55 protein-coding genes are annotated in these 56141 nt (G+C 60.6%); 28 read left to right on the top strand and 27 right to left on the bottom strand.

The annotated features are described in order from the left end of the window. Positions 1-112 precede the first annotated feature (112 nt). A complete protein-coding gene (locus HX801_RS28300) occupies positions 113-553 on the bottom strand; it encodes a TspO/MBR family protein (RefSeq protein WP_177023166.1) in 441 nt (146 codons plus the stop codon). A 454-nt stretch (positions 554-1007) separates the two neighbouring features. Here HX801_RS28300 and HX801_RS28295 point away from each other — a divergent pair, with 454 nt between their 5' ends. Then, positions 1008-1340, top strand: a complete 333-nt coding sequence (locus HX801_RS28295) for a DUF6124 family protein (protein WP_177023155.1) — start codon at positions 1008-1010, stop codon at positions 1338-1340. A 22-nt stretch (positions 1341-1362) separates the two neighbouring features. Here the strand turns inward: HX801_RS28295 and HX801_RS28290 are convergent, their stop codons facing one another. Then, the gene (locus tag HX801_RS28290) at positions 1363-1596 is read right to left on the bottom strand and encodes a hypothetical protein (protein ID WP_003214497.1); all 234 of its coding nucleotides are present in this window, start codon (positions 1594-1596) and stop codon (positions 1363-1365) included. 237 nt (positions 1597-1833) lie between these two features. Between HX801_RS28290 and HX801_RS28285 the strand changes: the two genes are divergently transcribed. Further along, positions 1834-2313 (top strand): hypothetical protein, encoded by a 480-nt coding sequence (locus HX801_RS28285; RefSeq protein WP_023659022.1) that lies wholly within the window; start codon positions 1834-1836, stop codon positions 2311-2313. Between the two features lie 86 nt (positions 2314-2399). Here the strand turns inward: HX801_RS28285 and HX801_RS28280 are convergent, their stop codons facing one another. Then, positions 2400-3041 carry a hypothetical protein gene (locus tag HX801_RS28280; protein ID WP_256344307.1) on the bottom strand — a complete coding sequence of 214 codons (642 nt, stop codon included), beginning with the start codon at positions 3039-3041 and terminating at the stop codon, positions 2400-2402. A 612-nt stretch (positions 3042-3653) separates the two neighbouring features. On the opposite strand from HX801_RS28280, the gene HX801_RS28275 reads away from it, so the two are divergent. The 4 genes from HX801_RS28275 (at position 3654) to HX801_RS28260 (ending at position 8200) form a co-directional block, all read left to right on the top strand. Next, complete coding sequence (locus HX801_RS28275) at positions 3654-5369, top strand: ABC transporter ATP-binding protein (RefSeq protein ID WP_177023153.1); 1716 nt, start codon at positions 3654-3656, stop codon at positions 5367-5369. Between the two features lie 319 nt (positions 5370-5688). Further along, positions 5689-7026: an MFS transporter gene (locus HX801_RS28270; protein ID WP_177009656.1), complete on the top strand. Its 1338-nt coding sequence runs from the start codon at positions 5689-5691 to the stop codon at positions 7024-7026. Between the two features lie 37 nt (positions 7027-7063). Then, positions 7064-7723, top strand: coding sequence for an aspartate/glutamate racemase family protein (locus HX801_RS28265; RefSeq protein ID WP_177023152.1), 660 nt, complete (start codon positions 7064-7066; stop codon positions 7721-7723). Positions 7724-7747: 24 nt separating this feature from the next. Next, entirely contained in the window at positions 7748-8200 is a 453-nt protein-coding gene (locus HX801_RS28260) for a thiol-disulfide oxidoreductase DCC family protein (RefSeq protein ID WP_177023151.1), read from the top strand. Between the two features lie 53 nt (positions 8201-8253). Here HX801_RS28260 and HX801_RS28255 read toward each other — a convergent pair whose 3' ends face one another. Continuing rightward, positions 8254-9459, bottom strand: a complete 1206-nt coding sequence (locus tag HX801_RS28255) for an MFS transporter (RefSeq protein WP_102605065.1) — start codon at positions 9457-9459, stop codon at positions 8254-8256. Positions 9460-9536: 77 nt separating this feature from the next. Beyond that, positions 9537-11036, bottom strand: a complete 1500-nt coding sequence (locus HX801_RS28250; RefSeq protein ID WP_177023150.1) for a PLP-dependent aminotransferase family protein — start codon at positions 11034-11036, stop codon at positions 9537-9539. Positions 11037-11113: 77 nt separating this feature from the next. On the opposite strand from HX801_RS28250, the gene HX801_RS28245 reads away from it, so the two are divergent. Beyond that, the gene (locus HX801_RS28245; protein ID WP_177023149.1) at positions 11114-12787 is read left to right on the top strand and encodes a M24 family metallopeptidase; all 1674 of its coding nucleotides are present in this window, start codon (positions 11114-11116) and stop codon (positions 12785-12787) included. A gap of 85 nt (positions 12788-12872) precedes the next feature. Further along, positions 12873-13091 carry a DUF4287 domain-containing protein gene (locus HX801_RS28240; RefSeq protein WP_003214516.1) on the top strand — a complete coding sequence of 73 codons (219 nt, stop codon included), beginning with the start codon at positions 12873-12875 and terminating at the stop codon, positions 13089-13091. A 28-nt stretch (positions 13092-13119) separates the two neighbouring features. Here HX801_RS28240 and HX801_RS28235 read toward each other — a convergent pair whose 3' ends face one another. The 3 genes from HX801_RS28235 to HX801_RS28225 all read right to left on the bottom strand — a co-directional run bounded on the left by HX801_RS28235 (position 13120) and on the right by HX801_RS28225 (position 15548). Then, positions 13120-13623: a DUF2867 domain-containing protein gene (locus HX801_RS28235; protein WP_102368493.1), complete on the bottom strand. Its 504-nt coding sequence runs from the start codon at positions 13621-13623 to the stop codon at positions 13120-13122. Then, positions 13623-14021, bottom strand: coding sequence for a glyoxalase/bleomycin resistance/extradiol dioxygenase family protein (locus HX801_RS28230; RefSeq protein ID WP_087693746.1), 399 nt, complete (start codon positions 14019-14021; stop codon positions 13623-13625). Before HX801_RS28230 ends, HX801_RS28235 begins: the two co-directional genes overlap by 1 nt. A 294-nt stretch (positions 14022-14315) precedes the next feature. Then, a complete protein-coding gene (locus HX801_RS28225; RefSeq protein WP_177023148.1) occupies positions 14316-15548 on the bottom strand; it encodes an MFS transporter in 1233 nt (410 codons plus the stop codon). A gap of 65 nt (positions 15549-15613) precedes the next feature. Between HX801_RS28225 and HX801_RS28220 the strand changes: the two genes are divergently transcribed. Next, positions 15614-16603, top strand: coding sequence for an AraC family transcriptional regulator (locus HX801_RS28220; protein ID WP_008438855.1), 990 nt, complete (start codon positions 15614-15616; stop codon positions 16601-16603). Positions 16604-16607: 4 nt separating this feature from the next. On the opposite strand, the gene HX801_RS28215 is transcribed toward HX801_RS28220, so the two are convergent. Further along, on the bottom strand, positions 16608-17471 hold the full coding sequence (locus tag HX801_RS28215; protein WP_134326054.1) for a LysR family transcriptional regulator: 864 nt from the start codon (positions 17469-17471) through the stop codon (positions 16608-16610). Positions 17472-17578: 107 nt separating this feature from the next. Between HX801_RS28215 and HX801_RS28210 the strand changes: the two genes are divergently transcribed. From HX801_RS28210 to HX801_RS28180, 7 genes are all read left to right on the top strand, one after another. Beyond that, positions 17579-17971, top strand: coding sequence for a tautomerase family protein (locus HX801_RS28210; protein ID WP_003214522.1), 393 nt, complete (start codon positions 17579-17581; stop codon positions 17969-17971). A 275-nt stretch (positions 17972-18246) separates the two neighbouring features. Beyond that, positions 18247-18696: a MarR family winged helix-turn-helix transcriptional regulator gene (locus tag HX801_RS28205; protein ID WP_003214523.1), complete on the top strand. Its 450-nt coding sequence runs from the start codon at positions 18247-18249 to the stop codon at positions 18694-18696. A gap of 26 nt (positions 18697-18722) precedes the next feature. Then, a complete protein-coding gene (locus HX801_RS28200) occupies positions 18723-19286 on the top strand; it encodes an isochorismatase family protein (protein ID WP_177023147.1) in 564 nt (187 codons plus the stop codon). Positions 19287-19288: 2 nt separating this feature from the next. Further along, positions 19289-19618 carry a hypothetical protein gene (locus HX801_RS28195; RefSeq protein ID WP_102368490.1) on the top strand — a complete coding sequence of 110 codons (330 nt, stop codon included), beginning with the start codon at positions 19289-19291 and terminating at the stop codon, positions 19616-19618. Positions 19619-19623: 5 nt separating this feature from the next. After that, on the top strand, positions 19624-20838 hold the full coding sequence (locus tag HX801_RS28190) for an MFS transporter (RefSeq protein ID WP_003214526.1): 1215 nt from the start codon (positions 19624-19626) through the stop codon (positions 20836-20838). 1259 nt (positions 20839-22097) lie between these two features. Further along, positions 22098-22469, top strand: coding sequence for a hypothetical protein (locus HX801_RS28185; protein ID WP_003207940.1), 372 nt, complete (start codon positions 22098-22100; stop codon positions 22467-22469). Positions 22470-22473: 4 nt separating this feature from the next. Beyond that, positions 22474-22653: a DUF1289 domain-containing protein gene (locus HX801_RS28180; protein ID WP_003207939.1), complete on the top strand. Its 180-nt coding sequence runs from the start codon at positions 22474-22476 to the stop codon at positions 22651-22653. Between the two features lie 19 nt (positions 22654-22672). Here the strand turns inward: HX801_RS28180 and HX801_RS28175 are convergent, their stop codons facing one another. The 3 genes from HX801_RS28175 to HX801_RS28165 all read right to left on the bottom strand — a co-directional run bounded on the left by HX801_RS28175 (position 22673) and on the right by HX801_RS28165 (position 25398). Then, positions 22673-23536, bottom strand: a complete 864-nt coding sequence (locus HX801_RS28175; RefSeq protein ID WP_003207938.1) for a DNA/RNA non-specific endonuclease — start codon at positions 23534-23536, stop codon at positions 22673-22675. A gap of 155 nt (positions 23537-23691) precedes the next feature. Further along, the gene (locus HX801_RS28170; RefSeq protein ID WP_177023165.1) at positions 23692-24411 is read right to left on the bottom strand and encodes a tRNA (adenine(22)-N(1))-methyltransferase TrmK; all 720 of its coding nucleotides are present in this window, start codon (positions 24409-24411) and stop codon (positions 23692-23694) included. 78 nt (positions 24412-24489) lie between these two features. Continuing rightward, entirely contained in the window at positions 24490-25398 is a 909-nt protein-coding gene (locus tag HX801_RS28165) for a bifunctional oligoribonuclease/PAP phosphatase NrnA (protein WP_102368488.1), read from the bottom strand. A gap of 101 nt (positions 25399-25499) precedes the next feature. Here HX801_RS28165 and HX801_RS28160 point away from each other — a divergent pair, with 101 nt between their 5' ends. From HX801_RS28160 to HX801_RS28135, 6 genes are all read left to right on the top strand, one after another. Continuing rightward, positions 25500-26006 (top strand): GNAT family N-acetyltransferase, encoded by a 507-nt coding sequence (locus tag HX801_RS28160; RefSeq protein WP_102605056.1) that lies wholly within the window; start codon positions 25500-25502, stop codon positions 26004-26006. A gap of 86 nt (positions 26007-26092) precedes the next feature. After that, positions 26093-26983 (top strand): bestrophin family protein, encoded by an 891-nt coding sequence (locus tag HX801_RS28155; protein ID WP_008433288.1) that lies wholly within the window; start codon positions 26093-26095, stop codon positions 26981-26983. 128 nt (positions 26984-27111) lie between these two features. After that, positions 27112-28614 (top strand): glycine betaine/L-proline transporter ProP, encoded by a 1503-nt coding sequence (gene proP, locus HX801_RS28150; protein ID WP_003207926.1) that lies wholly within the window; start codon positions 27112-27114, stop codon positions 28612-28614. A gap of 123 nt (positions 28615-28737) precedes the next feature. Beyond that, positions 28738-29166 carry a DUF2231 domain-containing protein gene (locus HX801_RS28145; RefSeq protein ID WP_003207924.1) on the top strand — a complete coding sequence of 143 codons (429 nt, stop codon included), beginning with the start codon at positions 28738-28740 and terminating at the stop codon, positions 29164-29166. Further along, the gene (locus tag HX801_RS28140; protein ID WP_177023146.1) at positions 29163-30455 is read left to right on the top strand and encodes a sorbosone dehydrogenase family protein; all 1293 of its coding nucleotides are present in this window, start codon (positions 29163-29165) and stop codon (positions 30453-30455) included. The genes HX801_RS28145 and HX801_RS28140 overlap by 4 nt, the downstream gene beginning before the upstream one ends. A gap of 82 nt (positions 30456-30537) precedes the next feature. Then, positions 30538-30834 (top strand): DUF3144 domain-containing protein, encoded by a 297-nt coding sequence (locus HX801_RS28135; protein WP_003207921.1) that lies wholly within the window; start codon positions 30538-30540, stop codon positions 30832-30834. 44 nt (positions 30835-30878) lie between these two features. On the opposite strand, the gene HX801_RS28130 is transcribed toward HX801_RS28135, so the two are convergent. From HX801_RS28130 to HX801_RS28110, 5 genes are all read right to left on the bottom strand, one after another. Continuing rightward, on the bottom strand, positions 30879-32702 hold the full coding sequence (locus tag HX801_RS28130) for an ABC transporter ATP-binding protein (RefSeq protein WP_003207919.1): 1824 nt from the start codon (positions 32700-32702) through the stop codon (positions 30879-30881). 11 nt (positions 32703-32713) lie between these two features. Further along, positions 32714-34219 carry an argininosuccinate lyase gene (gene argH, locus HX801_RS28125; protein ID WP_023659030.1) on the bottom strand — a complete coding sequence of 502 codons (1506 nt, stop codon included), beginning with the start codon at positions 34217-34219 and terminating at the stop codon, positions 32714-32716. A gap of 5 nt (positions 34220-34224) precedes the next feature. Further along, on the bottom strand, positions 34225-35805 hold the full coding sequence (locus HX801_RS28120) for an ABC transporter substrate-binding protein (RefSeq protein WP_177023145.1): 1581 nt from the start codon (positions 35803-35805) through the stop codon (positions 34225-34227). 62 nt (positions 35806-35867) lie between these two features. Further along, complete coding sequence (locus HX801_RS28115; RefSeq protein ID WP_008433279.1) at positions 35868-36731, bottom strand: ABC transporter permease; 864 nt, start codon at positions 36729-36731, stop codon at positions 35868-35870. A gap of 7 nt (positions 36732-36738) precedes the next feature. Then, positions 36739-37659: an ABC transporter permease gene (locus HX801_RS28110; protein WP_003207915.1), complete on the bottom strand. Its 921-nt coding sequence runs from the start codon at positions 37657-37659 to the stop codon at positions 36739-36741. A gap of 196 nt (positions 37660-37855) precedes the next feature. Here HX801_RS28110 and HX801_RS28105 point away from each other — a divergent pair, with 196 nt between their 5' ends. Next, the gene (locus tag HX801_RS28105) at positions 37856-38779 is read left to right on the top strand and encodes a LysR substrate-binding domain-containing protein (protein WP_087692926.1); all 924 of its coding nucleotides are present in this window, start codon (positions 37856-37858) and stop codon (positions 38777-38779) included. Positions 38780-38786: 7 nt separating this feature from the next. On the opposite strand, the gene HX801_RS28100 is transcribed toward HX801_RS28105, so the two are convergent. From HX801_RS28100 to HX801_RS28085, 4 genes are all read right to left on the bottom strand, one after another. Then, a complete protein-coding gene (locus HX801_RS28100; protein ID WP_003207912.1) occupies positions 38787-39779 on the bottom strand; it encodes an MBL fold metallo-hydrolase in 993 nt (330 codons plus the stop codon). Positions 39780-39895: 116 nt separating this feature from the next. After that, positions 39896-40801, bottom strand: coding sequence for a LysR family transcriptional regulator (locus HX801_RS28095; RefSeq protein WP_177023144.1), 906 nt, complete (start codon positions 40799-40801; stop codon positions 39896-39898). Between the two features lie 22 nt (positions 40802-40823). After that, positions 40824-41204 (bottom strand): type 1 fimbrial protein, encoded by a 381-nt coding sequence (locus HX801_RS28090; protein ID WP_177023143.1) that lies wholly within the window; start codon positions 41202-41204, stop codon positions 40824-40826. Between the two features lie 112 nt (positions 41205-41316). Beyond that, entirely contained in the window at positions 41317-42540 is a 1224-nt protein-coding gene (locus HX801_RS28085) for an MFS transporter (RefSeq protein ID WP_177023142.1), read from the bottom strand. A 124-nt stretch (positions 42541-42664) separates the two neighbouring features. Between HX801_RS28085 and HX801_RS28080 the strand changes: the two genes are divergently transcribed. Next, positions 42665-43369 carry a TetR/AcrR family transcriptional regulator gene (locus HX801_RS28080; protein ID WP_177023141.1) on the top strand — a complete coding sequence of 235 codons (705 nt, stop codon included), beginning with the start codon at positions 42665-42667 and terminating at the stop codon, positions 43367-43369. Here HX801_RS28080 and HX801_RS28075 read toward each other — a convergent pair. Together HX801_RS28075 and HX801_RS28070 are read right to left on the bottom strand one after the other, a co-directional pair. Further along, positions 43272-44195: a LysR family transcriptional regulator gene (locus HX801_RS28075; protein ID WP_008433275.1), complete on the bottom strand. Its 924-nt coding sequence runs from the start codon at positions 44193-44195 to the stop codon at positions 43272-43274. The two genes, HX801_RS28080 and HX801_RS28075, sit on opposite strands and share 98 nt — an antisense overlap. A gap of 51 nt (positions 44196-44246) precedes the next feature. After that, positions 44247-45143, bottom strand: coding sequence for a LysR family transcriptional regulator (locus HX801_RS28070; RefSeq protein WP_008433274.1), 897 nt, complete (start codon positions 45141-45143; stop codon positions 44247-44249). Between the two features lie 117 nt (positions 45144-45260). On the opposite strand from HX801_RS28070, the gene HX801_RS28065 reads away from it, so the two are divergent. The 3 genes from HX801_RS28065 (at position 45261) to HX801_RS28055 (ending at position 48533) form a co-directional block, all read left to right on the top strand. After that, positions 45261-45926, top strand: a complete 666-nt coding sequence (locus HX801_RS28065) for an RraA family protein (protein WP_134326042.1) — start codon at positions 45261-45263, stop codon at positions 45924-45926. A gap of 11 nt (positions 45927-45937) precedes the next feature. Further along, a complete protein-coding gene (locus HX801_RS28060) occupies positions 45938-47146 on the top strand; it encodes a pyridoxal phosphate-dependent aminotransferase (protein WP_003207899.1) in 1209 nt (402 codons plus the stop codon). A 91-nt stretch (positions 47147-47237) separates the two neighbouring features. Continuing rightward, positions 47238-48533, top strand: coding sequence for a cation:dicarboxylate symporter family transporter (locus HX801_RS28055; RefSeq protein WP_177023140.1), 1296 nt, complete (start codon positions 47238-47240; stop codon positions 48531-48533). A gap of 101 nt (positions 48534-48634) precedes the next feature. Here HX801_RS28055 and yghU read toward each other — a convergent pair whose 3' ends face one another. The 4 genes from yghU to HX801_RS28035 form a co-directional block, all read right to left on the bottom strand. Then, positions 48635-49468 (bottom strand): glutathione-dependent disulfide-bond oxidoreductase, encoded by an 834-nt coding sequence (gene yghU, locus HX801_RS28050; RefSeq protein ID WP_177023139.1) that lies wholly within the window; start codon positions 49466-49468, stop codon positions 48635-48637. A 133-nt stretch (positions 49469-49601) separates the two neighbouring features. Next, positions 49602-51029 (bottom strand): efflux transporter outer membrane subunit, encoded by a 1428-nt coding sequence (locus HX801_RS28045; protein ID WP_003207893.1) that lies wholly within the window; start codon positions 51027-51029, stop codon positions 49602-49604. Further along, on the bottom strand, positions 51022-52203 hold the full coding sequence (locus HX801_RS28040) for an efflux RND transporter periplasmic adaptor subunit (RefSeq protein WP_003207891.1): 1182 nt from the start codon (positions 52201-52203) through the stop codon (positions 51022-51024). Before HX801_RS28040 ends, HX801_RS28045 begins: the two co-directional genes overlap by 8 nt. Before the next feature lies 1 nt (position 52204). Beyond that, complete coding sequence (locus HX801_RS28035) at positions 52205-55393, bottom strand: efflux RND transporter permease subunit (protein ID WP_008433261.1); 3189 nt, start codon at positions 55391-55393, stop codon at positions 52205-52207. Positions 55394-55702: 309 nt separating this feature from the next. Here HX801_RS28035 and HX801_RS28030 point away from each other — a divergent pair, with 309 nt between their 5' ends. Continuing rightward, complete coding sequence (locus HX801_RS28030; RefSeq protein WP_003207888.1) at positions 55703-56089, top strand: MarR family winged helix-turn-helix transcriptional regulator; 387 nt, start codon at positions 55703-55705, stop codon at positions 56087-56089. Positions 56090-56141: the final 52 nt, after the last annotated feature.

Below are 56141 nucleotides of genomic sequence, written 5' to 3'. Positions count from 1 at the left end.
TGTGAGTTCCCAATTCGATATTCCCTCTATCTCTAAAAGAGATGTTCACCTTGGCCAGTGTGCGTGGGCATCATGGCAATGATGTTTCCGCCCTCTGCCCACGCCGCCAGGCTCAGCGGTTATTGCGCAGGATGGAGAAATTCAACGCAGACGCAACGCTTAGCCACACCAGGTACGGGAACAGGATCAGCCCGGTGATCAAATCCAGCCGCACGGTCAGCAACACCATGGCGGCGACCACAAGCCACAGCAGCGTGATGATCACCATCCCGGCGAAAATCCGGTGGGCGCCGAAGAACACCGGCGTCCACAGGGTGTTGAGTGCGATCTGTGCAGCCCATAGAGCCAGCACGATTTCGCTGCCGGGGATCAGGGTCAAGCGATAGCCAGCCCAAGCCAGCAGCAGGTAGATGATGGTCCAGGCGACCGGGAACAGCCAGTTGGGAGGGGTGAAGCTGGGTTTGACCAGGGTGGCGTACCAGTCGCCCGGTTTGAAGATGATGCCGGTGCTCGCAGCGGCACCGCAGGCCAGAAGAAAAATAAGGAAGGTGATCATCGCGTGTCCTTGGCTCAGGGTTCGTTACAGCTTGGACGTCCTACACACCGGTAAAAGTTCACACGGCCCTGTAGGAGCAAGCTTGCTCGCGAAAAACGTCAACGCTAACGCGGGGCAACGGGGTAAATCCGTCATTTTGAAAGACAACACCACCTTGCTCCATTGCCTACGCTTACGTCAGAATCCGCCGGCTTGTGCACCTGGGTGGCCATCTCTAAGGTTGCTCGGTCGCTGAAAACTCAGTGATCGGGTTTAGTAGCCCTAGGGTCAATTACACATAGTGCATGAGCTGCATCTATCAGACGTTCCTGTCTGTGCTTGATGGTGGCTGTGCGTAGGGCGCCTTCGGGTGCGCCGGCTTTGTGTAATTCCCCGGTCTACTAACCTGCGTACAGCTGCCACCCTATTGTGTAGTAGCGAAAGGGTGTCGGCCCCATTCAGGAATTGCACCATGTTCAAAGTAACGCCGAATCCTCCTAACACGCCTGATCAAAAACTCCACCAGGCTGCCCAGCGCGCCATTGATCACTACCTCAATCCCGGCACTGATGCCGAGAAAGCCCCAGAGGCAACCGCCCTCTTCAGCGTCACCTCCGGCGTCAGCAGCGAAATCCTGATCGCCAACAGCTATGAAACCGTTACCTCCGTCAGCGCCCTGCTGCTCGACCTGTCCGACGAACTGACCGGCGAAGACCGCGACGTGGCATTGGCCATACACCAACTGAGCGAATTGAGCGTACTGCTGATCGGCAAACTGATGGACCGCGAAACACCTCGGGCGTGAAGCCCAACGAGGTCCTGCGGGACTAGCCCTTCAACTCACCCAACCGATTACTCGCCGCGTCGTCGTATGCCACATACAACGACTCGGCGATTTGGCTTTTGATGGCCTTGGCGCTTTCCAGACCCAATACAAAACCTTCGGCCTTGCCGCCTGCGCGGTTCAGGTCTTCTTTGGTGTCAGCACCGGTGATGGCGTCGAGGAGCTTGATGGCCTGCGGGCCTACGCCTTTTGGGAGGCTGATTTGGTCGATGCTCATTTGGATGCCTCGGATGAGGTGCGGGATGGGGTGGTGCGGGGTGAAAAGGTCATGGGCGATACCTTGAGATTGAGGTCGGTAGCGCGTGGAACCACTGCCGGGGGGGCCATGGTAGACCGGTATGGGAATTAAAGGGCCGGTTTCGGCCAGAAGCAGCCGGTCGCGATCAGAAAGGTTTGACGACAACGAGTCGCTCTCGCACTCTGTTTATAACCCATTCATTCATCAGGTTCCCGCATGTCATTAGCGACCGTAGTGCTGCTCGACTCCTGGCCACAGCCAAGTACGTCGCCTGAACCAGTGGTGTTCGCCACGGACACGCAACTATGTTTACGGTATTACACCACCGGAGAAGAAATAGCTGTGGTTCATTTTCCGCTAGTAAAGAAAATCCAATTCGGTTCGCCAAACGACGAAGCTTTGGGCGGCCATCCGCTCATTGGACTTGGCCTAAAGCATTACCAAATTCATCGAATAGATAATTCGCCTTGGTTAGCAGAGCTTGAGCAAAGGAACGCCATTCATCCTCGACACGACAAACAGCGGTTCATGAAAGATGCTATCCACTATGTCTTTACGTTTCAGGACTCTACCTTGGAATGCATCGTAATCGAGGGGGCGTTCTGGCATCCCAAAGTGCAAGTCTTTACCTCGGAGCAGGAGGCAAAGGATGGCTGGCGCACACTGGTGAATGACGTGGGTGCATTAACCCAATAGTCAGGAGCGGATGGCTGCGTTGGGTCGGAAGCGGTCGGTCATGAGCGGCCGCTTCTGGCCGATTCTGTTGAAAAAGCCGTACTCGCTTAGCCAAGGTGACCGCCTGCATCAATGAATAGCTTGCGGAGTTTTTTTCGAGCCGCCTCTGAAAGACGCTGTGAATAGCGTTGAAACTCTTCTTCGGCTGTATCGGGCTTGCCGTTCATGGCCAATACAAACGCGTATGCAAGAGGATGTTGTATGTAGTTGTAGAAACCCAGGCCAGCCGTCGACAAATGCTGCTTGACCCGCTCGAAAGCACCAGGCAGGGCGGCTATCGAACGAGCCTCGCCCCAAAACGATTCAGCTTTTGGAATGGCAGCCCGGAGGATATTGGGTGCGCTGGTTGCTATGGCATCAGGTCCGTAGCTGCATGAGATATCAAACGCTCTATCGCGCACATCGAAAGTCAGATCAGGTCGTGCTGATTTTGACGTCCTGTGCCATTTGATTTCATTGCCGGAAAGGTGGGGAACGAAGTCCAGTGACAGAGCCCATGACGGCGCTAGCGCGCCGCCTTTCCACTGTTCAAGGCGAAAGAGTTGGCGAATCGGAGCATCGACGCTACGAAGCCAGGACAGCGGGCCCTGAACTTCGAATCCTAACGGCTGTAAAAGTGACTCTACGGTTGGCGAAACAATTTCGTGGATTTGATCTATTCGCACTATCTCGAACGTTTTTCCCTGCATCGGCGGCCCCATGCTCAAAAGTAATCCCACTTCGACAACTTCGGTCGTTGGTTCGACCTCAGATAATAGATGCAGAAATAGGGGTCAGACCACCATTATTGAAAACGTGGTCTGACCCCTATTCTTCTCTGGTGTCTGCGCCGTTTGGGTCTTGCAGCTGGCGATTAACGCGAGCTGCGAAAGCGTGGTGACGTGCCTGACGGGAGAACGATGAAGGGCTGGTATCAACTGCGCAGTAGAAAATAGAGAACTGCGTCATGAAGTATTTTCTTGGCAATAGTGGCCCGTGCCGGGAAAGTCACGACGTGACAACGCCATGCGGCAAGTTGATTGGAAAATCCTGAGAGTTCCTGAATTCCCGCCCCATGAGGCACAACATGTGAAAATTTATAGAGTAGTCTCATAGAATATTTTTCTCTTTGGGTATGCATAAATAATAGCGAGGCTGGTATTGGAGGCTAGTGTGAACTGGGATAGCCTGCGCCCACATTTTTAAATAGGGGTCAGACCACCATTATTGAAAACGTAGCCCACCCCCTACTCTTCTCTCCCGCGGCACCCAATAACGTTTTGCTTGAACACAATTAACGAGAGCAACTGAGGAGGCGGGTCATGCTTGAGGATTTTAAACACGCACTTTACCGTCATAAGAGGCTGTTCTGGCTAGTGATGGTTATTGTCATCCTATCCAAAGTGGCAACCATAATGCCGGCGATTATCATCGGGCGCGTAGTAGATACCTTTACCCAGCACACCTTGGATTCAGAGACGGCCTTGTATCTGTTGGGGTTTATCTGCGTCGGCGTTATTAACGTTATTCTTATCCCTATTCAGGGGTACTATTTGACCCGTTTTATTCAAAAAGGGCTCAGCGATGTTTCGATTCGATGGGTTCGCGAGATATTCACCAAGCACTTCGACCTGTTCTCATCGATCAATATCGGCAAGATGCTCAAATCGATTGAACGCGGCATACAAGCCAGCGAGCGAATTCTTAACTACGCGCTGATCACTATTTTGCCGCTTTGCATCGAGTTCATCGTGATTTCGGCGTGGCTGGTATGGATTGCGAATATTGTGTTCCTGGCGCTTGTGCTTGCACTTTCCGGCGTCTACCTGGCATTGACCCACTACTTGATCACGTGGCGCCGCGCTCATATCGATGCGGTCAATGACGCCGAAGATGAACAGGCGGGAGTATTTGCAAACACGATTCAGGCGGGTAAACAGATAAGGCTGGAGCGGGCCCAGGAATCGGGGCTGAAACCCCTGTTCGATACGTTTTACCAGTACGCGGATGCCGCCACAAAAGTCGGATATTCCGCTGCGGTACTAGGGGCGTCAAGGGCACTTTTCTTAACCCTGACCAGCAGCACAGTGATCGGGTACGGCATCTTTGTAAGACAGGCTTCGGCGTCCGAACTGACGGTCGGCGACTTTGTCGTCTTGTTTACCTTATCCACGATGTTTTTCAACACGGTGTTCAGCATCGGAGAGGTCTATCGTTTCGCCGATCAATTCTCTTCGGACTACGCCAAGTTTCGATCGATTCTGCGCGAGCAAAGCTTCAAGGGTAAGGCCGAGAGCTTGCCCTTGGATTCTGACAGCTTGATTTACCCCGCCTCCACTGCACTGATCGCCGAGGGAGTTTCATTAGTCATTCAACAGGCCATCGAAGTGCGCCCCGGTGAGCATCTTGCCATCGTTGGGGCAAGTGGCTCCGGAAAATCAACCTTTGTGGAACTGCTCGTGGGCGTGAAGCAGCGTTCCGGGCTCACCGTCCGGATAGGACAGACCGCGCTAGAGTCAATCGCTGAAGAGGAACATTTTCGGCTCATTCGGTATTGCCCCCAAACTCCGAAGTTTTTATCAGGCAACCTGGCAGACGCTGTTTTTTTTCATGGCTCGTTCAACTCGACATTTAGCAGCGTCGCGGCGCAGCTTAATATCCAGCATCTGTTTGACGAATTGCCTGTTCGAACGATAAATCAAGACGCGACCAGTATTTCCGGTGGCGAAGCAAAAAAGCTTTCGCTTCTACGCGTGCTGCTACGACCTGGGAATTTCAACATATTCGATGAGCCGACCTCATCCGTTGATCCTCAGGGCGCCTCGTTAATCTGGGATGCACTCTTCACCTGCTTTGCCGATAAAAGTCTGATCTGTGTAACCCACGATTTCACTGTGCTCAATCACTTTGATCGAGTCATCGTCTTCGACACGGGCAGAATCGTTGCAGATGGCAAGTGGCAAGACCTGGTGGCTCTGGAGTCGGTCTCCAACGTCATACGCAAAGTTCAGGAGGAAGAGCCGGTTTCAGGGCATTAAGTTACTGAAACGGCTTTGTACGCTAAGAATGAAATAGGGGTCAGACCCCTATTCCTCTCAGGTCGCGTAGGTCTCAATACGGGACGGAAAAGGGGGCATTTATTTTTGATCTAATAAATGCCCCCTTTTCCGTTGTGGTCCTTGCGTAGAAATCACCCACCCCTTCCCTGGATAGCTCCCCGCCTTACCTGGCCCAAATCCTGCCTGCATCACTCCCACCCAGTCGCTACTGACTACGCGGACGACTCTTTTGAGCCCCGCCGCCCAATCCCCGCCCCCGATAATCAAGCATCCCTTACCACCGCCGAGGCCTTCCCCCATGACGAGCCCATCCACCGAACAGGTCAGCCCCCAAACCCTGCGCAGAGTGATCATCGCCGCCGGCATCGGTAATTTCGTGGAGTGGTTCGACTTCGCCGTCTACGGCTTTCTCGCCACCACCATCGCCCAGCAATTCTTCCCCAGCGGTGACGCCAGCGCGGCGTTGCTGAAGACCTTTGCGGTGTTCGCGGTGGCCTTCGCCTTCCGGCCCCTGGGCGGGATTTTCTTTGGCATGCTCGGCGACCGGATCGGGCGCAAACGCACGCTGGCCATGACGATTTTGCTGATGGCCGGCGCCACCACGCTGATCGGCCTGCTGCCCACCTACGCCGCCATCGGCGTGGCGGCGCCGATTCTGTTGTCGTTGATTCGCTGCGCCCAGGGTTTTTCCGCCGGGGGCGAATACGCCGGGGCCTGTGCCTATCTGATGGAGCACGCGCCCAGTGACAAGCGCGCCTGGTATGGCAGTTTTGTGCCGGTGTCGACGTTTTCTGCGTTCGCTGCGGCGGCCGTGGTGGCGTACGCCCTGGAGGCTTCGCTGTCTGCCGAGGCGATGGGCAGCTGGGGCTGGCGCTTGCCGTTCCTGATCGCTGCGCCGCTGGGGCTGGTGGGGCTTTACCTGCGCTGGAAGCTGGATGAGACGCCGGCCTTCCAGGCGGTGAAGCAGGAGCACGCGGTCGCGCACTCTCCCCTCAGGGAAACCTTGCGCAACCATGGTGCGGCGATCTGTTGCCTGGGCGCTTTTGTGTCGCTCACGGCGTTGTCGTTCTATATGTTCACCACCTACTTCGCGACGTATCTGCAGGTGGCGGGTGGCTTGAGTCGGGCGGTGGCGTTGCTGGTGTCGCTGATTGCGCTGATTTTCGCGGCGGCGATCTGCCCGCTGGCAGGGTTGTATTCGGATCGGGTGGGGCGTCGGGTCACGGTGATGACGGCGTGTGTGTTGTTGATTGTGGTGGTGTACCCGTCGTTCCTGATGGCCAGTTCCGGGTCGTTCGCGGCATCGGTGGTAGGGGTGATGTTGCTGGCGGTGGGCGCGGTGCTGTGTGGGGTGGTGACGGCGGCGTTGTTGTCGGAGACCTTTCCGACACGCACGCGGTATACGGCTTCGGCGATTACCTACAACATGGCGTACACGATCTTTGGCGGTACGGCGCCGTTGGTGGCGACGTGGTTGATCAGTACCACGGGCAGCAACCTGTCGCCGGCGTTTTATCTGATTGCGGTGGCGGTGCTGGCGTTGGCGGGCGGGTTGGCGTTGCCGGAGACGTCGCGGATTTCGCTGCATGAGGTGGGCGTGGAGGAAAAAGGCGCAGCGCCGGTGTTGTCGCGTTAAAGTCGGCGGGTGTTCAAAAGTGCCGGAGACCCGAGCGATGCGTATTACCTGCCTGCATACCGCCGAGAGCAACATTGCAGTGTTTGACGCTGCCGCAGCAGCGCTGGGGATCGGGTCACGGGTGTTGCACCATGCAGTCCGGGCCGATCTTCTGGCAGCGGTCGAATGCGCGGGTAAGCTGACCGCAGGCATAGCCGAGGAAACGCAGCTGGCGCTGGTTGCCCTGGCTCAGCACTGCGATGCAGTGGTGCTCACCTGTTCGACCCTGGGCCCGGTGGTTGAACTTGCCGGTACTCACACCCGGGTGCCGATTTTGCGGGCAGATGAAGCGCTGGCATTCGCGGCGGTTCAAGCTGGCGGGAAGGTGGTGGTGTTGTGCGCTGTCGAAACCACACTCGAGCCGACTGCTCGCTTGTTTTACCAGATGGCCCAGCACACCGGGGCGTCGGTGGAGGTGCAACTGGTTCCGGGGGCATGGGCGATGTTCAAGGCGGGCGACCTGCACGGTTATCTCGCGACCATCGCCAGGGCTGCGGACCGTGCCTATGGGGATGGCGCGTCTATCGTGGCACTGGCGCAAGCGTCCATGAGCGAAGCCTCTTCGCTTGTAACGACGGGCCCTGCTCCACTCACCAGTGCATCGACGGGGCTGCGGGCAGCGCTGAGTCGTGCCGAACGCGGGTATGATCCAGGCTAACCCGGCCCGACTGGACCCACGCTGATGCCCGCCCCCCACACCCGGCCTACTCCCGCACCACTCCTCAAGCCCGGCGAAACCGTGGTGCTGTTCGACGGTGTGTGCAAGCTGTGCAACGGCTGGGCGAGGTTCCTGATTCGCCACGACCACGACCGACGTGTGCGCTTGGCGGCCGTTCAGTCGCCCGAAGGTCAGGCGCTATTGGCCTGGGCCGGGTTGCCGCTGGATCAGTTCGACACCCTCGCAGTGATCCGCGACAGGCATTACTGGGAGCGTTCGGAGGCGGTGTTCGAAATCATTGCGCAACTGCCTGCCCGCTGGCGCCCGTTGCTGGTGCTGCGCGCCATCCCGCGCTTCCTTCGGGATTGGGCTTATGATCGCATCGCGCGTAATCGCTATCGGCTCTTCGGGAAATACGACACCTGCCTGTTGCCGGATCCGGATCATGCGCTGCGTTTTTTGAAGGGGCCGCCATGAACACCTGAGTTTGGCTTACTCACCTGGGCAGGCGTGGAGGATAGGTAAAGCACTCACTCCCCGCGTCCAGTGTCGTAGCGCTTGGAATAGGAAGCCCCCATCAGATAGAAGCACCCACCCGCCACGATAAACGCCGCGAGCATATAGAACATGAAATGCGCCGACTGCGTTGCCAGGGCAAACCCGCACAACACCGGCCCCAGCGCACCGCCGAGGCTGGACAGGTTTTGCGCGCCGTAATACATGCCGCGCAAGTGCTCCGGTGCAATGCGGTCGATAAACATGTACTCGGCCGGGAACACGATGATTTCGCCCACGGTGAATATCGCCACGGCCAACGCCCAATGCAGCACGGTGGTGGACAGCGCAAAACCGACGACGCCCAGCAGAAACAGGCTGAAGCCCGCCGTCAGCCATTGATTCAGATGCTCGTTGGTAATGCGCTTGCCCACGATGTACTGCAGGCAGATCACCACGGTCGCATTGACCGCCACCACCGAGCTGATGACCCGGTAGGTAAATTCCGGCGTGCTCGTGGTCACCAGGTATTGCGAGATGTAGCCGGTGAACTGGCCGAACGCCACGGCGCTCAACGCGCCGCCCACCGTGAAGCAGACCAGGCGATAGTCCTTGAGCAGAATGCGCCCCACCGCGACGAACGACACCGGGGCATTGGCCGGGTCGGCGGAGCTGAGGCTCCTGTCGCCCCACACCATATAGGTGAGGAAGAAGCCCATGCCCAGGATCGCCGACACCAGGAACGGCAGTTTCATATCCATGTGCGCGAGCCCGGCGCCAATGAACGGCCCAACTGCGTAACCAATGTTGATCAGGGTGTAGCGCACCGAAAACACTTTGCCGCGTTCGGCTTCCGGCAGCAGTTTGCCAAACGCGGCCTTGACCACGATATCGATCACTGAATAGGCGAAGTTGAACGACACCAGAAACAGGAAAAACAGCCACAGGTGCGACGTGACGCACATGCCGATGAAGCCGACGGTGAAAAACCCCGTGAAGCTGAGGATCAATCGGTAGCTGGAGATTTTGTCAGTCAGGTAGCCGCCGTAAAGGCTCAGCAACGAACCGACGAGCATTGCACCGCCCACCACCAGGCCGATTTCGCTGATGCCCAACGTGAAGTTGGATGACAGATAAATCACCATATACGGCAGGGTAATGGCGCGCCCCAGGGTCAGGAACAACGCAGACGACAGCAGCAGATTGACCGAAAACGGGTAGTGTCTGAAGGCAGCGAGCATCAGCGTCGGTTCCTGTTATTGGCAGTATCAAAGGCTAAGTAACATATCCTTACACATCCACCTTTGAGCCGGCTTAATTATTTAGCCGCGCCCCCAATCGCCTGTGAAGCCTCAGCCAAACGCTGCGTAGCGACGCGGATTTCCTCCGAATTGAGCGAGGCGAAGCCCAGGCGCAAGGCATTTTCAGGATGATCAAACGGTGAAAACAGGCGACCGCTGCGCACCACCAGGTCCAGCTCCAGCGCTTTTTCAGCCAGTCGGTCGACGTCGATTGAGTCGGCGAACCTTACCCACAACGCTAGCCCGCCTTCGGGTTCCTGCACAGAGATCTGCTCGCCAAAAGCTTCCAGCAAACAACTGAGCAGGGTCTCCCGACGCCGGCGGTATTCCCTGGAAACCCGCCGCAGGTGCTTCTTCAATTCGCCATCGTTGATCAGGTCCGCGAGCATCCGCTGCATCACGGCATCGCCCTGGCCCAGGCTCACCGCCGCCGTACGCTCAAGCACTTCGATGAGGTTCGACGGTGCAACGATATAGCTGCAACGGAAGGTGCTGCCCAGGGACTTGGACAGCGAGCCGATGTAGATCACATGACGCTGCGCGCTGTCACTGGCCAGAGGCAAATAGGGCCGTCCGGCAAAGTGGTATTCGTGGTCGTAGTCTTCCTCGATGATGCAGAAGTCATGCAGCCGGGCCAGTTCCAGGAGCTGCTGGCGACGTCCGGCACGCAGGCTGACGGTGGTAGGAAACTGGTGATGGGGGGTGACGTACATCATCCGTACGTTATGCAGGCGGCACAGCTCGGCGAGCTGGTCGACCCGGCAACCTTCGTCGTCCAGGTCCACGGTGACCAGTTGCGCACCCAACTGGCGGAAAATCTCCCAGGCCGGTGGGTAACTCAGGCGTTCGACCACCACCACATCACCGGGCTTGAGCAGCGCGCTGGCGGTCAGGTACAGCGACATCTGCACGCCTTGGGTCAGGCAAATCTGCGGCGCGCCGACCGTCAGGCCGCGATTGTGGCGCAACATTTCGGCCAGGGCATTGCGCAGGTACTGGCCGCTGCCTTCGCTGCCATGGCGCACGGTGTTGGTGGTAAAGCTGTTGCGCAAGGCATTGCGGTAATAGCGGTGCAGCACGGCTTGCGGCAGCAAGCGATGGTCACAGGCGCCATTGTCGAAAAACAGCGCGCCGGGCCGGTGTTGCAGGGCTGTCACCTGTTCGCCTGGGGTGAAATAGGCCGCCGCAGGCACCTCCCGCAATGCCGGGGCAAACGACTTCGGGGCGCGGGTGGCCGGCACCGCGCCTGCCGCCAGCTGCGAACTGACGAAGGTACCGCGACGTTGAAGGCTGACCAGCCAGCCCTTGGTCACCGCCTCCTCGTAGGCAAGGATCACCGTCTTGCGGTTGACGTCCAGCAGTTGCGCCATCTCCCGCGTGCCGGGCAACAGCGCTCCGGGGCGCAGGCGGCCCTCAACAATCGCGCTCACCAGGCCCTCGACGATCTTTCTGTAGGACGCCTGCGGCTGCTCCCCATCGAGTTTGAGCAACGGGCGCCATTTGCGAAGCTGGACCATATGAATTATCCAAAACTGGAGGTTCTCCTGGTCCTAGTCTACCGCAACAATCGAGCCTCAATTGCCCCGAGGTGTTTATGCACAACCGCCATGTCGTTGAATTGTTGCCCTCGGGCAAATCCTTCGAAGCTGCCGATCAATTGCTGCTCGACGCCATGCTGGCCAGCGGTCTCGCCGTACCCTTTTCCTGCCGGCGCGGCGCCTGCGGGTCGTGCAAGGTCAAGGTGGTGTCGGGCCAGCACCGGGAAAAGCTGCGCACACCCGACACCCCTGCCGCCTCCTATCCGCTCGCGGCTGACGAGATGTTGCTGTGCCAGAGCCATGCCTGCAGCGACATGCGCCTGGAAATCCCCGGCTGGTCACTGGACACGCCCGCGCTGGAAGCCAGCGCACAGGTGATCAGCAAACGCGCGTTGAGCGCCGACATCGTCGAGCTGGTGTTGCTGACTGCCCAGCCACTCGAAGTCCGGGCCGGCCAGTACCTCAGGTTTCGCCTCGACAATGGCGACAGCCGCTGTTTCTCCGTGGCCAATCTACCCGCGCAGGACCAAGGCCGGTTGGTGTTTCATATTCGCCAGGTCAGCGGCGGCCTGTTTTCCGAACGCATCCTGCCGACCTTGCAAGTGGGTGATGCCGTGAAACTCGAAGGCCCCGTGGGCGCCTGCACCTGGCAACACGACGATGAGCGCCCTGTTGTGCTGTTCGCTACCGGGACCGGTTATGCCGGTATCAAGCCCTTGTTGCTGACGGCCCTGGCCCGCCAGGCCGAGGTCACCCTGTATTGGGGTAACTCGGCACCGGCGGACTTCTACGACGTCGAGTTTCTCGAACGGGCCAGCCAGGCCCATCCACGCTTTCTCTGGCATCGGGTTTTGTCGGCAGACGCCCGCGTACAGCAGGTCGCGTTGACACAGCCCCATGACTGGGCCGAGAGCCAAATCTACGCCTGCGGCAATAGCACGATGATCAACCAGGCCCGCGAAGCCTGCCTGGCGGCGGGTGCGCAGGCGCATCGTTTTGTCGCCGAAGCCTTCGTCCCCAGCGGTGCATTGACGCCAGCGGAGTCGCTCAACACGCGGCACCCGGTGCTGGAAAAAGTCGGCCCGCGCTACTCGCTGGACGGCATGCTTGCGGCCCGCGAGCAAACGGTCAGGGCCCTGGCCGCCATCGCCGATCAATTGAAAGTCGGCATGACCACGGCGCAAGCCCTCGCAATGGCCAGCGAGACATTGCAGGCCATGGGCGCGTCTCACACCTGGCATCCCACCTATATCCGCTTTGGCGAAGACACCATCCGCACACCCCGCCAAGGCATCGACCTGCTGCGCAAGCTCCGCGCCACCGACATCGCCGTGGTGGACCTTGGCCCGGTGTGGGATGGCTATGAAGGCGATTATGGCGACACCTTCGTCTTCGGCGAGCACCCGTTGCATGGTGCCTGTGTGAAGGCACTGCATGAAGTGTTCGACGAAACCCGCAACGCCTGGCACCAAGGGCTGACCGGACGCGAGCTGTATGACTTCGCCGAGCAAAGTGCCCACTCCAAAGGCTGGCGCCTTGAGCGCAACCTGGCCGGACACCGCATCGCCGACTTCCCCCATGCCCTGTTCGGGCAGGACAAGCTGGCTGAAGTCGAGATCGTACCGAGCGAGATGGTCTGGGTGCTGGAGATACAGATCTGCCATCCCACACAACCGGTCGGGGCGTTCTTCGAGGATATTCTGATTGGCGAGGCCAACGGGGGCGTGTAGGGACGGGCCGTACGGTGGACCCGGTGAGTCCAGAGCGGTAACGTTATCCGGGCATTATCACCTCAGCAAAAAGGGAGTTTGCATCATGACCGACGACACAAAAACAAAAGGGCCAGCGTCGTACTTCCCCTCCATCGAAAAAAACTATGGGCAACCCATTAGCCACTGGCTGGATCTGCTCAAGGCCGCCAGTTCCAGGAAGCATATGGAGCTTGTGGCCTTGCTCAAGACTGAACACGGCATGGGCCATGGTCACGCCAATGCGTTGGTTGCGTACTTCTTGGCGGCTGAAAAAGGCAATTGATCCACCTCCCGGCGGGCGGTGAACGTGCCTACCCGCCGGGCGTTGCGGCTGTCTCTTGCAGCGTTCGTTCAAGTCGTCGCAGGTGAGCATTCACAATGAGTTTGTGCGCTGGCCCCACTGGCAGCATGTAGAGGCGCCCATAGGTGTTATGGGTGACAACCGACGAGGTGATCGTGAGTACACGGTCAGCGATTGAAAGGCAGATCATCACATCCAGGTGCCGGTCACGCTCGGTCAGCACCAGCATGTCGGGCGCGCTGCGTTCCACCAGGAAGAAGTCCAGCCGGTCGCCGACCTGCACAGCCTCGCGCAAGGTGCCGGAGAACCCACCGATGCGCTTCACACCAAACAACGAGGAAATGGCATCCCTGATTCGGAAAGCCACCTGCATCAACGGCCCCGGTTCGCCGGTCATGATGTTCCAGGCATCCAGCGCGGTGATTTCAGTAGGCAGCGGGGCTGAACGGGTGTCGTAGTAATCAAGCTCTGACGGTGCACGCAGCGTGTGAACAACATCGGTAGTCGTCAACATTATCTTCCCTGATTGCTCGGTTGGAGCGGCTGACCTACATCAATACGATTCCCGTCCGGGTCTTCGAACACAAACGCCCGCAACCCGTAATCCTGATCCTTGAGGCGCTTGATGATCCTCGCCCCATGCTGCACGCAAGCGGCGTGCAGCCTGTCGACATCGTCCACCATCAGGTGGGCAATCGTGAACGCGGCGGCTGGGTGGTTGGGTTGCAAGGTCAAATGCAGCTCGCCCTGGTCGCGCTGCAGAATCATGAAGCCGATCGGGTTTCCATTTTCGAAGGCTTTCGTAAACCCCAGGACCCTGGTGTAAAAATCATGGGCCCTGCCCATGTCCTTTACGGGAAGCGTTACTGCAATTCGTCCGAAACGGACGCCATGATCAACGACTGCGCTCATCGCAGAACCTCAACGTGCAAGCACCATGACACCTGCCAGGCGGTGCTGGTGAGTGTGAAGCGCCTTGCCAAACCTGAAGGAGCAGGACGGTGCCTGCGAGGCAGAGGTTATTTTGCGCAGCTACTGAAGTAAAGAGAGATACGAGGGTCGCTGCAGGTCAATGATCAGCAGGCGGTCGTTCAGCTACGATTGCTCGGAGTCGGACCTGAGCCCAAAACCAGCAGGATTGATCAAGCGGCCTGAAAGGGGGCGAAGCGCATGCGTTTATTCTCGCCCCCTGCCTCTATCACGGTTTCAGAGATGAAACACCGGCCCCGCCTCTGCACCTTGTGGAGGCGCTTCAACCTTCACCTTCAGCGCAATCAACAGTGCCGCCAACAGCATCAAGATACCTGCCGCGACAAAGACCCCGCCGATACCACTGAAACTGAACATCGCGCCGCCTGCCGCCGCCCCGGCGGCAATCGCCGACTGCACTGAAGCCACCACCATGCCCCCGGCGCTTTCAGCCTGGTCAGGCACTGCCCGCGCCACCCAGTTCGACCAGGCCACCGGCACCCCGCCAAACGCCAGGCCCCAGAGCATCAACAACCACACCTGGCCGGTCACGGTTGCCGGCAACAGCGCCAGGGCGAGCGCCGCAACGCCCACCAGCGCGGGCATCAGCACCAATGTTCCACGCGGCAGACGCACCAGCAGCCAACCAGCCAGCAGCGTGCCGGCAAAGTTCGCAACGCCAAACCCCAGCAACATCAACGCCAGCCCCTCGGCATCGACGCCAGTGGTGCTTTCCAGGAATGGCCGGATATAGGTGAACAGCGCAAAGTGCCCGGTGTGCACCAGCACGCACCCCAACATGCCCACGGCAATGCCCGGGCGCAGCAGCACTTCCAGCACCGTCCTCAAGCGGGCGGTCCTGCGGGGTGCGAGCGGCGGCAGGGTGAACAGCTGGAACACCAGGGTCACGCCGCCCACTGCGGCGGCGGCGAGAAACGCGCTGCGCCAGCCGTACAGCCCACCCAAAAAGCTGCCCAGCGGCACCGCCACGACAGTGCCCACCGCGATGCCGCTGAAGATGATCGACAAGGCACGCGGCAGCAGTGCCGCCGGTACAAGCCGCATCGCCACCGCCGCCGCCATGCTCCAGAAGCCACCCAGGGCGATGCCCAGCAGGACGCGCATCAGCAGCAACACCGTGAGGCTCGACGAGACCGCCACCAGCAGGTTGGAGCAGATCATCAGTGCGCTGAAGCACAACAGCACCACGCGCCGGTCGATCCCGCGGGTCAGGCCCGGTACCAGCAGCCCGGCGAACAACGCCACCACCGCCGTGACTGTCACCGCCTGCCCTGCCAAGGCTTCCGAGACGCCGAGTTCGGCCGCCATCGGCGTCAACAAACTGGCCGGCAGGTACTCCGCCGTGAGTAATCCGAACACGCCCATCGCCAACGAAAACACCGCCATCCAGGCCGGTGTCGCGGGCGCCACATCTGCACCGGTTACGGCGTCACACACACAACTGTTCATCACTGGTCACCCTCCAAAAGTTATCGCGACGGCCAGTCTAGGTACGCAGGGCAGGATGATCTATGATGCAAAATCTTGAATCCTTTACCGAAACCCCGAAAATGATGCCTCCAGAACCGTTCGACGTGTCCTCTGACCTCATCAACGAGCTGTTGCGCGGCATGCGCCTGCGGGGCGTCGAGTACCGCCGTATCCAGGCCGGGCCGGCGTTTGGCCTGGGCTTTGCGGCCAAACCCGGGCATGCGTACTTCCACCTTGTCGCCGCCGGCGGCGTCACCCTGCGTACCGAGGACGGCACGCAGTACGAACTGACGCCGGGCAACGCCGTGTTCATCTCCCACGGGGGCGCCCATCAGTTGCTCTCCAGCCCGGAGGTGCCGGTGCAGGACATCGACAGCTTCAACGCCGCAGCCCTCGGCGATGCGGTGTGTGCCGTGGATGCCCGTGCCGATGCAGGCGTGGCTCAAAGCACCCTGCTCTTCAGCGGCTGCATGGAGTTTGAACTGGGGAGTTTGCACGGCCTTGGCCGCCTGATGCCGGACCTGATGCTGATCGACGCCAAGGGCCAACGTTATCCGGGGCTGATGCCGATCCTGGCGGCCATGGAGCGTGAAGTCAGCAGCGCCCGCATCGGCTTCGCCGGCATTCTGGCGCGCCTGGCGGACGTGGTGGCGGCCATGGTTGTTCGGGGCTGGGTCGAATGTGCCTGCGGGAATGCGTCCGGCCTGGTGGCCGCGCTACGCGACCCGCGCCTGGCCAAGGCCCTGCTGGCGTTGCATCAACAGCCTGGGCGCGACTGGACGGTGGAAGAGCTCGCGGCGCAGTGTCATACCTCGCGCTCGGTGTTCGCCCAACACTTTCAAACCACGATCGGCACGCCACCGTTGCGCTACGCCACCGAACTGCGGATGCGCCTGGCCAGCCAGTGGCTGACGCTGGAGCGGCTGCCCATTGAAACCGTGGCGCAGCGCCTTGGCTATAACTCCCAGGCCGCGTTCAGCCGGGCATTCAAGCGCGTCACCGGGCAGCCGCCGGGGGCCAGCCGGCGATCTTGAGCCGCTAGGAAAAGTGCGTGATCAACATTTCTCGCACTGCACTGACCAGCGAAGCCTCGCCCGGACGCGGCGGTAACAGGCTGAACTCGACATCGGGCAGCGCCGGAAGCGTTTGAATCGACCGGCATGCCTCGGCCCCGGCAGGCACGGCCGAGCTGTTCAGGCACGCCACGCCCAGCCCCGCCAGCAGTGCCGATTGCAGGCCCGCCACCCCGGACGCGGAATGCGCAATGACATACGGCACCCCGCGCGCATCCAACAGGTCGATGGTGAACCGCTGCAAGCTGCAATCCTGGGGAAGTACCACCAACGGCAGCGGCGCCACGAGTTCGTGCTGTGCGTCGAACCCACTGAGTGCCACCCACCGCAGGGCCTCTCGTCGTACGGGAATGCCTTCGGGAAGGCTGCGACCATCGAGGATGCGCATCGACAGGCCAATGTCGAATTCGCCGCTGTTGGCGCCCTTTTCGATTTGCAGGCTCTTGCGCACCGAAACATGCAACCGAAGCTGCGGATATCGCGTGCGCAAACCCTTCAACATGCCCGCGATGGCGCTCGGCAAAAAATAGTCGGTGATGGCCAGGCGCAGTTCGCCGCTCAAGGTCACGCCGCGCATGTCCTCAAGCACGCAGTCACTCAGCGCGAGCAATTCACGCGCATGTGCCAGCAGGCGCTCTCCGGCAGGTGTGGGGCTCACGCCTTTTTTGCCCCGCTCCAGCAGCGTCACGCCGGTGAAGGTTTCCAGCTTGCGAAGTTGCTCACTGAGCGCGGACTGGGAACGGCACAGCTTGGGCGCGGCCGCCGAAAGGCTGCCGGATTCCAGGATGGTGACGAAGGAGCGCAGTTGCTCAAGGTCAAAGGGGCGCATGTCTAACCTGCGTTTTTTCCGATAGATATCATTATATCTTCCCGTTTTTCAGATCCGAATAATTTTCTTAATCTGGCACCTCACCCTACCCTTACGAGGAATTCGCCATGCCAGGCATCACCCTGAAAATCTCCGGAGAACGCAATCCCGAACTGGTCCGCCAGCTCGTCCCGCAGCTCACTGCACTGACCTGTGAAGTGCTCGAGAAACGCCCGGAGCAGACCTTGCTGATTCTCGATTTTGTGCCGCACGACCAGTGGTTCATTCATAACCGCTCGCTGGCCGAACACGGGCGCAACGCATTCCGCCTGGAAGTCACCGTGACCGATGAGACCAACACCAAGGCGCAAAAGGCGCGTTTTCATCGTGAGGCCTACACGCTGTTGGCGGAGTTGATCGGCAACCTGCACCCGCACTCCAATGTGCACATCATCGACTGCCGGGCCAGTGCCTACGGCTATGAAGGGGTGACTCAGGAGTACCGCTATCAACACACTTGATAGGCCGGGAAAAAGCCGCGCATGAATATCGATCAGGTCAATGCGCGGCTCATCAAGTCCGTGAACAGTTGCAGAACCCGTTCATCATCCACGCCCAACAATCGGTCACCCACATAGCATTCGGTCTTGCACCATCCCGGTCCATGAACGACAGCACGCCCAGCCGCGACACCAGGTAACGCCCCGGCAAAAGGACCATTGACGCGGGCTTTTATGACAAAAAATTCATACAGCTAAACTGTACAGTTTTTCTGCAAGCATGCTAACGTCCGGGCATGAACAAACCTTCCATCACCTCCGAAACCCAATCCGCCGCCCTGGCTGCCGAGCTGCGCATCTCCCTGGGCAAGCTGATACGCCGGCTGCGGGAACAAACCCATCCGAACGATTTCACTTCCGCCCAGAAGTCGGTGCTGCTGCGCCTGGACCGAGACGGGCCCAGCACCGTCTCGGCCCTGGCCCGGGCGGAGAGCGTGCGGCCGCAGTCCATGCGCATCACCGTGGCCGGGCTGGAAACGATGAAAGCGATCAGGGGCAAACCCGACCCCAGCGATGGGCGCCAAACCCTGATCGAGCTGACTCCCGGCTTTCGTAAGCACCTGATCGCCAGCCGGGCGGCCAAGGACGATTGGCTGCTGCGGGCGCTGCAGGAGCAACTGTCTGCCGAAGAACAAGCTGAACTCGCGGCAGCGGTAAAGCTGCTGGAGCGCCTCGCCGACTTTTGAGCCCCCTACCCGTTCGAGGACATCCCATGGCCGTCACCTTGCTGGATCCCAACACCGCGCTGATCATCGTGGACTTGCAGAAAGGCATCGCCGAATACCCGTTCATCCACCCCATCGGCGGCGTGGTGGAACGCTCCCGTGCGCTGCTCGACGCGTTCCGCGAGCGCGGCATGCCGGTGGTGCTGGTCAACGTCACAGGCTTCGCCCCCGGGCGCACCGAGCGGCCACGGCGCAGTGATGTGTTTCCACCAGGATGGGCCGACCTGTTGCCCGAACTCGATCAGCAACCCGGCGACATAGGGGTGACCAAACGCACCTGGGGCGCCTTCGCCAGCACCGATCTTGAGGCGCAACTCAAAGCACTCGGCGTGACCCAAGTGGTGATCACCGGCGTTGCTACCGGAACCGGCGTGGAGTCCACCGCGCGCCAGGCCTACGAGGCCGGCTTCAACGTGACCCTGGCCGTCGACGCCATGACCGACGCGAACGCCGAGGCCCATCACTACAGCCTGAACCAGGTATTCCCGAAGCTGGGGGAAACCGGCACGGCGCAAGAGATCATCGGCTTGCTTGCAACAAGGGGGGCGTGACGATGCAATGGCATGAGCTGGTGTCTTATTTCTTCGGCGGCGTATTGCTCGCCAACGCGCTGCCCCATTGCCTCAGTGGCTTGATGGGCCAGTCCTTCCAGACGCCGTTTGCCAAGCCGCGCGGCCAGGGGCGGTCCTCCTCGACGCTGAATGTGCTCTGGGGTTTTCTCAACCTGGTGATCGGCTACGTGCTGGTCTGCCGGGTCGGGGACTTCGACCTCAAAAGCACCGCTGATGTGCTCGCCCTCGGGCTCGGGGCCTTGGCCCTGAGTGTATTCCTGGCGCAGCATTTCGGGCGCTTCAACGGTGGTCATTCCTCAGGGCCGGTGTGAGTTCGATGGGCATTTTCCGCTCGCTGCGCAGCGTCAACTACCGCATTTGGGCCGCCGGCGCCCTGGTGTCGAATATCGGCACCTGGATGCAACGCACGGCCCAGGACTGGCTGGTGCTGACCCAACTCACGCCGCATAACGCGTCGGCCGTCGGCATCGTCATGGCATTGCAGTTCGGGCCGCAATTGCTGTTGCTGCCCTGGACCGGCTTCGCCGCCGATCACTACGACAAGCGCAAGCTGCTGATGGTCACCCAGGGCGTGATGGGCGTGCTGGCGCTGATGCTGGGGGTGTTTACCCTGACCGGCATCGTGCAGCTGTGGCACGTGTATGTGTTCGCGTTTTTGTCCGGCTGCGCCTCGGCCTTCGATGCACCGGTGCGGCAGATATTCGTGGCGGAGCTGGTGGGCGAAGCGGACCTGTCCAATGCCATCGCGCTCAATTCCACCTCGTTCAACATGGCGCGCATGATTGGCCCGGCGGTGGCCGGCGTGACCATCGCATCGGTGGGCACCGGCTGGGCGTTCCTGCTCAATGGCGCGAGCTTTTTCGCGGTGCTGGCCTCGCTGTTTCTGCTGCGGGTTTCCGGCCTGCACACCAGCCTGCGGGCGCTGCGCACCAAGGGCAGCCTGACTGAAGGCCTGCGCTATGTGTGGGCGCGGCCGGACCTGATGGCGATCCTGATCATGCTGTTCTTGATCGGCACCTTCGGCATGAATTTTCCGATCTTCATCTCGACCATGGCCGTCACCGTGTTCCACGCCGATGCCCGCGGCTATGGCCTGCTGACGTCGACCCTGGCCATCGGCACCGTTGCCGGGGCGCTGCTCGCAGCCGGTCGCGAGCGGCCACACTTCAAAGCGTTGTTGATCGGTGCGCTGGTATTCGGGGTGGGCTGCACGCTGGCGGCGATTGCCCCGAACTATTGGTTGTTCGCCGGGGCGCTGGTGATCATCGGCGTGGGCGCGCTGACCTTCAGCAACACCACCAACAGCCTGATGCAACTCACCACCGAACCCTCCATGCGCGGCCGGGTAATCGCCCTGCGGGTGGGCGTGGCCCTGGGCGGCACACCGATTGGCGCACCGATTGTGGGCTGGGTGGCCGACCATCTTGGGCCGCGCTGGGCGTTGGCGGTCGGCGCGGCCTCGGGCATCCTGGCGGCCGGCGTGGCGGTGTACACCATGACGCGCAAGCTGGATCGGCCTAAAAATATGTGATGGGCAACACAGCTCCCACAGTTGATCTTCGCAGGCTCGCACAGTTGATCGTTCCCACGCTCTGCGTGGGAATACATCCTGTGACGCTCCGCGTCACCATTGCGCAGGACTTGAACCTTGCATCGTCAGCTGGACGCAGAGCGTCCGAGGCGGCATTCCCACGCCGAGCGGGGGAACGATCAATATCTGAAGGGCAACACGAATCCAGTGTGGGAGCTGTCGAGCTTCAGCGAGGCTGCGAAGAGGCCCTTTCAGGCAATAAAGATGTCGCCTGCCAGTCCGCCATCGCAGCCTCGCCAAAGCTCGACAGCTCCCTCAGTTGATCTTCGCAGGCTCGCACAGTTGATCGTTCCCACGCTCTGCGTGGGAATACATCCTGTGACGCTCCGCGTCACCCCTGCGCAGGACTTGAACCTTGCATCGTCAGCTGGACGCAGAGCGTCCGAGGCGGCATTCCCACGCAGAGCGTGGGAACGATCAATATCTGAAGGGCAACACGAATCCAGTGTGGGAGCTGTCGAGCTTTAGCGAGGCTGCGAAGAGGCCCTGTCAGGCAATAAAGATGTCGCCTGCCAGTCCGCCATCGCAGCCTCGCCAAAGCTCGACAGCTCCCACAGTTGATCTTCGCAGGCTCGCACAGTTGATCGTTCCCACGCTTTGCGTGGGAATACATCCTGTGACGCTCCGCGTCACCATTGCGCAGGACTTGAACCTTGCATCGTCAGCTGGACGCAGAGCGTCCGAGGCGGCGTTCCCACGCAGAGCGTGGGAACGATCAATATCTGAAGGGCAACACGAATCCAGTGGGAGAGCTGTCGAGCTTCAGCGAGGCTGCGAAGAGGTCCTGTCAGGCAATAAGATGTCGCCTGCCAGTCCGCCATCGCAGCCTCGCTAAAGCTCGACAGCTCCCTCAGTTGATCTTCGCAGGCTCGCACAGTTGATCGTTCCCACGCTCTGCGTGGGAATACATCCTGTGACGCTCCGCGTCACCATTGCGCAGGACTTGAACCTTGCATCGTCAGCTGGACGCAGAGCGTCCGAGACGGCGTTCCCACGCAGAGCGTGGGAACGATCAATATCTGAAGGGCAACACGAATCCAGTGTGGGAGCTGTCGAGCTTTAGCGAGGCTGCGAAGGGGCCCTGTCAGGCAATAAAGATGTCGCCTGCCAGTCCGCCATCGCAGCCTCGCTAAAGCTCGACAGCTCCTACAGTGGATCTCTCGCGTATCATCACCCTCCTCGCTCCTCAAGGAATCCCCATGTCTTCAAGCAAACGCGACAGCGCACGCATCGAACGTCGCCTGGTCGCGACCCTGACCGAAGCCTGTGAGATCGCGAAGGCCGAAATCACCGGCTTCGACTGGCTGACCCACGAAGTCGACTACCAGGCCTTTGCCCAAAGCCTGCTGGTCATCTGGGTATTCGATACCAGGGCGAACCGGGAACTGGCCCTTTCTACCGGACTGGACCTGCGCATGCGCGAGCTGACGGCCACCGCGCTGGAGGATGCCGGGGTGGATCGCCCTTCTTCGCACCGCTACGTGCGCTTCGACTCCGAGGAAGAATGCCACCTGCAGCATGGCGGCAATTGGCGCCTGCGCCTGCTCAAACTGTATGCGGTAAAGGGGTAAAGCCTTGGCTAAAGATATCGAGAACCCGTGCGTCTCAACCTGCCAGCTCAGTGGTGAGCTGTGCGTGAGTTGTGGACGCACCAAGGACGATATTCGCAAATGGAAAAAGATGAAGCGGCCAGAGAAGATGGCCGCTGTGCAGCGCGCAACGTTGCGCTTGAAGACGTTGAAAAAGGGCAAGTGACGCACCCGGTTTCAGGCCGTCAAGTACGCCCGACTGACCCCGTCACCGGCAAATTCCCGAGCAACTTGAGCCCGGTGGTTTTCACAAACGTCGCGTAGTCCATCGGCTTCTCGATACGGGTTTCAGCGTTGGGCAGTACATACGCCCAGGCGCGCTTGGACGACACGTCGTAAACCAGCTTGAACAGGCGGGTCGGCACCCAGACCTTGTTGTCGCCAATGGTGCTGTAGCCCGGGTCAAACAACGGCCCGGTGAACACGAACACATTGCCGTCGGCGCGCTTGGCAAACTTGCGCACGTCCGCCTCGACCTTGCTCCAGATCTTGCGGTTGTTGGTCGGGTCTTGCGGGACCATGTTCGACAGCGCAAAGGACTGGGCCATGGCGTTGGTGCTCGGCGCATCCGCCGCCGGGGATTGATGGCCACGGTCCACGGCCGGGTGTTGGCCACGGTAGTCGCTCAACTCGGCGCGCGCGCCTTTGGGAATACGCGGGTCGGGGTAGAACTGGTTGGTGCGTTCTTCGCCTTTGGCATCCTTCAACTGGCCGGCATTCAGGCGTTCGACCACCACCAGCGGGGTCTTGCTGGTTTGCGAGTACAGCACCGCGAAATTATCGGAACACAGCGCCAGGGGTTTCATGGTGGCCGGCACGGTGGCCGTGTTGATCGGTTGTGCGGCCGGGAACAGGTCGGCGCAACTGTCGAACGATGGCTTTTTCTGTTGGCTTGAATACAGACCCAGGGCCGCGCCCTGACTGATGGAGCCCGAGCGAGAGGTATGGGATTGAGGCGGTGTGATGAGGTCCAGCAGGCCACGGGCTTGCGCCCCGGTGGAGAGCAAAACAAGGGCCGACAGCCCAACTGCAATTTTGCGTAGGTGCATGGGTTAAATCTTCAAATGGTAGGGAGGAAAAACGTAAGGCGAGGCCCGATTTACAGGGTCATATGGAGGCAGTGGCTGATCACTTTGCGGCGAGCATTCTGTCATTGTCCTTGATCAAAAATACCAATGCGGAGCCGGCCGGCTCCGTGCGGGGCTTATTGACCATCACTATTCACATTAGTGCTGAGCAGCGCGGTAATCCACCGCGCCTGCTGGGCGACCTCTTGCACCTTGTCCTCGGGCACCGCTTGCCGCGCCTGGGCGAAGTCGCTCAGGGTCTGCTGTTTGTGGCGCAGGATGCGCTGCCACTTGAGCAGGAATTCCGGGCTGCGGGCCTGCATTTGCAGCGGGCCGAAGTACAGTTCTTCGGCGGTATAGGTCACAGGCCCGGCGTGCTCGGCAACGATGATTTCGTAGAAGAATCGGTTCTCCCGCAGCAGCTCTTCGCACACGATGCGGTAGCCGTTCTCCATCAGCCATTGGCGCAACGGTTGCTCGCCGCCGTTGGGCTGCAGCAGCAGGCGCTCCCGGCCGTTGAGGCGCGCCTTGTCGCTGTCGAGGATGTCGCGGATGGTCTCGCCGCCCATGCCGCAAATGCTGATCGCGGTGATCCCGTCTCCCGGCTCGATCGCCGCCAGGCCACTGGCCAGGCGTACGGTGATGTGTTGCTCCAGCTCGTTCTCGCGCACCGTGCGCTCGGCTGCGCGAAACGGCGTCAGGGCCACCTCGCCCGCCACCGCCGCCACGATGGCGCCGCGGCGCATCAATGCCACCGGCAGGTAGGCGTGGTCGGAGCCGATATCCGCCAGGCGCGCCCCGGCGGGGACGTGCGTCGCCACGCGCTCAAGGCGCATGGACAATGTGTGTTCGTTCAACTGCCGTTCCTTTTCGGTAATACCCTGGCCATTGTATTGCGGGTTCATCAAAGAGGAACGTCACTTTGGTGAGCGCCGTCAATCAGTGGCCGCCAGCCTCACCAGTTCCTTGCGCAACAGCGAACGATCCAGCACCGCCATCCCAGCCTGCCAGTCGATGGAAAGCAACTGGCTCAGTTTTTCCTGGCTGACCTTGGGCTCAGCCAGGAAATAGCTTCTGCACTCGCGGATACTGATGAGATTCACCAGCCAGTCCTCCCCCTGCGCCGCCAGCCAATCAGCGATGGTCGAGCGATGCTTTCGGATCAGCGCACCGGCATCCCACACCGTCATCTGCGCAAAAACCTGCGGCAGGTTGCTGTCGGCTTTCAGCCACTTCAGGTCACCCGCCAACGCGCCTGCAAGGTCTGACTCGATAGTGGCCTGGCACTCGGAGAAATACCGCTCAGGCCAGTCTGCCGCGAGTTTCGCCAGCAGCGCGAGGGTTTCATAAGCCCGAACATCCGCCGCGGTGGTCAACTGCCCGGTAAAATTCAGGGTATTGTCCAGGATTGCCGTGGCCAGCAGCGCGGCACTGTGCTCACTGATCAGCGGTAACAAACCGGCCGCTTCCCAACGCAGGAAAACCTGCGTCGCTGCTGCACCGATCAAACGGATGTCTGCGGCACTTCCCAGCCTCTGCGCCCAATAGGTTTCAAACCCCGGGTGATGGTCAATCACCTCCACCACCTGATCGAGCACGACCACCGGGTCGAAGTGGTGGAAGTCCGAGATATCCACCATCACAAACTCATCGCCGGGCCCGGGCCGGTAGTCATCCAGTGATGATAGCCAGCCGAGCACGGTCCTGGAGATGCTGGCATTCAGTGGAGCACTGCTGACGGCACGCGCCTCGATTCCCTGACGATTCAACAACTCGGCATACGCAATGCAGCAGGCGTATGCATCGATGTCCAGATACGCCGAGCCGGAGGTGACTACCCTCATCGGAAAAACTCCATGATTTCATATTTTTGGCAGGCAAATTTCACACGCCTTTATGACGAAAACATGACTAAATGGACAGAACAACCCTGGAGATTCGAGCAATGACGTCATTTCGCGTTCGCGAGCTGAGCAGTACGGACACTGAAGCATTGCTGGCCTTCGAAGCCCGTAACCGTGACTGGTTCGAGTCGCATATCGAGGCGCGCGACCCATCGTTTTACTCGGTGCAGGGCGTCGCCGAGCATATTGACGGTTATCTATCAGGCCTGGCCACCGGCACATGGCACCCGTTCGTGATCGAAGACGCCAACGGCGAAATCGTCGGTCGCGCCAACCTGAAAAGCATCGACTCGCCAAAGGGCTCTGCCGAAGTCGGCTACCGCGTGGGTGAGCGCTCGTGCGGGCAAGGGCTGGCAACCCTGGCGCTGAACCATCTGATCCGCGAGGCACAGGCGCGCTGGGCACTGACCCAACTGGTGGCGTACGTGTACCCCGAGAATGTGGGCTCACAAAAAGTCCTGACCCGCTGCGGTTTCGTGCCCGACCAGCCCGCACCGGACGGCAAGCCCCAGGGCGAAAACCGCTTTGTCCTGACATTCCAGGCCTGAAGACCCGGCCCCCCGGCGAACCTTTACCCGGTAAACACCGTCCGAGCTAGGGCATTGATGCTTACCGCTCGCCGCGAGGTTTCCGTTTGAAAGCTGCCATCATCAAAAAATACCGCCTGATCATCAAGACCATGGGCTATGTAGGCTGGGCGCTGTTCTGGCTGCTGCTCTGGGATATCGCCGTCACCGTGGACTTCATGCTGTTCCTCAACAGCAAGATCAACCTGCCGCTGATGCCGCTTACCCTGCTCGGCTCGGCGCTGGTGGTGCTGATCAGTTTCCGCAACAGCAGCGCCTACAACCGCTGGTGGGAGGCACGCACGTTGTGGGGCGCGATGGTCAACAATTCCCGCAGCTTCGCCCGGCAAGTGCTGACGCTGCTGGATGACCCGGACAATGAGGTCAACCCGATAAAGGCGACCTTGCTGCGCCGTCACGTGGCGTATGTGAACTGCCTGGCGGCGCACTTGCGGGGCCAGCCTTGCCCGGAAGAAATCCGCGCCTTCCTGCCGGCCAACGAGTTCGCCCGCAGCACCAGTACCAATAACTTTTCCAACGACATCATCAACGGCTCCGCAGCCCTGCTGGCCCAGGAATACAAGGCCGGGCGCCTGGACAGCATTCGCCTGGCGCGGCTGGAGTCGACCCTGGTGGATTTGTCCAACAGCCAGGGCGGCATGGAGCGCATCGCCAATACGCCGCTGCCCTACCCTTACGTGTATTTCCCACGGCTGTTCATCTCGCTGTTCTGCCTGATCGTGCCGGTGGGCCTGGTGGAATCCCTGGGCTGGTTCACCCCGCTGGCGTCCACGGTGGTGGGCTTCATGCTGCTGGCCATCGAACGCATCGGCACCGATTTGCAAAGCCCGTTCCGCGACAGCGAGCACCAGATCCAGATGGAAGCCCTTTGCGAAACCATCGAGAAAAACCTGCAGTCGATGCAGCGTGATTCCCTGGGGGGCGAGCGGATCAGTTAATCCTTGCCGGGCCGTTAACAAAAAAATCCAGCCAGTGGTGAATTATTCAGTGTCCGCATGTATCTGACCCATTAAGCGCATGCCACCAAAACAGTGGCATCGAAATGGACCTGCGGCTGAGTATTCCCATGAAATCACGCAAGAAAACCGTCAATCCGATTGGATTGGATGACATCACCATCGTCGACGACGCCAAGATGCGCAAGGCGATCACCGCCGCTGCGCTGGGCAATGCCATGGAGTGGTTCGACTTCGGGGTGTATGGCTTTGTCGCCTATGTGCTGGGCAAGGTGTTCTTCCCCGAAGCGTCTCCCAGCGTACAGATGATCGCGGCCCTGGCGACCTTCTCGGTGCCGTTCCTGATTCGCCCGCTGGGCGGCCTGTTCTTTGGCCGGCTGGGGGACAAATACGGCCGGCAAAAGGTCCTGGCGGCGACCATCGTGATCATGTCCCTGAGCACCTTCGCCATCGGGCTGATCCCCTCCTATGACTCGATCGGCATCTGGGCGCCGATCCTGTTGCTGCTGGCCAAGATGGCCCAGGGTTTCTCGGTGGGCGGTGAGTACACCGGTGCCTCGATCTTCGTCGCCGAATACGCCCCGGACCGCAAGCGCGGCTTCCTCGGCAGTTGGCTGGACTTCGGCTCCATCGCCGGCTTCGTGCTCGGCGCGGGCGTGGTGGTGCTGATTTCGGCGGTAATCGGCGAAGACGCCTTCCAGTCCTGGGGCTGGCGCCTGCCGTTCTTCCTCGCCCTGCCGCTGGGCATGATCGGGCTGTACTTGCGTCATGCCCTGGAAGAAACACCGGCCTTTCAACAGCACGTGGAGCAACTCGAACAAGGTGACCGCGAAGGCCTGGCGGGCGGCCCGAAAGTCTCGTTCAAGGAAGTCGCCACCAAGCACTGGCGCAGCCTGATGACCTGTGTCGGCGTGGTGGTGGTGACCAACGTCACGTACTACATGCTGCTCACCTACATGCCGAGCTACCTGTCGCACAACCTGCACTACAGCGAAAACCACGGCGTGTTGATCATCATCGCGATCATGGTCGGCATGTTGTTCGTGCAGCCGATGATTGGCTTTGTCAGCGACAAGATCGGGCGCAAACCCTTCATTCTGTTCGGCAGCATCGCGCTGTTCTTCCTCGCCATTCCGGCGTTCATGCTGATCAACAGCGGCAAGCTCGGGCTGATTTTCTCGGGGCTGCTGATCATTGCGGTGGTGCTCAACTTCTTTATCGGCGTGATGGCGTCCACCCTGCCGGCGATGTTCCCTACCCACATCCGCTACAGCGCGCTCGCCAGCGCCTTCAACATCTCGATCCTGATTGCCGGCCTCACGCCAACCGCCATGGCCTGGCTGGTGGAGACCACCAACAACCTGTACATGCCGGCCTATTACCTGATGGTGTTCGCCGTGCTGGGGCTTTTCACCGCCCTGACCATGAAGGAAACCGCCAACAAACCCCTGCGCGGCGCGGCACCGGCGGCGTCGGATATCGAGGAAGCCAAGGAGCTGCTGCAGGAGCACGAAGACAATATCGAGCAGAAGATCGAAGATATCGACGCGCAAATCGCCGAGCTGGAAGCCAAGCGTGAAAACCTGGTGCAGCAACATCCACGCATCAACTGACGCAACATATTTGGAAACGAATAGCGGGTGAACTAACGCGCAAGCAGCACGCTCCTTCCTTAAGCGCAGTCAGCGCGGCCCTGATGAGCCTCATCAGGGCCGCTCAACGATAAGGAGCCGCCCGTGACCGACACCACCACCCTCACCTACCGCTGCACGCCTGGTCCGCTTCACGCGACCTTGCTGGCCGGTACCGTCCCGCTGTTTCTCGGCGCCCTGCTGAGCGACATTGCCTACTACCAGACCTACCAGATCCAATGGAGCAACTTCGCCGCCTGGCTGATCGCCGGCGCCCTGCTGTTCTGCGGGCTGGCGGGGTTGTTTGCACTGGTCAACCTGCTGCGTGCCGACCGCAAGGCCGGGCGCCCCACGGTGTACTTCCTGCTGTTGCTGGTGACCTGGGCGCTGGGCCTGGTAAATGCCTTTGAACATGCGAAGGATGCCTGGGCCGTGATGCCTTCGGGCCTGGTGCTGTCTGCCGTCGTGACCCTGCTGGCCTGCGTGACCACGTGGGTCGGGCTGACCAACCTGCGCTCGGGAGGTGCCCAATGAAGCCTTCCAGCACGCTGACCGTTTTAAGCATGGCGATGTTGTTGAGCGCCTGCGGTGGCGAAGCCGACAGCACTCAGGCTCGTGGCCCCGACCCCAAGCTGCCGGAACCCCAGCGCGGCCTGTTGCCCAGCATGAAGATCGCCGAACCGGTGGCCTGGGACGAGCAGAAACCTACGGTGCCCGAGGGTTTCAGCATCACGGCCATCGCCACCGACCTGCGGATCCCGCGCCAGACCCTGGTGCTGCCCAACGGCGACATTCTCGTCGCCGAAGGCCGGGGCGGCAGCGCAGCGAAACTCAAGCCCAAGGATGTGATCGCCAGCGTGATCAAGGCCGAGGGCAACACCAAGGTCAAGGGCGGCAATCGCCTGACCCTGCTGCGCGATGCCGACGGTGACGGCACCTACGAGTTGAAAACCGTATTCGCCGAAAACCTCAACGCGCCCTACGGCCTGGCCTTTGCCGACGGCAAGCTGTACGTGGCGAACCAGGATGCGCTGGTGCGCTTCGACTACGCAGACGGCCAGACCAAGGCCGGTGGCCCGCCCACCACCGTCACCGAGCTGCCCGCCGCGATCAATCACCACTGGACCAAATCCCTGGCGATCAGCCCCGACGGCCGCTCGCTGTATGTGGGCATCGGGTCCAACAGCAACATCACCGAACGCGGCATGGAGGTCGAGATCGACCGGGCGATGGTCTGGCAGATCGACGCCGCCACCGGTGCCCACAAGCCTTATGCAACCGGCTTGCGCAACCCGACGGCATTGACCATTCAACCGGGCTCCGGGCAGGTGTGGGCGGTGGTCAACGAGCGGGATGAACTGGGGCCGGACCTGGTGCCGGATTACCTGACCTCGGTGCGCGAAGGCGAATTCTACGGCTGGCCCTACAGTTATTGGGGCCAGAACGTCGACACCCGCGCCCAACCGCAGAACCCGGCCAAGGTCGCCGCCGCGATCAAGCCGGATTACAGCCTGGGTTCCCACGTCGCCGCGCTGGGCGTCGATTTTTCCATCCCGGCCATGGGCGAGAAATATGCCGACGGCGTCTTCGTCGGCGAGCACGGCAGCTGGAACCGGGACAATCCGGTGGGCTACAAGGTGATCTTCGTGCCGTTCAGCAATGGCCGGCCTGCCGGTGAGCCGCTGGACTTCGCCACGGGTTTCCGCGGGGACGATGGCAAGACTCGCGGGCGGCCGGTGGGGGTCACGGTTGATCCGAAGGGTGCGCTGATCATTGCCGATGACCTGGCCAACACGGTGTGGAGGGTGACGCGCAATAAATAAGGCCTGAAGCGGCCGATGTGGTTGCCTTCCTGTGGAGCGCGGCGGTACCTTCGCCGCACTCACGAACAGGAAGGTAACCGCAATGCCAGACACCACCGACAACGGCTTCTATGATCGCGCGGACGCGCACATCGAGCTGTCCAACGAGCAGTTCAGGGCGTTCGCCGACCTGGGCAAAGTCAGCGCCTCGATGATGTTCGGCACCACACGCTTCAATGCCTGGGTCAGCGCACGCAGCTTTAAATCCGGCGAAGAAATGGCCCAGGCGCGTGAGGCGATGCTGAAGTATTTCTGTGATCAGTACCGGATGATGCTTGAGGATAATCTTGATGATCACATCAACAATTTCAGCAAGTACATGCTCGTTAAGGGCAGTTGAACCCGCCCGCACAGGGCGGTGTGTCGACCTGTGATACCCGGCGCTCAAATTGCAACGAAGTGGCCCGCGGCGACCTCGCGGTAACTGATCGGCGGAGCCTTGTAGCCCACCTCGTAAATCCTGCTGGGCACGCTCTCCTCCATCAGGCTGAACGGCTTTCTGGGCACGTTCAGGTCCGCCGAGGGCACCGCGCTCAGCAACCTTTGGGTGTAAGGGTGCTGAGGCTGCTCGAACACTGACTGGCGTGGCCCGATCTCAACGATGCGTCCGTGGTACATCACCCCGACCCGGTGGCTGACCCGCTCGACCACCGCCAGGTCATGGGAAATAAACAGGAATGAAATGCCCATCTCGCGCTGCAGGTCCTGCAGGAGATTAATCACCTGGGCTTGAATGGACACGTCCAGCGCCGAGACGGCTTCATCGGCGATGATCAGCTTCGGAGACAGAGTCAGCGCCCGCGCGATGCAGATCCGCTGTCGCTGCCCACCCGAGAACTCGTGCGGATAGCGTTGTGCATGCTCCGCCGACAGCCCCACCTTCTCCAGCAATATTCGCACCTGCTTTCGTGCTTGCGCGCCATGTGCAATGCCATGAACATGCAGCGGCTCCAGCAGGCTGTTCTCGATCGTGAGACGCGGGTTCAGGGATGCATAGGGATCCTGGAAGACCATCTGGATATCGCGGCGCAGCGAGTTCATATCGCTCTTGTTCAACGTCGTAAGGTTCTTGCCACCGAAAACGATATTCCCGCCCTGTATCGGCATCAGCCCGGCAATCGCACGAGCGCTGGTGGATTTCCCGCACCCGGACTCGCCCACCAGGGCCAGCGTTTCACCTGAGTAGATATCAAAGTCGATGCCTTCGACGGCATGCACACGGCGCCGGACCTTCCCGAGGAGACCACCTTTGAGGTCGTACCGAATGGACAACGACTCGACTCTGAGCACCGGCGGACTCTGGTAGTCCGGGGCCACGCCAGGCGCAGGTTCTGCACCCGCTGCGACGTCATCATCGATCAAGGCAAATTTTGCGGGAAGTTGAGTGCCACGCATTGAGCCGATTTTTGGAACAGCCGCCAGCAATGCCCGGGTGTAGGGCTGCTTGGGCTCCTGCAGCACTGCCCTTGCCGGACCTTGCTCAACGGTCTCGCCTTTCTTCATCACCATCACATGGTCTGCGACTTCCGCCACCACGCCCATATCGTGGGTGATAAAGATCACACCCATGGCCAGGCTATCTTGCAGCTCCTTGATAATCCGCAGGATCTGCGCCTGCACCGTCACATCCAACGCTGTGGTCGGCTCGTCGGCGATCAGCAGTGTGGGCTCGCAGACCAGCGACATCGCAATCATGATCCGTTGGCGCATGCCGCCGGAAAGCTCATGGGGAAACCGGTTCATGACCTGCTTCGCATCCGGAATACGCACCAGGTCCAGCATGCGTAATGCCTGGGCTTCGGCTTGCGCACGGCTGCACCGCTGATGCAGCAAGATGCCTTCGATGAGTTGCGCGCTGATCTTGAAGACCGGATTCAGCGAAGTCATGGGCTCCTGAAAGATCATCGACATGGACGAGCCCCGCAGTGTGCGCATGACAGACTCGGGCGCCGCCACCAGGTCGACAATCTGGTTATTCCTGGTTTGCAGCTCCATCGAGCCCGAAAGCACCCGTCCGCCGGCGCGCTTGATCAGGCCCATCATCGCCATTGAGGTGACGGATTTGCCGGAGCCGGACTCACCCACGATCGCCAGCGTCTGACCGCGCATCACCTCGAAGGACACATCGCGCACCACCGGCGTCTCGCGCCCTCTGGTGCCGAAGCCGACACTCAGGTTTTTCACCCGGGCTACCAAATTCTCGTTCATGGGGCGCTCCTTTAATCGACGATCGCCGAGATGGCCGCGTCAAGGTCGGCACGGGATTGATCGACCTTGCGCCGGCTCTGCGCAACCCACTCACGGTCCTGCTCCAGTTCGTTCTGGGCGATCGACAATAATCGCCGGACCTCGTCCGGGCCGACGCCGCCCGCGGAAGTGCGGGTCTCGACAAAACGGCGCGGGTTCAAAGCATCGCGGACCTGGGCATCCGAGTAGCCCAGGGTTGAGCCGACAGTTTCCACGCTGGCTTGATCCAGTGCGGCGCCGGTCACCCCGGCAGGAGCCACGCCCTCGTACAGGCAGTTACGCACCAGGCGGGCCACGATGTGGTGGACCTGGCGGAAAGAGATGCCCCGGTCCCGAACGATCACATCGGCGAGGTTGCTGGCGGTGCACCAACTCCCGGAGAGCAGGGCTGTCATCCGGTCCTCATGCACCACCAGGGTTTCAATGATGCCGGTAAACAGGTCCAACATGCCTTCGGTGGTGGCCAGCGCATCATGGATCAACGGCAGGTCGCGCATCGCCTGGTCGCCGGTGCCTTCGGACCGGAAAGTGGCCAGGGCCGTGCTGAGCCAGGTCACCGATCCACCTGCAGCTTTCTTGATGGTTTCCAAGCCGCTGGGGTTTTTCTTCTGCGGGAAAATACTGCTGGTGCCGCAATAGCCGTCGTGGCTTTCCACCGTTCCAAATTCGACGCTCGACCAGATATGCAGGTCGGTTGCCAGGTCGTTCAGGTCGGCCATGACAAAGGACAATGCGCCAATCGTCTCTGCTGCGTACCATGCTTCGCGGCCCAGCTTGGAGTTTTCTACCAGGCTGTCGAACCCCAACAGGTGCGTGGTGCGCCCACGGTCCAGCGGCCAGGACGTGCCGGCCAGGCCGACGGCACCAAGGGGGTTGCGATTGACCCGGGTGTAAGCGTGCATCAAGCGGCTGAAGCTGTCGTGCAGCCTCGACGTAAAACTCAAAAGGTAGTGGCCGAACACCCAGGGCTGGGCATGCTGCATATGGGTGTAGCCGGGCATGATGGTGCCCGAATGCGTGGAGGCCTTCTGAATCAACGCCACCTGGAACTCATTGATACGGTCCAGCACCGCCAGGATGCGCTTGCGGTCGTACAGGCGGCGTACCGTTGCCCCTTGGTCTATCCGGCTGCGGCCGGTGTGCATCTGCCCGGCCGAGTCTTCGCCGATCCGGGAGAAAAGGTACGATTCAACCTGAAGCAGGAAGCTGCCTTTCTTTACATCAAACGGGAAGTCGGCGGGAACCATGTCCCGAATCAACCGCAGCTCCGCGAGGATGGCTTGCCCGACCGACACAGAAAGAATCTGCTGTTCAACCAGCATCACGGTGTGCGCCAGGTCCACTTCGACAAACTCGTGAAACTGACGTTTCTCGGTCTCAAGTGCCGGAATATCATGGTACTTGACCATGCGTTCAGCGGGAGGAGCACTCAGGCGAGCGTCGGTTAACAGTGTTTCGTTGGCATGTAAATTCGACATTTAAATCACCGCTCAATAAGTTCTACATTCGTCAAATCGATGGTCCCTTCATAATCGACATCCAGGCCATTCAACGCTTTACGCACACCAATTATTTGCTCCTGGTCAAACAGCGGCAGATTGTCCGGGTCTTGTTCCCATAGAATCTGCTGAATCTGGCCGTAATAGGACATGCGTGTTTTTTCATCCAGTTCACGCGAGGCCAACTGAAGTAATTTGTCTACCTGAGGGTTGCTGTAACCCGTGAGATTCTGCGGGTCGCCGCTGGACAACTTTCGACGCAAACGAATATCCGCGTCAGATATGCCCGTTCCCAGTAACCACATGTTTGCGTCATTGCTACCTTTGCCCGTGCCCTTGCCCGGCTCGGGGCGATACAAGTTCTTTTGATACGTTGCCCATTCCCATACCTTAAACTCGGTCTTCAGCCCCACGGCGTTAAGATAGCCTTGGACAACTTCCGAGACCTGGCGATCTTTGGTATAGCGTCCCGCCGGGGTCCATATAACTACGGTGCCTGGATAACCGCCTGGATATACCTCGTTAATTATTTTTCTTGCCGCATCAGGGTCGTACTTCACCGGAGGGAATTCACGTCGGGCTTGCGTACCCTCCGGAAATGGGCCAGTGGGTACTTTTCCATATCCCAACAACACTTTGTCGACCAATGCCTGGCGATCAATCGCCATACTCACCGCCCTCCGTATGCGCGGGTCATCAAAGGGCGGTTTGGTCAGGTTCATTTCAAAGAACACCTGGAATGTGCTGGGTACCCGCAGCAAGGTGGATTTATTCAGTTCCTTTAATTCAATAGCCGCCTCGGGCGATAAATTTGCCGCGATATCCGCATTGTTCGTTCGCAGCTCTATGACTCGGGAAGAATCTTCCCTGACCGGACGGAACACGATGGTTTCCGGTTTTGCCGTTGTTCCATAAAAAGCGTTGTTCTTATGAATAACGGCCTGGTCGTTGGGTATCCAACTATCAAATACGTAGGGCCCGGTACCGACGGGATGGTGCCCATAAGCCCGTCCATATTTAACGACAGCGGCCGGACTGCTGATTGACGAAGATTCTTTTGCCAGTAACTCCAACATTGTGGGTGACGGATTTTTTGTGGTGATGCGTAACTCATTCGGCGCTAGCGCATCCACCGAAGCTATATCCGCATAGTAGGACCGGTGCGGAGAACCGAGCTTGGGGTTCATGATTCGGTCCAGGTTAAACTTCACCGCTGCAGCATCAAACGCCGTGCCGTCATGAAAGGTAATTCCCGGTTTCAGGATAAAAATCCATTGCCGTCCATCCTCGGACCTTGACCATGACTGCGCCAAATCAGCTACAAACGTGTTATGCCCGTGACCGTCCCATGCGACCAACCGATTAAACAGGTGATTAATCACGTTATAGGAAGGCACACTGCGCGAAATCGCTGGGTCCAGGGTATCGATATCAGCGCCTTGAACGAATGTCAGCTTCTTCAGGTCTTTGGCGTTGGCAACAAACGATAGGCCCGCCGACAGTCCAAGGATGCCGACAACAGCGAAACTCCATATCAATACTTCCAGGCAATTCAGACGCCGCATAATCTTTCTCGCTTGATAATTCTGGTGGACACACAGGGCGTGTTTAACCGCGCCGAACTCATTTATGCGTTACGTGATTTCGGGTCGATATAGTCTCGCAACGCATCCCCCACAATGTTGAAACTCAATATGGTCAAAACCAGTGCAAATCCGGGCGCAATCAATACGTAGGGATGGGTGGTCAATAACGGCCGCGACTCGGCAATCATCGAGCCCCACTCCGGGGTGGGCGGCGGCGGGCCAAGCCCCAGAAAGCTGAGCCCGGAACCAATGAGGATTGCTTCAGCCAGCGAGACGGTGGCCTGGATAATGACCAGCGAACCGATATTCGGCAGGATATGTATCAGCAGCAGCCGCAGATCGCTGACGCCAATCGACTTGGAGGCCAATACAAACTCGCGGTTTCTCAATGCCATGACCGGCCCGGCAAAGAAACGCACGTAAATCGGGATCGTTGAAATGGCGATGGCCAGTGTCAGGCTTACTATGCTGTTGCCCGCCACCGTGATGACCAGAATGGCAACCAGTGTCCGGGGAAATGCAATCATCGAGTCCATGACCCGCATCACCACCCCGGCGATGGCGCCGTTGTAATAGCCACACGCCGCACCTAAAGCGATGCCAATGACCATCGCAATGCTGACACTTGAAACTGCGACGGTGAGCGTAATTCGTGCCCCCCACACGACTCGACCCAACAAGTCACGGCCCAATTGGTCCGTGCCGAGCCAGGAACTTGCACCGGGCTCGACAAGGGACGTTGATAAGTTGATCTTGGTGACCGAATCCCAATCAAACAACAAAGGGGCAGCTATCGCCGCAGCAACCATCACCAGGATCACGATCAATGAAGCAAACGCGAACCAGCGCTTATTGGAAATAAGGAAACTGACAAAGCCCAACCGATATTTTTTCGGAAGTTTCATATCGGCCTCAGTTGTAAGTGACGCGAGGGTCGAGGACGCCATAAACCAAATCCACCATTAAGTTGATAATTACCACCACCGCGGCAAACACAAGAACTGTGCCTTGGACGACATAAATATCCCGAGCCATGATTGCATCAATCAAGAGCCGCCCCATTCCCGGCCAGGCAAATACTGTCTCGACAATAACCGCGCCACCCAGTAACCGGCCGAAGTCCATACCGAATACTGTCACCAATGGAATGGCCGCATTGGAAAGTGCATGCTTGAGTACTACCTTGTAACTCGGTACACCTTTCGCATAGGCAGTACGAATATAATCTTCCCTCAGCACATCCATCATGGTGGATCGGGCCAGCCGTGAAAAAGTTGCAACATACGGCAAACCAAGTGTCAAGGCCGGTAATATCAGGTGTTGCAGCCCGCCTCTGCCGGTCGGCGGCAACCATCCGAGGTTGGCTGAAAAGATCAGCATCAATATCAGTCCCAGAAAGAAGCCAGGCATTGATATGCCCAGAACTGCAACGGTGGTCAGCGAACTATCAAGGAAGCCTCTGGGCTTCAAAGCGGCCGCAATACCGAGGGGAACGCCAATGATGACGGCAAGCAACATTCCGGCAGCGGTCAGTTCAATCGTGGCGGGAAGAGTTCTGGCTATACCTTCGAGCACGGGCGTGAATGTCTGGAATGACTCGCCAAAATCACCCACGACAACTTTCCTGACATAAATAAGGTATTGATTGATTAGCGGCTTATCCAATCCGTAGTTTTGCCTTATTTGCGCAACATCTTCCGCTGTTGCATCCGGACCTGCTGCCAGCTGCGCAGGATCTCCCGGAATAAAGTGCATGACCAGGAAGACCACAATGGAGACTCCCAGCAGCATCGGAAGCAGAAGTAACAACCTGCGGACGGTATAATTCAGCACGCGCTATCCTCTTTTTTATTTTTACTTAAGCGGCACCCGATATTAATAACGGGAACTGCTTTTCTTTGGTAAAACCACGCAACTAAATCATCGCGCCGTTACATGCTTATAGCAAACCGGTAACAGGTTGGACGCACATAACAAAATGTTATACGCTCGCAAAAATGCGCCCTCCAACATTCGATCGAGAGCCACAATGAAACTCAATCCTCGCCAATTGGAAGCTTTCAGGGCGGTCATGCTCACCGGAAGCATGACTATCGCCGCCGAGGCACTTCAGGTCAGTCAACCGGCCATCAGCCGGCTCATCCGCGACCTCGAAATTGTCCTTTCCCTTCGACTGTTTCGCCGTGAAGGCAATCGCCTCATTCCCGGGGCGGAAGCACAGGTGTTGTACGCGGAGGTGGACAAGTTTTATCAAGGCATAGAACGCATCGAGCGGGTTGCAGAGGACCTTGTGACGCTGCGCACCGGCACATTGAGGATCAGTTCAATGAGCACGCTGGGGCTCAGTGTGGTGGCTGAGGGGGTATGCCGATTCGCGCGAAAGCACCCCGAGGTCAGAACCTCGTTGGATGTGCGCAACTCGGTGGGCATCCTGGAACTGACGTCTGCCAACCAGATCGATATTGGTTTTGTGCAGATTCCTTCAGGGGAATATCCCGGGATCCAGGTGATCAACCTGCCACCCATCAGCGCGGTGTGCGTGATGCCGGCCAACGATATGTTGGCCACCAAAGACGTGGTGACCCTGGAGGATTTGCACGGGCGACGCCTGATTACCCTGAACGCCAACAATCCTTTGCAGCGACGCATCACATCAGCCATGGAGGCTCGGGGTGTTGCAGGCGTCTCCAGCGTTGAAACCACCGCCGCGCACTCCGCCTGCGGAATGGTGTCCGGGGGGCTCGGCATCACCGTGTGTGATCCATTCACCGCCTCCTACTCGAAATACCCGGGCCTTACGTTCAGACCGCTGGACCAGGACATACCCTTCGAGGTTTCGATGGTATTTCCGGGTCACCAGCAGCGCTCCAAGCTCGCCTCGGATTTCATGCAGGTCATGGAAGGTATCTTCAGGTCGGAGTTTATTTCCATGATTCCCCGTGAAGCGTACTAATCGCGAGTCACTTCAGTTCGGTTGAGTAATTCAGCGGCACCCATTGCCACGCGGCGCCCTGACCACGCAAATGCCCCAGGCCGGGAAACGAGAGGTGCGCCGCGCCGACCAGCGCGCCCTCTTTCGCAGCCAGGCTGAACACGGTCTCGCGGGCAGTGGTGGCGGCTTTCTTGTCCGTATCAAACTCGATAGTCACCGACGGGTCGGCAAACTGCACGGCACCGGCGTGGATCAGATCACCGGCGACAATCATCTTCTGGCCTTTGCTCTCAACCAGGTAGCTGGTGTGCCCCAGGGTATGGCCATAGCTGGACAGCGCCTTGAACCCCGGCAGGATCTCCCCGCTGCCCTGGAAAGGCTGGAACTTTCCAAGCGCGATATACGGGTTCAAGGAAGCCATTGCACCCTTCGCGAACTCGGGTACGAAGCTGTTGGCGTCGGCCGAGGCAGGCTCCAGCCTCGCCGGCGAGAGCCAGTAATCGGCGTCACGCTTGTCGGCGTGTACCGTGGCGTTCGGAAACACCATCACCCCTTCGGCAACCAGCCCACCCACGTGGTCCGGGTGCATGTGCGTGAGAAGGATGTCATCGACCTGCTCCGGCTTGTAGCCGGCTGCCTGCAGGTTGGCCGCGAGCTTGCCCAGGGTCGGCCCGAAGAGCGCACCAGCGCCGGTATCGATCAGGATGAGCCGAGTGCCGGTATTGACGAGATACGCGTTCGTCGAGGTCTCGGTGGGCACCCCGAGGAACGCCTTGCGCAGTGCGGTAGTGGTCTTGGCAGCCGGCTCATTCAGCAATTTGTCGAACGGTGCATCGATGGTGCCGTCACTCAGCGCGGTGACCTCGAAATCTCCAAGCATCGTGCGATAGTAACCAGGGGCCTGGGTTTTGACTTGGGGCGCGGCGGCAACTGCCACCGCCGGTGCCGCGATGGCTCCCAGTGCCAGGGCAGCAGCAAGGGCCGTGTAATTCAACACGCGGGTAAATGTCAGCTTGGTCATGGTGCAGCTCTCCAGTTGGAATCGGCGGCATCCTATTCAAGCGTTTTTTATAGTTGAAATCGAAACTCCGCATGCCAGGTATGTGTGGCGTAGATACCTGCCAGGGCCTGATGTCGTCAGGAAAGCACGCAGAGCTTGAGTTGTTCGCGCAACCAGAGATGTGCCAGGTCCTTGTCGAACCGTGGATGCCAGGCAGAGAACAAACTGAAGTCGCGCACCTCGAGGGGCAGAGCAAGGGCCGCCAGCGAGCGCTCATAACGGCTCAGGAAACGGGACGGAAGCACACTTACACAGTCGCTGTTCTGCAGCAGCAATGGAACGATGCTGTAGTAAGGCACCGACACCGCGACACGGCGCGCACGCCCCTTCTGCGCGAGCACATCATCAATAAAACCGTGAAAGCTGTTCACGGCACCCGACACCACCACATGCTCCAGGCCCAGGTATTCCTCCAGCGTTGGTGGCGCGGATCCGCGAGGGTGATCGGCGCGCTGGGCCATCTTGAATTCTTCCTGCAGCAGCAACTCGTGCGACAGGTTCCCGATACGGCTGTGTGATACCAGCGCGACGTCAATCTCGCCGCTTTCCAACTGATCGCCAAGCAACACCTGGTCGATCGCACGTATCGAAACCCGGATGCCCCCAGGACTCGCAGCCTGCACAAGCTGCACCAGCCGGGGCGCGACGATCGCAGCGGCGTTATCGTTCGCGCCAATCACAAAGGTCCGGTCCGACTTGGCAGGATCAAAGCATGGAAGGTCACCGACCACCGTCCCCAGTACCTGCAACGCCTGGCGCAACGGCTGACGCAAATGTTCGGCACGTGCTGTCAGCACCATGCCTTTTCCGGACTGAGCAGGCATCAATAAAGGGTCGTCGAACAGGTCACGCAACCGCGACAACTGCGCGGATAACGCCGACTGCGTCAGGTTGAGCTTCGCCGCCGCCCGCGTGACGTTCCTCTCCTCAAGCAAGACGCTGAGGGAAGTCAGGAGCGCGAGGTTGTGTCCAGTCAGGTTCATCGGGTTGATCCACTGCCATCTCTCAAGGTGACGTTAATGTAATCAGATACTGCCCCGACGTCACAGGCCTCCCTTGGCCATCCACCAACGCATATTGCTGCTGGTAATAGCGGTCTCCCCGGCCACTGTCGGCGACCAGCTTCACGTTCACGGCGCTGTGGTCGAGGGCCGTGACCGAGCCCACCGGTTGCACACTGCGCACGCTGATGGCGCTGCCGCGTGCGGACGTAGGGCAATTGTTGAGTTTCATCCCGTTGGCCACGGCGAGCGGTGTGCAAGGCGCTTCGACGATGCTGCCGTGAAACGAGATGACTCCCTGCCCCACCGGGCTCGCGGCCATGCAGGCACCGGACAGGCTGAACAACAGGCCAACATGGATTGCAGACATTCTCTTGATGCGCATGCCGATACTCCCGGGGGTGATAAAGCCTATGCCCCGGGATATCGGCCGAGCAGCAGGTTATTTTAAGATTTGTCTGATGTTAGAAGCGGTTTTTCCAAAGACTTTGGAAATATCAGTGCCCGCCGACCACAGGTTTACCGTGGGCCCGGTGCCCCGGCTTGAAGCCATGGAATCGTGCACACCACACAATCGCGAAGCCCACCGCCAGCAACACCAACATTGCCCATGGGAAAGACGCCACGCCCCAGGTATCCAGCAACACGCCACCCACCACGCCGCTTCCGGCGATCGCGCTGTTCCATGCCACCACGTTCAGCGACAGTGCCACGTCCGCTCCATCGCCTGCCGCATCCGCCAGTGCGGTTTGCAGCAACGTCGCAGCGCCGCCAAAACTCAAGCCCCACACCGCCACGCCGAGGTAAATAACGCCCGGCACCTGCGCCAGAAAACCAAACGCCAAACACGTCGCCGCAAAGCCCGCCAGGCTGACCAGCACCGTCTTGCGCAACGCCACATCCACCAACCGGGCAGTCACCCAAATCCCGAGCAGCGCCGCTATACCAAACACCAACAACACCAGATCCACACGGTCCACCAAGCCCGCCGGAGCCACGAACGGCGCGATGTAGGTATAGAGAATGTTATGGGCGAGCATCCATGAGATCACCACCGCCAGCACTGGCCGCACACCCGGCGTGGTCAGCACCTTGCGCAACGGCATGCGCTGATGGGCCGACTGGCCGGGATAATCCGGCACTTTCACCAGCACCCAGACAATCAGCACCAGGGTCAGTGCCGACATGATCCCGAACGTGGTGCGCCAGCCCACCAGCCCACCCAGCCAGGTGCCCAGCGGTACGCCAAGTGACAGGGCAATCGGCGTTCCTACCATGGCCAGCGCCAACGCCTTGCCCTGCTGATGTGGCTCAACCATGCGCCGCGCATAGCCGGCCAACAAACTCCAGGCCAGCCCCGCTGCCATCCCCGCAAGGAATCGCGCCAGCAGCGTCAGCCCGTAGTGGGACGACAGCGCGGTGATCGAATTGAACAGCAGAAAACCGACGATGGTCAGCAGCAGCACATTGCGTCTACGCCAGCCGCGAGTCGCGATGGTCAGCGGGATCACCGCCAGCACCGAGCCCAGCGCATACGCGGTGACCATCTGCCCGGCCATGGACGCTGAAACTCCCAGCCCATCGCTGATCAGCGGCAACAGGCCCGCCGGCAGGGTTTCAGTGACGATGCAGATAAAACCGGTCATGGCCAGGGCGAGCAAGGCGCCGACGGGCAAGCGGTCGGGAACGGCGTCTGCCGATAAGATGGTTGAGGGGGTCACAGGGAAACTCCTTGAGCGAGAGGACTTAAATACCGATCGATATAAATGTTGGGCGCCCCACGCAGCGTTGTCAACGACTTATGTATCGACTAGTATTTATCTCATCACCCGAGAGGATTTCCACATGGCACAGATGGGCCGCCCCCGCACCTTCGACCGCGACCAGGCCGTGGAACAGGCCATGCACCTGTTCTGGCAGCACGGTTACGACGCGACGTCCCTGAGCCAGTTGAAAGCCGGATTGGGCGGCGGCATCTCCGCGCCGAGTTTCTACGCGGCGTTCGGCTCCAAGGACGCGCTGTTCCAGGAGTGCGTGCAGCGTTATCTGGCGACGTTCGCCCAGGTCACCGAATGCCTCTGGGATGACAGCCTGCCACCGCGCCAGGCCATCGAGACGGCGTTGCGGCAATCCGCACGCATGCAGTGTGAAGAGGGGCATCCCAAAGGCTGCATGGTAGCCCTGGGCGTGATGAGCGCGCCCTCCCCCGAGAACGCACAAGTCACCCATGGGCTGACCCATTCGCGAGAGCGCACACGGGCGGGCATCGTGCATTGTGTCGAGCGCGGCATCCGGGCGGGCCAGTTACCGGCCGAGACCAACGCCCGTGCCATGGCCACGGTCTACGACAGTTTTCTGCAAGGCGTGTCGATCCTCGCCCGGGATGGCGTCGACACTGATGCCATCGATACTGCCATCGGCCAACTGATGCTGACCTGGGATGTATCCGCCGCTACAGCGCCGCCCATTCGGCGCGATGCTCCAGCAGAAAATCCACAAACGCCCGCACCCGATGCGGTACATAGCGGCCATGGGGATACAGCAAGGTAAACGGCCGTGATCGCCCGCCGTAAGGCTGTAAGACCTCTACCAGGCTGCCGTTGGCCAACTCCTCCTCGACGATGAACTTGTAGGTCTGGAATAACCCCGCGCCGTGCTTGGCCAGGGTTACGCCACCCAGCACATCGTCAGAGCAGCTGTAGCCTGCTTCCCCGGCAAACTCCCGCTCCTTGCCGTCCACCTGGAACAGCCAGGAAATGCGCCGCCCGTTGCTCGGCAATTCGTACTGGATGCACTCATGGTTCGGCAAATCCTCCAGGGCCTGGGGCGTGCCGGCACGCTTCAGGTATGACGGCGTCGCGACCACCACCAGCCTGGCGTCTTCCAGCAACCGCGCAATCAGCGTCGAGTCCGGCTGGGCCCGCACGCGAATGGCCAGGTCATAACCTTCGGCGACGAAATCGATGTTGCGGTTGCTGATGTGGATATCCACGCTGACTTGCGGGTACAGCGCACGGAATTTCGGCAGCAGCGGCAGGATCCGGTGATGGCCGTAGGTGGTCGGGATGCTGATGCGCAACAGCCCGGACGGCACCGATTGCGCGCCCATCATTTCCTGCTGGGCTTCCACCAGTTGCGTCAGCGCCTGGCGGCATTGCTCGAAAAATGTCCGACCGCCATCGGTCAGGCGGATGCTGCGGGTGGTGCGCACAAACAGCCGGGAGCCCAGGCGCTCTTCCAACCGCGAGATGCTGCGGCTCACCGCCGCCGGGGTCACGCCTGCCACCTGGGCGGCGGCGGTAAAGCTGCTGGCCTCGGCGGCCAGGCAGAACAGCTCGATGCTGCCCAGCTGCAAATCTTCGAAATGGCGTTTCATGATGGATTACACCGGGTAGGTCTTTAAGGACTCGCTCACTGCTTCGAAAAACTAAAACAACAACCGCGAAAAATCACAACACTGCACCGCCAACTGCGCCACATTCTGGTTCAAGCCAAACTGCCGATCCCCGCGATGCAACGCCACATACCCGACCCTCGGTAGCGCCGGTTCCGTCACCAGCGCGCGCAGCTCCCCGCGCTCGATCAAATGCGACAAACACCCCTTGGGCAAATAACTCACCCCCACCCCCGACAGCGCCAGCCCGACCTGCACCAACAGGTTATGACTGGTCAACTTGCGCGGCATCTGCACAGCATGCGCTGCCAACCAGCGCTCATAAATCAGCCCCGTCCCCGAGTGCGACCCCTGGGTCAACACCGTATACCCGGCCAATGCCTCAAGCCCCACCGGATCAGCCTCGCTGACCAACCCCGGTGCGCACATCCAGGCGTTTTCCACACTGCCCAGCGGCGTACTCAGGAAGCGCGAATCACTGTAGGCATCAGGCACGATCACCAGGTCCAGCTCATCACTCTCCAGCTTGCGAAACAGCTCACTGCTCAACTCCACCGACGGTTCGATCTGCACCTTGGGATAGGCCTCGCGCAACGCCTCCACCAGCGCCGGCAACCAGGTGAAAGCCGTCAATTCCGTCACCCCCAGGCGAAACCTGCGCACCAGCACTTCACGGGTGCTGACCCGCTCCAGCATGTAGTCACGACGCTCCAGCAGGTCCTTGGCGTAGTCGAGCAACTCGGCGCCCTTTTCCGTCAACCGCGCATTGCGTTTACTGCGGTCGAAAATCTCCACATCGAAGGTTTCTTCCAACTCCTGGATGCGCTTGGAAATCGCCGACTGCGACATGTTCAGCTTGTTCGCCGCCGCCTCGAAACTGCCCAGCTCGGCAATCCAGTACAACGCGTCGATTTGCTTGAACGTGATCATCGGCCATCTCCCATGAGAAAAAGCGATCCTATCAGATAATAAAATATCGCTAAAACTGTATGTTCATCACTCCTAAGATCTAGCCACAGACCCATAAGATCAATCGGAGTTACAGCCATGTCCTTGCCCGGTTCCCGCATCCTCCCCAACCCGCCGCTGGCTTCTGCCGAAGTGCTCGAAGCCTTCACTCACGTGGTCACCCCGCACATCAGCGACAACCTCGGCCGGCACATCGGCGCCCGTGGGCTGAACCGCTACAACCGCACCGGCAAGCTGGTGGGCACCGCGCTCACGGTGAAAACCCGCCCCGGCGACAACCTGCTGATCTACAAGGCCTTGAGCATGCTGGAGCCGGGCCACGTGCTGGTGGTGGACGCCCAGGGCGACACCAACAACGCGGTGATCGGCGAACTGGTCAAGCTCTACGCCCAGCAACGCGGCTGCGTGGGGTTTGTGATTGACGGGGCGATTCGCGATGTCGCGAGCTTCGAGGACACCCCTTGCTACGCCCGCAGCGTGGTGCATTGCGGCCCCTACAAGACCGGCCCGGGCGAGGTGAATGTGCCGGTGTCCATCGGCGGCATGCTGATCAACCCGGGGGATGTGCTGGTGGGTGACGAAGACGGCCTGGTCGCCTTCTCCCAGGCCGACGCCGCCGAAGTGCTGCGCAAGGCCGCGCAACACGCGGCCCATGAAGAGCAAGTCAAAGCCGAAATCGCCAGCGGTGCGGTGCGCCAGAGCTGGATCGACAAGGTGTTGCAACAGGCCGGCCTGGCAGGCTGAGGGGAGTCATCATGAGCACTGCCTTTCTGTCCGACCGGGTGCTGGGCATCGCGCCCTCCCCGAGCATCGCCGCCAACGCACTGGTCAGCGAACTGCGCGCCCAGGGCCGGGACATCGTCAACTTCACCGTGGGCGAGCCGGACTTCGATACACCCGCGCATATCCTCGAGGCGGCCAGCGCCGCGATGCACGGTGGCGACACCCACTACACCGCCACCAGCGGCACCCTCGCCCTGCGCCAGGCGATCTGCCTCAAGCTCAAGCGCGATAACCAGCTGGACTATGGGCTGGACGAAGTGATCGCCGGGTGCGGTGGCAAGCACATCATTTATCACGCCCTGGCGGCGACCCTGAATCGCGGCGACGAAGTCATCGTGCACACGCCGTATTGGGTGTCGTACCCGGACATCGCACGGCTGAATGACGCGACGCCGGTGATCATTCCCGGCGACGAGTCACTGGGGTTCAAGCTGTCGCCTCAGGCCCTGGAACAAGCGATCACCCCGCGCAGCAAATGGGTGATCCTCAACAGCCCGAACAACCCCAGCGGCGCGGTGTACAACGAGGCCGAACTGCTGGCCCTGGCCGCGGTGCTGCGGCGCCATCCCCATGTGCTGATCATGGCGGACGAGATCTACGAGCACTTCGTCTACGACGATGCCCGCCACGTTTCCCTGACCCGACTCGCACCGGACCTGAAGCCGCGCACGCTGATCGTCAACGGCGCCTCCAAGGGCTACGCCATGACCGGCTGGCGCCTGGGTTTCGGTGCCGGCCCGGCCTGGCTGATCGCGGCCATTGCCAAGCTGCTTTCGCAAACCACCACCTGCCCCAGTTCCCTCAGCCAGGCTGCCGCAGTTGCCGCCTTCGCTGGCGACCAGGCGCCCATCGCCGGGATGCGCGAGGTGTACCAGCAACGCCGCGAACGCATGCTGGGCCTGCTCGAAGACATTCCCGGCGTGAGCTTCACGCCACCGGATGGCGCGTTCTACGTGTTCGCCAACGTCGCCGGGCTGATGGGCAAGACCACCGCCCACGGCGAGCGGATCGACAGTGACACCCAGCTGGCCGAGCACCTGCTGCGGGAACACGGCCTGGCCACCGTAAGCGGCGCGGCGTACGGCATGTCGCCGTATATCCGCCTGTCTTTCGCCAGCTCGCTTGACGTGATTGAAGAAGGTTGCCGTCGCCTGAATGAAGCGTGCCATCGATTGCGCTGACGGATTCCCGCCCCATCCGGCGGCCAGGGATGGCCGCTCATTGACTGCCTAGAACAACACTCATAATCATTGATATAAATGAGGCATTCCCATGCACAAGCCCCGCATCGCGCTGGTCTGGCAAATCCTGATCGGCTTGCTCGCCGGCATCGCCATCGGCGCCCTGCTGCACCGTTTTCCCGAATCCCGGCCGTGGCTGGTGGACAACCTGCTGCAACCGGCGGGCGATATCTTTATCAAGCTGATGAAGATGATCGTCGTGCCCATCGTGTTTGCCTGCATGGTGGTGGGCATTGCCGGGCACGGTGACGGTAAATCCCTGGGACGCATCGGGGCCAAGTCCCTGGGCTATTTCTTCTGCATCACCACCCTGGCGATCATCGTCGGGCTGGTGATGGGCAACCTGCTCAAGCCGGGTGCCGGTACCGAACTGGCCAGCCTGCAAGCGAGTGCCGTGACCTTGCCCACCAGCAGCGCCGGCGGCGGCCACAGCCTGGGGCAGATCATTGTCGGGATCATCCCGGACAACGTCATCAACGCCATGGCCCAGGGCAGCCTGCTGTCGGTGCTGTTCTTCGCGGTGATGTTTGGCCTCGGGGTTTCGCGCTTGCCGGCCGAGCGCAAGGACCCGGTGATTGCCCTGCTGCGCGGGGTGTCGGAGGCGATGTTCAAGGTCACGTCGATGATCATGGCCTACTCGCCCATCGGCGTGTTCGGGATGATCGCAGTGACCGTGGCCAACTTCGGTTTCAGCTCGCTGTTGCCGTTGGCCAAGCTGATCCTGGTCAGCTACGTGTCGATTGCTTTCTTCGTGCTGGTGGTGCTCAACCTGGTGGCGCGGCTGTGGGGGATCAACCTGTTTGCGTTGATGCGGCATATCAAGGATGAACTGATCCTGGCGTTCTCCACCGCCAGTTCGGCGGCGGTGATGCCGCAACTGATGAAGAAACTCGAAACCTACGGCGTGCCGCCTTCACTGGTGAGCTTTGTGGTGCCGGTGGGGTATTCGTTCAACCTGGACGGTGCGTCGCTGTTCCTGGGGATCGGCACGCTGTTTGTGGCGCAGCTGTATGGCATCGACCTGAGCCTTGGCGACCAGGCCCTGCTGGTGGTGACCATGGTGCTGACATCCAAGGGCGCGGCCGGGGTGCCGGGGTTCATGTTCGTGATTCTGTCGGCGACCCTGGCGAGTGCGGGCTTGCCGTTGGAGGGCATCGCCTTCATCGCCGGGGTGTATCGCCTGATGGAAATGCCAACCACCGCGTTGAACGTGCTGGGCAATGCCCTGGCACCGCTGGTGATTGCCAAATGGGAACGCCGTGAAGGCACCGCAGATACCTGTGGCGAGGGAGCTTGCTCCCGCTGGGCCGCGAAGCGGCCCCAATAAGCAGCCCTTGTTCTTTCAGGTAGAACGTGGGTGCAGGTTTTGGGGCTGCTTCGCAGCCCAGCGGGAGCAAGCTCCCTCGCCACAAGGGTGGGTGTGGTGGGTCAGTCGAGGTCCGACGCCTCATGCCGCTCGCGCAGTTGCTCTGACGGCTCGCCCGACACGCGGTTGACCCGGCGCCCACGCTGCACCGCCGGCCGCGCTTCGATGGCATTGGCCCAGCGCACGACGTGCTTGTAATCCTGCACCGAGAGAAACTCTCCCGCCTCATACAAGCGGCCTTTCACCAGGCCGCCGTACCACGGCCAGATCGCCATGTCGGCGATGGTGTACTCATCCCCGGCAATGTATTCGTGCTCGGCCAATTGCTTGTCCAGTACGTCCAGTTGGCGCTTGGTTTCCATGGCGAAGCGGTCGATGGCATATTCGATCTTGGTCGGCGCGTAGGCATAGAAATGCCCGAAACCACCGCCCAGGTACGGCGCGCTACCCATCTGCCAGAACAACCACGACAGGCATTCGGCACGGGCCGCCGGTTCGGTGGGCAGGAACGCGCCGAACTTCTCGGCCAGGTACTGCAGGATCGCACCCGACTCGAACACCCGAATCGGCTTGGGCCCGCTGCGGTCCAGCAGCGCGGGAATCTTCGAGTTCGGATTGACCCCGACGAAACCGCTGCCGAACTGGTCGCCGTCACCGATCCTGATCAACCACGCATCGTATTCCGCCCCCTGGTGACCCAGGGCCAGCAGTTCTTCCAGCAGGATCGTGACCTTCTGGCCATTGGGCGTTGCCAACGAATACAGCTGCAACGGATGACGGCCTACCGGCAATTCCTTGTCGTGGGTCGCGCCGGCAATGGGCCGGTTGATGCTGGCGAAGGTGCCGCCGTTTTGGGTCTTCCAGGTCCAGACTTTTGGCGGTACGTAATCAGTCATGCCACTACTCCTTGGATTCAATGTTCACAACAACTAACGGCAGGCGCGAGCTTGCTCGCGAAAAACTCGAGGGCGCCGTGTTCTTTCAGGATGCCCGCGTTGTGGTCGACGACCTTCGCGAGCACGCTCGCTCCTACAGGTTCTTTTGGGCCAGTTGGGCCATATTCCAACCGCCACCCAGTGCCTTGATCAGCCCTACGTTGGCGCTTAACTGTTGAGTCTGCAGATCCAGCACCGTGCGCTGTGCCTGCAACGACGCTACCTGCGCCGTCACCACGTCCAGGTACGCCGCGCCACCCTGGCGATAGCGTGCCAGGGACAAGTCCTCGGCGTACTGCGCGGCTGCCGCCGCATCGCGCTGGTCAACCAGGGCGGTGTCGAGCCCGGAGATGATCGACAGGTTGTTCTCCACCTGCTCGAACGCGGTCAACACTACACCACGATACTTGGCTGCGGCTTCATCGGTTGCCGCCTTGGCACTGTCCACCCCGGCCTGGCGCGCGCCGCCGTCAAAAATCGTCCCCACCAGCGACGGGCCGATGGCCCAGAAAATGTTGGGCGCGCTCAACAAGTGCGCGAACTCATCACTCTGGAAACCACCCTGGGCACTCAGGGTAAGGGCCGGGAACCAGGCGGCTTTCGCCACCCCTATGCGTGCATTGGCCGAGGCAATCCGGCGCTCGGCAGCAGCGATGTCCGGCCGACGCTGCAACAGCGTAGACGGTACACCGGTGGGCACGCCGGGCAAGGCGATATCCGCGACGCTGGGGGCAATCGCGTAGGTCGATGCGGACTCACCCAGCATCGCCGCTATCGAGTGTTCAAGCACTGCACGCTGCACCAAATTCTGGCTCAGCTGCGACTTGACCGTCGACAGTTGGGTACGCGCCCGCGCCACGTCCAGCCCGGAGACGATACCGCCGCCGTGCAAGCCTTCGGTCAGGCTCAAAGCCTTGGCATAGGCATCGCTGGTTTCCTGCAGCAACTGGTCTTGCCGGTCGATGCCACGCAGGCGGATGTAGCTGTCGGCCAATTGCGCCTGCAAGCTCAGACGCACCGAAGCCAGGTCCGCCTTGGCGGCCTGGGCGTCGCTGGTGCCGGCGGCAACGGTGTCGCGCACACGGCCCCAGAGGTCGACTTCATAGTCCAGTTCGACCCCCACTGTCCCGGAATCGTAAACATTCGGCGGGCTGGCCGAGCGCAGTGGCCGGGTGTCCGACTGGCGAATGCGCTGGGCATTGCTGGAACCGATCAGCTTTGGAAACAGCCCGGATTGCGCCTGGGCCAAAAACGCCTGGGCCTGGGAATAGTGAGCCAGTGCCGCGCTCAAGTCCGGGTTGCTTTGCAGCAACTGCTGCTCCATCGCATCCAGTTGCGGGTCCTTGTAGATGTGCCACCAACCGTCACGACTTGCTTGGTCGTTCGGCGTGCCGACGGTCCACGGTCCCTGGGTATGGAACTGCGCGGCGATGGGTACCTCCGGCACGTCCAGCGGCGGCGCAAGATGGCAGGCGCCCAGGCCCAGGGTCGCGACCAATACCAGGCAAGTGCGCTTAGCCATGGGGTTTGGCCTCCACGGGATTGGCGGCCAGTTGCACCGAATCGTCGTCGGCCAGGCCGTCGGGCGGAGTGTCGATCACGCGGTCGGTGGCGACCAGGCCGCTGCCGATTTCCACGCTGTCACCGAAGTCCCGGGCGATGGTCACGGTCTTGAAGTGCACATGATTATTCGCGTCGAGGGTGGCCACGCGCATGCCCTTGTCATCGAACACCAGGGCGCTGGCAGGCAGGCGCAGCACGTCGGTCTGCACCGGCAAGGTGAACTGCACGCTGGTGTAGCCGCCCGGCAACAGGCGGCTGCCGGGGTTCTCCACCAACAGTTGCACCAGGGTGCTGCCGGACGCGGCGTTCACCGCATCGGCAGTGGCGATCACCTTGGCGTTGAAGGTTTCACCGCGATACTCCGGCACGCTCAGACGCGCCACGGTGCCCACCTGGATCTGCGGCGCCGACGACTGCGGCACCTGCACATACACCCGCAGGCGGCTGACGTCAGAGACCGCGAACAGCTCTTTGCCAGTGGCACCACCGGCACTGATCAACGCCCCCACATCGGTGGAGCGTGCAGTGACCACGCCGGCGAACGGCGCAGTCAAACGCTGGAAGCCCTTGGTGGCAACCAACTGGTCGACGTTGGCCCTGGCCGCGACCACTTTGGCCTGCTTGGCAGTCAGGTCGCCGGTGCGCTCATCCACGTCCTGGCGCGACACCGAATCCGACGAAAGCATTGCCTGCCAGCGCTTGGCGGTGGTCTGTGCCAGCGACTCGTCGGCCTGGGCCGAAGCCAGCACCGCCTTGGCTTGCAGCAGTTGCTGATCGAGCTCCGGCGTGTCGATTTCGGCCAGCAGTTGCCCGGCCTTCACGTGGTCGCCGATGTCGACGTTCCAGGTCTTGAGGTAGCCATTGACCCGGGCAAAGATCGACGCCCGGGAGTACGCCTCAAGACGCCCCGGCAGGTTCAGGATCGGACCCTGGGGCTGCACGCTCGGGGTGATCAGGATCACGCTGGGCAACGCCTGGGCATCGGTCCAGGTTTTCAGGTCATGGGATTCGCTGGCGCGCACGCCGATGCCGAATACCACCACGGCAACCAGGACCACCAGCCCCAGCACCAGCCAGAGCAGACCACGGGATTTACGGCGGGGCGAACCCGGATTGGAAACGGAAGCAGACATGTCAAACCCCTTGAGTGGCGGTGGTCGCAAGCGTGGCGTGCTGACGCCGCCCGTGCACAAGACTGAAAATCAGCGGAACCAGGAACAACGTGGCAATGGTGGCGAAGGCCAGCCCGCCGATGACCGCGCGGCCCAGCGGGGCGTTCTGTTCGCCGCCCTCCCCCAGGCTCAGCGCCATCGGCGCCATGCCGATGATCATCGAAATCGCGGTCATCAATACCGGGCGCAGACGGGTAAAGCCGGCTTCAAGCGCCGCCTGCACCGCATCCCCGTGCACGGCCAGGCGTTCGCGGCAGAAGCTCACCACGAGGATGGCGTTGGCGGTGGCCACGCCCATGCACATGATCGCCCCGGTCAGCGCCGGTACCGACAGCGGCGTGTGGGTGATGAACAGCATCCACACGATGCCCGCGAGCGCCGCCGGCAAGGCGGTGATGATCACGAACGGGTCAGCCCAGGACTGGAAGTTGACCACGATCAGCAGGTAGATCAGCACCACCGCGCCAAGCAGGCCAAACAGCAAGCCACTGAAGGCCGCGTTCATGGTTTGCACCTGACCCTGCAACAGCACCTTGGAGCCGGTGGGCACTTCGCTGGCGTGGGCGGCGATGATCTTCTGGATGTCGGCGGCAACGGCACCGAGGTCGCGGCCCTGAATTGCGGTCAACACCTCGACCACCGGCTGGATGTCCGACTGGGTCACCACCGAGTTCGCGTGGCTGCGTTCGATGGACGCCAGGCCGCCGAGGGTCTGGTCTTGCGCCGAACCGGGGCTGCCGCTCAACGGCAGGTTATGCAGGGCGGCCAGGGTGTCGAGGCCGTACTGCGGGGTTTGCATCACAATCGGATAAGACACGCCGTTGGCCGGGTTGAGCCAGAACGTCGGCGCCACCTGGCTGGAACCCGCCAGGTTGACCACCAGGCTGTTGGTCACATCGCGCTCGTTCAGGCCCACCAGTTGGGCCTGGGTACGGTCCACATCGATCTTGAACGTGGGCAGTTGCCGCGACTGCTGGATACGCGCATCCACCACACCCGGCACCCGCCGGATTTCCCGCAGCAACGTGCTGGCGTAGGTGAAGTTGGCGGGCAGGTTATTGCCGCTGACTTGCACATCCACCGGCGCCGAAGAACCGAAGTTGAGAATCTGCCCGACGATGTCCGAAGCCGGGAACGAGAACACCGCATTCGGGAATTCACGGGGCAGCCGCTCCCGCAGTTCGCGCATGTATTCGGCGGTGGGACGATGGCCCTCTTTCAGGCTGATCTGGATGTCGCTGTCCTGTGAACCCACGGTGCCGGTGTTGTTGTAGGCCACGTTGATCCCGCTGATGGCCAGGCCGATATTGTCGACGATGGCCGCCAGCTCCCGGGGCTCGATCACGTTATGAATGGTGTTCTCGATCTGCGAGACCAGCCGCGCATTGCTCTCGACCCGCGTGCCGATCGGTGCACGCACATGCAACAGGATCTGCCCGGAGTCGACGTCGGGGAAGAAGTTGCGACCCAGGAATGGCACCAGCGCAAACGACACGGCGACGAACGCCAGCATCGCGATCACCGCGATACGGCGGTGGTGCAAGGCACTCTCCAGTGCCCCGTGGTAAACCCCGCGAAACGCCTCGAACTGGCGCTCGAACCCGCGCTGGAATTTCACCAGCGGGTTGCTCGACGGCGCCACCACTGGCGTACCGTCCGCATGATGTTCGTGAGGCTTGAGCAGGTAATTGGCGAGGGTCGGCACCAGGGTTCGCGAGAGGATGAACGAGGCGATCATCGCGAAGATCACCGCTTCGGCCATCGGCACAAACAGGAAGCGCGCCACGCCTTCCAGGAAAAACATCGGCACAAACACGATGCAGATACACAGCAGCGACACGAACGCCGGCGTGACGATCTGCGCCGCGCCGTCGAGGATCGCCGTCTCCACCGGCTTGCCCTGTTCCAGGTGCCAGTTGATGTTTTCGATGGTCACCGTAGCGTCATCCACCAGGATCCCCACCGCCAATGCCAGGCCGCCGAGGGTCATGATGTTGAGGGTTTCGCCGAGCGCCGACAGCGTGGCAATCGACGACAGGATGGCCAGCGGGATCGACGTGGCGATGATCACCGTGGAGCGCCAACTACCGAGGAACAACAGGATCATCAGGCTGGTCAACGCGGCGGCAATGATCCCTTCCCGGGCGACGCCGCTGATGGCCGAGCGCACGAACAGCGACTGGTCGCCGATCAGGTCGATATTCAGGTTGGGCGGCAAGGCGCCTTTGTTGTCGGCCAGTTTGTCCTTGATCCCGGCGATCACCCCGAGGGTCGACGCTGAACCGGTCTTGAGCACCGGCAGCAGCACGGAGCGGTTGCCGTTGACGTGCACGATGTTGGTCTGCGGCGGGTTGCCGTCACGCACCGTGGCCACGTCACGAATCAACACCGTGGTGCCGTCGGCGGTCTTGATCGGCAGGTTTTCCAGGTCGTGGAAGTCCGTCGGCGAGTTGTTCAGTTGCAGGTTGAACTCGTAGCTGCCGATCTTTTGCGTGCCCACCGGGGTGATCAGGTTCTGCGTGGCCAGGGCAGTGGCCACGTCCTGCGCCGAGAGACCACGGGCCTGCATGCGTGCGGAGTCGAGGTCGATCTGCACCTGGCGGGTCTTGCCGCCGAACGGGTATGGCAGTGCGGCACCGGGCACCGTAGTCAGCATCAGGCGCACGGTGTTGAGGCCCAGGTCACCGAGTTTCTGTTCGCTGAGGCCTTTGCCGGACAACGCCAACTGCACGATCGGCACTGTCGAGGCGCTGTAGTTGAGGATCAGCGGCGGCGTGGTGCCCGGCGGCAGTTGACGCAGGATGGCCTGGGACACCGAAGTCATCTGCGCGTTGGCCGTACTGATGTTGACTCCCGGCTGGAAGAACACCTTGACGATTCCGTAGCCGTTCAGCGATTGCGCCTCGATATGGCGGATGTCGTTGACCGTGGTGGTCAGCACCCGCTCGAACGGCGAGGTGATGCGGCCGGCCATCTGGTCCGGCGGCAAGCCGGTGTACTGCCAGATCACGGCAATCACGGGGATGCGAATTTCGGGGAAGATGTCGGTCGGTGTACGCCAGGCCGCGAGCGGGCCCACAATCAGAATGAAAATAGCCAATACCAGGAAGGTATAGGGGCGCCGCAATGCGATGCGCACGAGGTTGAGCATAGATGTGATCCAGACAGGAAGTTGATGACTGAAGGAGGTACCGAACAGCGCTTCCCTCCTGCCCCGCCCGTCTGTGTTCCGGGCCAACTGCACTGACATCCGGTCAAAATAGAGGCATATGCCACGATATAGCGTTTAGTGGCATACGCAACTAATTTGTTGCAGCATGTGTCAATATTCATCTTGCCGGATTAACGTTCGGTTAACCCTTGATCTGTAGCGAGTGATCAGCCTGTGAAATGCGCACCGCCTGTCCTGAATAGCCCGAGCACCTGTTCCAACGGAGCCGTGCGGCGCGCGTCCCGTCGTATGGCGCAGATCTATGACGAGGCGTTTGCGCCGTTTGGTTTGAAGGCCACCCAGTATTCGCTGATGAACCACATCGCCAATGGGGACGCTCCGAAGATGCGCGACCTGGCGCAGTCGTTGGTGATGGATTTGTCAGCCCTGGGGCATACGCTCAAGCCGCTGGTGCGGGATGGGCTGGTGGTGTTGCGGGTGGATGAGTTGGACCGCCGCAGCCGGCGGGTGCTGTTGACCGACGCGGGGCAGCGTAAATACGAAGAGGCGCGGGTGGTGTCCAGGCAGATGGCGGTGCGGTTTGATGAGGTGTTTGGGGCTGAGGCGGCTTGCGAGTTGCGCAAGGCCATGGACTTTATTGCGTCTGATGAGTTTGCTCGGGCGTTGTTGGGTTAGGGGGCATATCCGTTATTTGGGTGATGGCTTGTATTGGTTCCGCTCTTACAGC

This window comes from Pseudomonas sp. G1002, assembly GCF_013385455.1.
Classification (GTDB): Bacteria; Pseudomonadota; Gammaproteobacteria; order Pseudomonadales; family Pseudomonadaceae; genus Aquipseudomonas.
Note: the sequence above shows the minus strand (reverse complement) of the source record. Positions and strands in the feature narration are given on the sequence as shown.

Excerpts from the sequence above, each read along its gene's own strand:
- HX801_RS28295 (WP_177023155.1), top strand. The coding sequence starts at position 1,008 with ATGTTCAAAGTAACGCCGAATCCTCCTAACACGCCTGATCAAAAACTC.
- HX801_RS28290 (WP_003214497.1), bottom strand. The coding sequence starts at position 1,596 with ATGAGCATCGACCAAATCAGCCTCCCAAAAGGCGTAGGCCCGCAGGCC.
- HX801_RS28285 (WP_023659022.1), top strand. The coding sequence starts at position 1,834 with ATGTCATTAGCGACCGTAGTGCTGCTCGACTCCTGGCCACAGCCAAGT.
- HX801_RS28280 (WP_256344307.1), bottom strand. The coding sequence starts at position 3,041 with ATGCAGGGAAAAACGTTCGAGATAGTGCGAATAGATCAAATCCACGAA.
- HX801_RS28275 (WP_177023153.1), top strand. The coding sequence starts at position 3,654 with ATGCTTGAGGATTTTAAACACGCACTTTACCGTCATAAGAGGCTGTTC.
- HX801_RS28270 (WP_177009656.1), top strand. The coding sequence starts at position 5,689 with ATGACGAGCCCATCCACCGAACAGGTCAGCCCCCAAACCCTGCGCAGA.
- HX801_RS28265 (WP_177023152.1), top strand. The coding sequence starts at position 7,064 with ATGCGTATTACCTGCCTGCATACCGCCGAGAGCAACATTGCAGTGTTT.
- HX801_RS28260 (WP_177023151.1), top strand. The coding sequence starts at position 7,748 with ATGCCCGCCCCCCACACCCGGCCTACTCCCGCACCACTCCTCAAGCCC.
- HX801_RS28255 (WP_102605065.1), bottom strand. The coding sequence starts at position 9,459 with ATGCTCGCTGCCTTCAGACACTACCCGTTTTCGGTCAATCTGCTGCTG.
- HX801_RS28250 (WP_177023150.1), bottom strand. The coding sequence starts at position 11,036 with ATGGTCCAGCTTCGCAAATGGCGCCCGTTGCTCAAACTCGATGGGGAG.
- HX801_RS28245 (WP_177023149.1), top strand. The coding sequence starts at position 11,114 with ATGCACAACCGCCATGTCGTTGAATTGTTGCCCTCGGGCAAATCCTTC.
- HX801_RS28240 (WP_003214516.1), top strand. The coding sequence starts at position 12,873 with ATGACCGACGACACAAAAACAAAAGGGCCAGCGTCGTACTTCCCCTCC.
- HX801_RS28235 (WP_102368493.1), bottom strand. The coding sequence starts at position 13,623 with ATGTTGACGACTACCGATGTTGTTCACACGCTGCGTGCACCGTCAGAG.
- HX801_RS28230 (WP_087693746.1), bottom strand. The coding sequence starts at position 14,021 with ATGAGCGCAGTCGTTGATCATGGCGTCCGTTTCGGACGAATTGCAGTA.
- HX801_RS28225 (WP_177023148.1), bottom strand. The coding sequence starts at position 15,548 with ATGAACAGTTGTGTGTGTGACGCCGTAACCGGTGCAGATGTGGCGCCC.
- HX801_RS28220 (WP_008438855.1), top strand. The coding sequence starts at position 15,614 with ATGCAAAATCTTGAATCCTTTACCGAAACCCCGAAAATGATGCCTCCA.
- HX801_RS28215 (WP_134326054.1), bottom strand. The coding sequence starts at position 17,471 with ATGCGCCCCTTTGACCTTGAGCAACTGCGCTCCTTCGTCACCATCCTG.
- HX801_RS28210 (WP_003214522.1), top strand. The coding sequence starts at position 17,579 with ATGCCAGGCATCACCCTGAAAATCTCCGGAGAACGCAATCCCGAACTG.
- HX801_RS28205 (WP_003214523.1), top strand. The coding sequence starts at position 18,247 with ATGAACAAACCTTCCATCACCTCCGAAACCCAATCCGCCGCCCTGGCT.
- HX801_RS28200 (WP_177023147.1), top strand. The coding sequence starts at position 18,723 with ATGGCCGTCACCTTGCTGGATCCCAACACCGCGCTGATCATCGTGGAC.
- HX801_RS28195 (WP_102368490.1), top strand. The coding sequence starts at position 19,289 with ATGCAATGGCATGAGCTGGTGTCTTATTTCTTCGGCGGCGTATTGCTC.
- HX801_RS28190 (WP_003214526.1), top strand. The coding sequence starts at position 19,624 with ATGGGCATTTTCCGCTCGCTGCGCAGCGTCAACTACCGCATTTGGGCC.
- HX801_RS28185 (WP_003207940.1), top strand. The coding sequence starts at position 22,098 with ATGTCTTCAAGCAAACGCGACAGCGCACGCATCGAACGTCGCCTGGTC.
- HX801_RS28175 (WP_003207938.1), bottom strand. The coding sequence starts at position 23,536 with ATGCACCTACGCAAAATTGCAGTTGGGCTGTCGGCCCTTGTTTTGCTC.
- HX801_RS28165 (WP_102368488.1), bottom strand. The coding sequence starts at position 25,398 with ATGAGGGTAGTCACCTCCGGCTCGGCGTATCTGGACATCGATGCATAC.
- HX801_RS28160 (WP_102605056.1), top strand. The coding sequence starts at position 25,500 with ATGACGTCATTTCGCGTTCGCGAGCTGAGCAGTACGGACACTGAAGCA.
- proP (WP_003207926.1), top strand. The coding sequence starts at position 27,112 with ATGAAATCACGCAAGAAAACCGTCAATCCGATTGGATTGGATGACATC.
- HX801_RS28140 (WP_177023146.1), top strand. The coding sequence starts at position 29,163 with ATGAAGCCTTCCAGCACGCTGACCGTTTTAAGCATGGCGATGTTGTTG.
- HX801_RS28135 (WP_003207921.1), top strand. The coding sequence starts at position 30,538 with ATGCCAGACACCACCGACAACGGCTTCTATGATCGCGCGGACGCGCAC.
- HX801_RS28130 (WP_003207919.1), bottom strand. The coding sequence starts at position 32,702 with ATGAACGAGAATTTGGTAGCCCGGGTGAAAAACCTGAGTGTCGGCTTC.
- argH (WP_023659030.1), bottom strand. The coding sequence starts at position 34,219 with ATGTCGAATTTACATGCCAACGAAACACTGTTAACCGACGCTCGCCTG.
- HX801_RS28120 (WP_177023145.1), bottom strand. The coding sequence starts at position 35,805 with ATGCGGCGTCTGAATTGCCTGGAAGTATTGATATGGAGTTTCGCTGTT.
- HX801_RS28115 (WP_008433279.1), bottom strand. The coding sequence starts at position 36,731 with ATGAAACTTCCGAAAAAATATCGGTTGGGCTTTGTCAGTTTCCTTATT.
- HX801_RS28105 (WP_087692926.1), top strand. The coding sequence starts at position 37,856 with ATGAAACTCAATCCTCGCCAATTGGAAGCTTTCAGGGCGGTCATGCTC.
- HX801_RS28100 (WP_003207912.1), bottom strand. The coding sequence starts at position 39,779 with ATGACCAAGCTGACATTTACCCGCGTGTTGAATTACACGGCCCTTGCT.
- HX801_RS28095 (WP_177023144.1), bottom strand. The coding sequence starts at position 40,801 with ATGAACCTGACTGGACACAACCTCGCGCTCCTGACTTCCCTCAGCGTC.
- HX801_RS28090 (WP_177023143.1), bottom strand. The coding sequence starts at position 41,204 with ATGCGCATCAAGAGAATGTCTGCAATCCATGTTGGCCTGTTGTTCAGC.
- HX801_RS28080 (WP_177023141.1), top strand. The coding sequence starts at position 42,665 with ATGGCACAGATGGGCCGCCCCCGCACCTTCGACCGCGACCAGGCCGTG.
- HX801_RS28075 (WP_008433275.1), bottom strand. The coding sequence starts at position 44,195 with ATGAAACGCCATTTCGAAGATTTGCAGCTGGGCAGCATCGAGCTGTTC.
- HX801_RS28070 (WP_008433274.1), bottom strand. The coding sequence starts at position 45,143 with ATGATCACGTTCAAGCAAATCGACGCGTTGTACTGGATTGCCGAGCTG.
- HX801_RS28065 (WP_134326042.1), top strand. The coding sequence starts at position 45,261 with ATGTCCTTGCCCGGTTCCCGCATCCTCCCCAACCCGCCGCTGGCTTCT.
- HX801_RS28060 (WP_003207899.1), top strand. The coding sequence starts at position 45,938 with ATGAGCACTGCCTTTCTGTCCGACCGGGTGCTGGGCATCGCGCCCTCC.
- HX801_RS28055 (WP_177023140.1), top strand. The coding sequence starts at position 47,238 with ATGCACAAGCCCCGCATCGCGCTGGTCTGGCAAATCCTGATCGGCTTG.
- yghU (WP_177023139.1), bottom strand. The coding sequence starts at position 49,468 with ATGACTGATTACGTACCGCCAAAAGTCTGGACCTGGAAGACCCAAAAC.
- HX801_RS28045 (WP_003207893.1), bottom strand. The coding sequence starts at position 51,029 with ATGGCTAAGCGCACTTGCCTGGTATTGGTCGCGACCCTGGGCCTGGGC.
- HX801_RS28040 (WP_003207891.1), bottom strand. The coding sequence starts at position 52,203 with ATGTCTGCTTCCGTTTCCAATCCGGGTTCGCCCCGCCGTAAATCCCGT.
- HX801_RS28035 (WP_008433261.1), bottom strand. The coding sequence starts at position 55,393 with ATGCTCAACCTCGTGCGCATCGCATTGCGGCGCCCCTATACCTTCCTG.
- HX801_RS28030 (WP_003207888.1), top strand. The coding sequence starts at position 55,703 with ATGGCGCAGATCTATGACGAGGCGTTTGCGCCGTTTGGTTTGAAGGCC.